Raw genomic sequence first — 57,671 nt, 5'->3', positions numbered from 1 at the left:
GGCGTCCAGCGAGAACAAGTAGGGGCTCGTCAGATGACAACGTCACTCGTCGGCCAACCGACCCAGACCTCGTCGCCGGACTTCCAGGCGTCGAAGGTGGGTCGGAAGGGCAACATCGTCGTTCGGTGGATCACCTCCACCGACCACAAGACCATCGGGTACATGTACCTGATCGCGTCGTTCATCTTCTTCCTGCTCGCAGGTGTGATGGCCCTCGTGATCCGCGCCCAGCTCTTCGAACCCGGCCTGCACGTGGTCGCGACGAAGGAGCAGTACAACCAGCTGTTCACGATGCACGGCACGATCATGCTGCTGATGTTCGCGACGCCGCTGTTCTCCGGCTTCGCGAACGCGATCATGCCGCTCCAGATCGGTGCGCCCGACGTCGCCTTCCCGCGACTCAACGGCTTCGCCTTCTGGCTCTACCTGTTCGGCTCGCTCATCGCGGTCGGCGGCTTCCTCACCCCGCAGGGCGCTGCTTCGTTCGGGTGGTTCGCCTACGCGCCACTGAGTGACACGACGTTCACACCAGGGCTCGGCGGCACACTCTGGGTCTTCGGGCTCGGCATGACCGGCTTCTCGACGATCCTCGGCGCGGTGAACTTCATCACCACGATCATCACGATGCGTGCCCCGGGTCTGACCATGTTCCGCATGTCGATCTTCACGTGGAACACCCTCGTGACGGCGCTCCTCGTCCTGATGGCCTTCCCGGTCCTCGCGACGGCGCTCTTCGGCCTCGGGCTCGACCGCGTGTTCGACGCACAGATCTTCAACCCGGCCAACGGCGGGGCCCTGCTCTGGCAGCACCTGTTCTGGTTCTTCGGGCACCCCGAGGTCTACATCATCGCGCTGCCGTTCTTCGGCATCGTCTCCGAGGTCTTCCCGGTGTTCAGCCGCAAGCCGATCTTCGGGTACAAGACCCTGGTCTACGCGACCATCTCCATCGCGGCCCTCTCGGTCACGGTGTGGGCGCACCACATGTACGTCACCGGCGGAGTCCTGCTCCCGTGGTTCTCGCTCATGACGATGCTCATCGCGGTCCCGACCGGCGTGAAGATCTTCAACTGGGTCGGCACGATGTGGCGCGGTTCGGTCACGTTCGAGACGCCGCTGCTCTGGGCCCTCGGCTTCCTGATCACCTTCACCTTCGGTGGTCTGACCGGTGTCATCCTGGCGTCGCCCCCGCTCGACTTCCACGTGTCCGACTCGTACTTCGTCGTCGCGCACTTCCACTACGTGGTCTTCGGAACCGTCGTCTTCGCGATGTTCTCCGGCTTCTACTTCTGGTGGCCGAAGTGGACCGGCAAGATGCTCAACGAGCGTCTCGGCAAGATCCACTTCTGGCTCCTGTTCATCGGGTTCCACACCACGTTCCTCATCCAGCACTGGCTGGGCGTCATCGGCATGCCGCGTCGCTACGCGACCTACCTGCCGAACGACGGCTTCACCTGGATGAACCAGCTGTCGACGATCGGCTCGATGATCCTCGCGATCTCGTTCCTGCCGTTCATCTTCAACGTCTACGTGACCGCCCGGAACGCACCGAAGGTCGCCGTGAACGACCCGTGGGGCTACGGCCGCTCGCTCGAGTGGGCGACCTCCTGCCCGCCGCCGCGCCACAACTTCACGTCGATCCCGCGTATCCGTTCGGAGTCCCCGGCCTTCGACCTGAACCACCCCGAGGCCGGTGTGCCGATCGGTGTGGGTCCCGCGAAGGACGCCCCCGATGCCCCGACCTACGACGCCGCGAAGGGCGAGGTGAAGTAACGCCATGCGCGCGAACACCAACCTGTTCTGGATCCTCTTCGGGTTCTTCATCCTGGCGGACGCCGCCTACACCACGTGGGCGATGATCTACTACGGCGAGCCCGAGTGGGTGGGCACCGTCGCGATCGGCCTGACCGGCCTGATGTCGGCGTTCATCGCCTTCTACCTCGGCAAGGTCATGTCGTCCCAGGGCGGGGTCCTGCCCGAGGACCGTCCCGACGCCAACATCGAGGACGGCGATGCCGAGCTCGGGCACTTCAGCCCGTGGTCCTGGTGGCCCATCCTGCTGGCCGCCGCGGTCGCCGTGTGCTTCCTCGGCGTGGCCGCCGGCCTGTGGATCGTCCCGATCGGGCTCGTCCTCGTGGCGATCACCCTGGTCGGCTGGGTCTACGAGTACTACCGCGGCAACTTCGGGCACTGACCCGGCGCTGCAGCGCACCTGACACTTCGGGCGGCACCAGAACGGTGCCGCCCGAAGTGCGTCCAGGAGACGAACTCCGGTCCCGATCCGGAACAAACGGGCCCGCCCGCGACTTGACTGGAGCGGACCTCCCACCACAGCGAAAGGAGTCACCTCAGGTGACCGACAAGCGCACCCTCATCATCTTCGGCGCGACGGGCGACCTCGCCTCCCGCCTGCTCCTGCCGGGCCTCGGCACGTTCCTGCAGAGCGGCCGTGCCGTCCCCGTGCAGCTGATCGGCACGGGCCGCAGCGAGCGCAGCCCCGAGAAGTGGAAGGACATCGTCACGCAGTCCTTCGCGTCGCAGGACGTCAAGGGGCCGGAGGTCGACGCGACCATCGAGTCGACGCAGTTCATCCAGGGCGACCCCACCGACCCGAAGCACCTCGAGGCGCTCCTGGCCGCGGCCGACTCCGAGCCGATCCTGTACTTCGCGCTCCCGCCGCAGATCGCCTCCGACATCTGCGAGGCGCTCGAGCACGTCGAGCTCCCCGAGGGCACGACCCTGGCCTTCGAGAAGCCCTTCGGCACCGACGTCGCCAGCGCCCAGGCCCTCAACGAGACGGTGCTGAAGCTGGTCCCGGAAGAGCGCGTGCACCGCACCGACCACTTCCTCGGCCGCACCACGGTCCTGAACATCATCGGTCTGCGCTTCGCGAACCGCCTGTTCGAGCCCATCTGGAACGCCGACAACATCGAGAAGGTCGACGTCTTCTACGACGAGACCCTCGGGCTCGAGAACCGCGCCCAGTACTACGACGAGGCCGGGGCGATGGTGGACATGATCCAGTCGCACCTGCTGCAGATCCTCGGCATCGTGACGATGGACGCCCCGGCGGACATCGACGCGGTCGAGTTCCGCTCGTCCCTGGCCCGGGTGCTCCGTTCGACCCAGCTCAAGGGCGGCGACCCGAAGATCGCGTCGCGTCGCGCCGTCTACACGGCCGGCACGATCGACGGCAAGGAGCTGCCGTCGTACCAGGACGAGGACGGCGTCGACAAGTCGCGGAGCACCGAGACGCTCGCCGAGATCTCGGTCGAGGTCGACACGGCCCGCTGGAAGGGCGTTCCGTTCACGCTGCGCTCCGGCAAGGCACTCGGCAACAGCCGGAAAGAGGTGCTGATCACCTTCAAGCCGGTCACCCGCCTGCCCTCCGGCCTGAGCGGTCGCCCGAAGGCCGACACGCTCCGCATCGTCCTGAACCCGGACGAGATCGAGCTGACCGTGTCGGCCAACGGCGGTGGCAACCCGTTCGAGATGGGCCAGGTCACCCTGTCGTCGTCGTTCAGCGACGGCGAGCTCACCCCGTACGGCGAGGTCCTGAACGGCATCTTCCACGACGACCCGCTGCTCTCCATCCGCGGTGACGTGGCCGAACGCTGCTGGGAGATCGTGGAGCCGGTCGTCGCCGCCTGGAAGGCCGACGAGGTCCCGCTCGAGGAGTACCGCGCCGGTTCGCGCGGCCCGGCGGACTGGGAGTCGTCGTCCTGACGGACGCGCTGCCGACGTCCTGAACGGACGCCCTGACGGACGGGAGGCCCGGTGCCAGCTGGCACCGGGCCTCCCGTCCGTCGTGGGGTCGCCATCAGGGCATGGCGAGACGCATCAGGCGGGGGAGCCGGCGCGCTCACCCTCGCCGGTCCACGACCGGGTGCCGCCGTCGTGGACGGGCAACCGCGTGCGGTGCCCGACGGTCGCGCCACGGGCGCGCTCGATGGCGTCCGCTGCCGACACGAGCGTCAGGTGCGACAGCACCTGCGGGGTGTTGCCGATGTGGTGCCCGGTGGCGACGTCGATCTCTTCGGAGAGCATGCCGACGTCGTTGGCGTACCCGACGAGCACGTCCATCAGGCGCTCGGCGTCCTCGACCCGGCCGGAGGCGGCGTACTGCTCCACCAGCCAGAACGAGCACGCCAGGAACGGGTGCTCGGCGCCGGACAGCCCGTCGAAGCCGGCCGTCGTGCGGTAGCGGAGCACGAGGCCGTCGTCGCCGACGCGCAGGTCCTCCTCGATCGCGCGCACGGTGCCCGTCATCCGGGGGTCGTCGGCGCGGCAGAACCCGACCTGCGGCAGGACGAGCAGGCTCGCGTCGACCTCGCCGGTGTCGTAGTGCTGGCGGAACGAACCGCGCTCGGCGTTCCAGCCGTGCTCCTCGATCTCGGCGCGGACGGTGTCGCGCAGGGTGCGCCAACGGTCGACGGGGCCCTCGAGGCCGAACTCCTCGACCGCGGCGACCCCACGGTCGAACGCGGCCCAGATCATCACCCGCGAGTGCGTGAAGCTGCGCCGCGGCCCCCGCATCTCCCAGATGCCGTTGTCCGGCTCCTGCCAGTGCTCCTCGACGTAGCCGAGCAGTGCCCGCTGCAGCGCCCAGGAGTCTGCGTTCTCCTCGACCCCGAGCTCGCGGGCGTCGTGCAGTGCCGCGAGCACCTCGCCGAAGACATCGCCCTGGTACTGCGTCGAGGCGCCGTTGCCGACGCGCACGGGCGTCGACCCGAGGTACCCGGGCAGCTCGGGCAGTTCCCGTTCGGGCAGCTCGCGTTCGCCGGCGATGCCGTACATGATCTGCACGTCGGCGGGGTCGCCCGCGATGGCACGCAGCAGCCAGCCGCGCCAGTGCGTGGCCTCGTCGCGGTAGCCGTGGGCGATGAGCGACGCGAGCGCGAGGGAGGCGTCGCGCAGCCACACGTAGCGGTAGTCCCAGTTGCGTTCGCCGCCGGGGTCCTCCGGCAGGCCCGTGGTCGCGGCGGCGACCACGCCACCGGTCTCGCCGTGGGTCATCGCGCGGAGGAACACCAGCGACCGTCGAGCGGCGTCGGCGTACCGGCCGGTGGTCTGCGCGGGGGCGGTCCACGCCGTCCACCACTGCACCGTGTGGGCGAGGGCCGCGTCGACGTCGAGTGGCTCCGGCGGCTCGCGGTGCGACGGGTACCAGGTGAGCACGGTGTCGAGCACGTCGCCGTCGTGGATCGTCGTGACGGCGGTGTGCCGGTGGTCGTCGGCGCGGAACTGCGGTCCGCGCACGATCACCGAGCCCGGACCGGCCGTCGCGAGCAGCGCCGGTTCGTCGTCGTCCCCGATCTGCCGGATCCACGGCAGGGCCCGTGCGTAGTCGAACCGGATCCGGAGCGTCTGCCGGAGTTCGACGGTGCCGCGGAGCCCGCGCACCCGGCGGACGATCGAGGGGCGGTGCGCGCCGACGGGCATGAACTCGGTGACCTCGACCACACCGTCACGGGTGGTCCACACGGTCGAGAGCACCAGGGTGTCGCCGTGGTACCGCCACTGGGCCGTGGCCTCGTCGTCGACGGGTCGCAGGGTCCAGTGGCCGTGGTCCTCGGTGCCGAGCAGCGAGGCGAAGGTGGACGAGCTGTCGAAGCGTGGCAGGCACGCCCAGTCGATGGTCCCGTCGCGGCCGACCAGGGCAGCGGTGCCGGTGTCGCCGATCAGGGCGTGGTCCTCGATGCGGTTCGGCGGTGTGGTCGGTGCGGCTGGGTGCGGTGCGGCTGGGTGTGGTGCGGCTTCGGGCGGTGCGGCCGGCTCGGTGCTCATGGACCGATCGAACACCCGGTGCCCGAGCGCCGCGGTCGGCGACGGGGGCTCCGGGCCGAGATCGTGATGAAGGGTCGCTCAGGCCGGGTCGGAGGCGTCGGACTCGATGATGCCGACCCGCGCGAGCTCGCTCCACAGACCGGCGCCGTCCGGTGCGTACACCCAGGGTGCCGACGAGTCACGGGAGCGTTCCTGCGCCCGCGAGCGTCCACCGGCGAGGACCGCTTCGCTCGTGGACAGCTGCCGGATGGCGACGCCCGCGACGTTGTCCGGGTGCTCCCGCGAGAAGTCGCCGTAGAGGCTCTCGTCGTGCTGTCCGTCGTCGCCGACCAGGAGCCAGCGGATGTCCGGGAAGTCCTTCGCGAGCCGGCGCAGGTTCTCCTGCTTGTGCAGCTGCCCGCTGCGGAAGAACCGGTCGTGGGTGGGACCCCAGTCGGTGAGCAGGAGCGTGCCGGACGGGTACATGTTGCGCGACAGGAAGCGCTGCAGCGTCGGGGCGACGTTCCACGCTCCGGTCGACAGGTAGACCGTCGGGGAACCGGGGTGCTGCGCGAGGATCCGCTCGTACAGCACGGACATGCCGGGCACGGGGCGGCGGGCGTGCTCGGTCAGCACGAACGAGTTCCAGGCGGCGAGCATGGGGCGGGGGAGCGAGGTCACCATGACGGTGTCGTCGATGTCGGACAGCAGCCCGAAGCGGGTGTCCGGGTGCACGACGAACACGTCGGCCTCGACGTCGCGCCCGCCGCCCGCCGACAGCCGCACCGTGCGCCAGCCGGGCTCGAGGTCGATCGGGACGATGGTGTCGACGACGCCGCCACGGTCGGTCTGCACCACGTGGGAGACCCCGCCGGCGGTGACGGTGACCTCGGCGTGGTCGACGGCGACGCTCGTGAAGCTCTTCCAGCCGCGGACTCCGGCGTAGGAGACGTCGGAGGCGAGACCGCGGCGCGTCAGCAGCACACGGCAGAGGATGCGCACCCAGCCGGGCGCGCCGTAGCCGGTGTACGGGACCACCGTCGGGACGAGTCCGCGACGGCGTGCACGGTGCTCGCGGAACTCCTGGACGGCGTCCTCGATGCGGGCCGCGCGGTGCAGGAGCGGCTCGGCCAACGACGGCTCGTGGGGCGTCGGGTCGGGCATGGCGTCATCCTCCCACGGGCGGCTGACGAAACCCGCGCGCTGTACAGAACTGGTGCGTCGCAAGTGGTGAGTCGCAGCCACGTTCCAGGTGCGTTCTGCGAAAGTTGTCCCCGTCACACCAACCAACCGCGCTGGAGCGCAAGAGGAGAACACGTGCTCGTCACCGAGGTAACGAACGCTCTGCCGGGGGGATCATCACTGCTCAGGAACGAGCCGGTCCAAGCCCGCAGTTCGGCGCGCCTCGCCGGCCTCCTCGACGCCGCAGCCGCGGTGATCGACGAGATCGGGTTCGAACGGCTCACGACCGCCATGGTCGCCGAGCGCGCGGGGGCGTCGATCGGCACCGTCTACCGGTACTTCCCGGACCGCATCGCCGTGGTCGAGGCACTCGCGATCCGCTGCACCCAGCGGCTCGCCGCCCGCTTCGTCGAGGCGCTCGACGCCAGCGGCGCCGTGACCTGGCAGGACGCCAACGACGCGCTCATCGACATGACCGCAGAGATGTACCGCACCGAGCCCGGCTTCCGGGCCATCCGCTTCGGCGACCCGGCGGACACCGGAACGGGCGACGCGGAGGACCGCATGGGTGCGCTCGGCGCGGCCGTCGGCCAGATCATGCGCGACCGCTTCGGCCTGCCGGACGACGAGCGCATCACCCGCGCCTGGGTCGTCCTCGCCGAGTCCGGTCACGCGGTGCTGGCACGGGCACACCGCGACCGCGAGCACCCCGACACGGAGCTGATCGAGGAGTACCGCCGGATGAACCGTGCGCACCTGGAATCGGTGATCGCCGCTTCCTGACCGTCCCGTCGAACCGGCGCGACACGCCGGAGACCGAACCGACCCGCCCGCGCCTCCGAACACCGAGGCGCGGGCGTCGTCGTCCCCGCCGATCCCGTGGTTCCCGTCGGCATCCCCACCGACCTGTGCACCGCCGCGGGTCCGTCACGGATCGTCACAGCGAACCGATGTCGGCACCCCCGGGTACTCTCATCCGGAGTCGGGCTACCTCCGAACAGAAGGGCACCCCATGATCGAGTTCCGCTCGGTGCGCAAGACCTACCCGGACGGCACGACTGCGGTCGAGCACTTCGATCTGGTCATCCCGTCCCGGACCACCACCGTCTTCGTCGGATCCAGCGGCTGTGGCAAGACCACGCTGCTCCGCATGATCAACCGCATGGTCGACCCCACTTCCGGAACCGTCGAGATCGACGGCTCGGACGTCGCCGGGATCAACCCCGTCGAGCTCCGTCGCCACATCGGCTACGTCATGCAGAACTCCGGGCTGCTGCCGCACCGCAAGGTCGTCGACAACATCGCGACCGTCCCGCTGCTGACCGGCGTCTCCAAGGCCGACGCCCGCAAGCGCGCCCTCGAGCTCATGGACACCGTCGGACTCGACCGTGCCTTCGCCGACCGCTACCCGTCACAGCTGTCCGGCGGCCAGCAGCAGCGCGTCGGTGTGGCCCGCGGCCTGGCCGTCGACCCGAACATCCTGCTCATGGACGAGCCGTTCGGTGCGGTGGACCCGCTGGTGCGCAACGACCTGCAGGACGAGCTCATCCGCCTGCAGCGCGAACTCGGCAAGACCGTCGTGTTCGTGACGCACGACATCGACGAGGCGTTCAAGCTCGGCGACCAGGTCGTCATCCTCAAGAAGGGCGGCGAGATCGCCCAGCAGGGGACGCCGGCCGAGATCCTCGCCGCACCCGCCGACGACTTCGTCGCCACGTTCATCGGCGCCGGCCGCGGGCGCCGCGCGCTCCGCGTCGAGCAGACCCCGACCGGTCCGATCGTCGTCGACGGTGAAGGCCGTGCAGCGGGCGTGCTGACGGGCCCCGTCGGGGTCGTCGACGCCGCCGAGGCCGTTCCGCAGTCCGACTCCCGAGCAGCAGAGGCCGGAGCGTCCCACGACGCACCGGGTGCCCCGGCGCAGGGTGGGGGCACCCGGTGAAGTGGGTGCTGGCGAACCTCGACACGATCTGGGACAACACGGTCTCCCACCTCGCGATCGCGATCCCGCCGATCATCGTCGCGTTCCTGCTGTCGATCCCGATCGGGTGGCTGGTGGTCCGGCTGCAACGCCCCGGTGGGTCGCGCTTCGCCTCGGGTGTGGGCAGCAGCATCGTGACCCTCGCCGGTCTGCTCTACGCCATCCCGTCGCTCGCCCTGTTCGTCGCCCTGCCGAGCATCATCGGCACCGGCCTGCAGAGCCCGATCAACGTCGTCATCGGTCTGACGCTGTACGGCCTCGCCCTGATGGTCCGTTCCACGGTCGACGGGCTGACCTCGGTCGACTCCGAGACCAAGTCCGCCTCGACCGCCATGGGCTACTCGCCGGCGCAGCGGTTCTTCCGGGTGGAGCTCCCGCTCGCCGGTCCGGTCCTGCTGGCCGGCCTCCGGGTGGTCTCGGTCTCCACGATCTCGCTGACCACGGTCGGCGCGGTCCTCGGCATCCCGAGTCTCGGCCTGCTGTTCACCGACGGCCTGGGGCGCGGAATCTACGAGGAGATCCTCTCCGGCATCGTGATGGTGCTCGTGCTCGCCTTCGCCCTCGACGGCCTCCTCGTGCTGCTCGGGCGCCTGGTCATGCCGTGGACCCGGACGAACTCGGTGTCACGCCGACAGGCTCGCCGAGTCCTGCAAGCAGCGGAGGTCTCCTCGTGATCATCGGTGAGGCCTTCGCGTGGGTGTTCGACCCCACGAACTACGGCGGGTACAACGGCATCCCCACGCGCCTCTGGGAGCACGTCTGGATCACCCTGCTCGCGGTGCTCATCGCCGCGGTCATCGCTGTGCCGGTCGGGTACGCGATCGGCCACACCCGCCGCGCTCGTGGCTTCTCGATCGCGGTGTCCGGCGGGGTGCGGGCGCTCCCGACGCTCGGCGTGCTCTCGCTGTTCGGGCTGCTGCTCGGCATCGGGCTGCAGGCTCCCTTGCTCGCCCTCGTCATCCTGGCGATCCCGTCGGTGCTCGCCGGTGCGTACTCCGGCATCGAGTCCGTCGACCCGGGGGTCGTCGACGCCGCGAAGGCCCAGGGCATGACCGGCTGGCAGATCCTGTGGAAGGTCGAGATCCCGCTCGGGCTCCCGCTCCTGATCGGTGGCATCCGCGCCGCGGTGCTGCAGGTCGTCGCGACGGCCACGCTCGCCGCGTACGTCGGGGCCGGTGGCCTCGGCGGGTACTTCTTCCTCGGCCTGAAGACCCAGGACTACGCCGAGATGCTCGGCGCCTCCATCCTCGTGATCGCCCTCGCGATCGCGTTCGAGATCGTGTTCGCCGTGCTGCAGCGGGCGGCGGTGCCGAAGGGCACCGCGGACCCGTCGGCCCGACAGCGTCAGGGGTCGCGTGAGCGAGCCCGCAATCCACTCCCGGAAGGAAATCCCTCGTGATCACAGCACCCAAGATCCGCGCCGGTGTCGCCGCCGCGATGGCGGTCGGCGTCGTCGCCGCCCTCGCCGGCTGCGCGTCGAGCGACCCGCTCGACAGCGGCTCCAGCGACTCGTCCGACTCGAAGACGATCGTCGTCGGCTCGCAGCAGTACTACTCGAACGAGATCATCGCCGAGCTGTACGCCCAGGTCCTCGAGAAGGACGGCTTCGACGTGAAGCGCAACTTCAACATCGGGCAGCGTGAGGTCTACATCCCGCAGCTCGAGAAGGGCGCCATCGACGTCATGCCCGAGTACAGCGGCAACCTGCTGCAGTACTTCGACAAGGACTCGGACGCGAAGACCGCCGACCAGATCGACGACGGGCTCGACACGGCCCTGCCGAAGGGCCTCCGGGTCCTCGACGAGGCCGACGCGACCGACCAGGACAGCTACACCGTCACGAAGAAGTTCTCCGAGGACAACGACGTCACGAGCCTGGCCGACCTGAAGAACGTCGACGAGAAGCTCACCGTGGGCGCCAACTCCGAGAACCAGACGCGGCCGTACGGCCCGAAGGGGCTCAAGTCGGTCTACGGCGTCGACGTCGACTTCAAGGCGATCGAGGACGGCGGCGGTGCCCTGACCGTCAAGGCGCTCAAGGACGACACCGTCCAGCTGGCCGACATCTACACCGCCGACCCGAGCATCAAGGCGAACGGCTTCGTCACGCTGCAGGACCCGGAGAACCTGATCCTGCCGCAGAACGTCGTGCCGGTCGTCTCGAAGAAGGTCAACGAGAAGGCTGCGGACGCGATCGACTCGGTCAACGAGAAGCTCACGACCGAGGCCCTGATCGAGCTCAACACCAAGAGCACGGCCGACAAGGAGAAGGCGTCCACCATCGCCGAGGACTGGCTCAAGGCCGAGGGTCTGCTGTAGCCAGAGGTTCACGAACAAAACGACAGGCGTCGGGTATCCACCCGGCGCCTGTCGTCGTTCGTGGAGCAGGCAGCGCGAACATCCGTGCCGCACGGTTGTGCCGTGCAGGGGCCGTGCACGTTTGTGCAGAGACTGGTTCTACAAGTTGTCGAAGTGGAGTCCAGCGCGATAGCGTTGGGGTGTCCCAAGGGCTGTGACACCTGATGTATCCGTTCCACAGGAAGCAACTGACGTGCACGAACAGCGCGCGGCCACCCGTCTCGGAATCGCCGCATGAACGACCTCCTCGATCCGCTCCTCCTGTCGCGGTGGCAGTTCGGTCTGACGACCATCTACCACTTCCTCTTCGTCCCGCTGACGATCGGCATGGCAGCCGTTGTGGCCGTGTTCCAGACCGCCTGGTACCGGACCGGCCGCGCGCACTACCTGCAGCTGACGCGGTTCTTCGGGCGGATCTTCCTGATCAACTTCGCGATGGGTGTCGTGACGGGCATCGTGCAGGAGTTCCAGTTCGGCATGAACTGGTCGAACTACTCGCGCTTCGTCGGTGACGTCTTCGGCGCACCGCTCGCGCTCGAGGGCATCCTGGCGTTCTTCTTCGAAGCGGCCTTCATCGGCATCTGGATCTTCGGCTGGGACCGCCTGCCCAAGGGCCTTCACCTGGCCAGCATCTGGTGCGTGAGCGCCGGCACGATCATGTCGGCGTACTTCATCATCGCCGCGAACGCGTTCATGCAGCACCCGGTCGGCTTCGCGATGAACGAGGCCAAGGGCCGTGCGGAGCTCACCGACATCTGGGCGGTGCTCGGCAACAAGGTCGCCCTGGCCGCGTTCCCGCACACGCTCTTCGCCTGCTTCATGGTCGCCGCGGCGGTCATCATCTCGGTCGCGGCCTACCACCTGGCCCGCAACCAGAACCTCGAGACGATGCTGCCGGCGCTCAAGTTCGGCATGTGGACCATGCTCGCTGCCGGCGCGCTGACCGTCCTGACCGGCGACCAGCTCGGCTTGACGATGGTCGACACGCAGCCGATGAAGATGGCGGCGGCCGAGGCGCTGTACAACACCGCGACCGGCAAGGACGCCTCGTTCTCGATCTTCACGCTCGGCACGCCCGACGGCGTGCACGAGCTGTTCTCGATCCGGGTGCCGTACCTGCTGTCGTTCCTGTCGACGCACACGTTCAACGGCACGGTCGAGGGCATCAACGACCTGCAGGCGCAGTACACGCAGGTGTACGGCCCCGGCGACTACAAGCCGATCATCTGGGTCACCTACTGGTCGTTCCGCTGGATGATCGCCCTCGGTGTCGGCGCGGTCATGGTCTCGCTGGTCGGGCTGTGGCTGACCCGCAAGGGCCGGTTCCCGACGCAGCGCTGGGTGTGGCGCATCGCCACCTGGACGGTGCCGCTGCCGATGGCCGCGATGATCGTCGGCTGGGTCTTCACCGAGATGGGCCGCCAGCCGTGGCTCGTGTTCGGGCTGCTCCAGACGAAGGACGGTGTGTCGCCGAACGTGACCGGACTCGAGGTCCTCATCTCGCTGCTGGTCTTCACCCTGATCTACGGCTCGCTGGCCGTCGTCGAGTTCAAGCTCATCAAGAAGGTCGCGCAAGAGGGGCCCGCCGACCCGGACGAGGTCGACGAGGAGACCGGCGAGGTCAAGCACGAAGTGACGGTCTACTAGAAATGGACGCTGCCTGATGGATCTCCCCGTTCTCTGGTTCGCGATCGTCGGCGTCTTCTTCGTCGGCTACTTCGTCCTCGACGGATTCGACTTCGGTGTCGGCATGTCCCTGCCGTTCCTCGGCAAGGACGACACCGACCGTCGGGTCCTGATCAACACCATCGGCCCGGTCTGGGACCTCAACGAGACCTGGGTCATCGTCGCCGGGGCGTGCCTGTTCGCGGCGTTCCCGGAGTGGTACGCCACGATGTTCTCCGGCTTCTACCTGGCGCTGCTGCTCATCCTCGCTGCACTCATCCTGCGAGGGGTGTCGTTCGAGTACCGGCACCAGAACAAGCACCTCGAGTGGAAGCGCCGCTTCGACCTGATGATCATCGTCGGCAGTGCCGTGCCGTCGTTCCTGTGGGGCGTCGCGTTCGGCAACGTCGTCCGTGGCATCCCGATGGACGCCGGGCACAACTACACCGGCACGATCTTCGACCTGCTCAACCCGTTCGCGCTGCTGACCGGTGCCGCGACGCTGCTGGTGTTCTTCACCCACGGGGTCGTCTTCGTCGCGCTGAAGACCGAGGGCGACATCCGCGTCCGCGCCAAGCGCCTGGCGACCCGGGCCGGCATCGTCACGATCGTCGTCGGCGCCGCGTTCCTGGTGTCGATGGCCTTCGTCCGGGCCACCCCGGCCTCGCTGGTGCTCTCCGTGGTCGCCGCCCTGGCCCTGGTGCTCGCCGTGCTCTGCAACGCCTGGGGCAAGGAGGGGCGCGCCTTCACGCTGATGGCGGTCACCATCGCCACGATCGTGCTCGCGATGTTCACGGCGATCTTCCCCGACGTGATGCCGGCCTCGAACGACGTCGCGAACAGCCTGAACGTGTACAACGCCTCGTCCGGGTCGTACACGCTGACCGTGATGAGCTGGGTCGCGCTGATCTTCGTGCCCCTGGTCTTCTCGTACCAGGCCTGGACCTACTGGGTGTTCCGCAAGCGCGTCTCCCGCGCCCAGGTCACCGCGGCCGCGCACTAGGCGGACGACGATGAAGCCCCTCGACCCCCGACTCCTGCGGTTGTCCCGGACGGCGCGCGGCTTCATCGTCGCCGCCGCCGGCACGGGTGTCCTCCGCACGCTCGCGACCATCGCGATCGCGTGGGGGATCGCCGCGGCCGTCACCCTCGGGGTCGACGCCGTCGGCGACGGCACGGTGCCGGCGGCGTTCGGGCAGGCGCTCGCGCTGCTCGGCGGGGCGTTCGTCCTGCGTGCGGTGGCCGCGTGGGCGACCGACGACCTGGCGGCGCGCGCAGCGGCGAAGGTGAAGAGCGAGATGCGCACGACGGTGCTCGCCCGCGCCGCCGAGCGCGGTCCGTCGTGGCTCGCGGGCCGGTCGAGCGCCGGCTTCGCCACCACGCTCGGCCCCGGGCTCGACGCACTCGACGCCTACTTCGGCCGGTACCTGCCGCAGCTCGCGCTCACCGCGATCGCGACGCCGATGCTCCTGGTCGCGATCGGCCTGGGCGACCTGACGAGCGGGCTGATCATCCTCTTCGCCCTGCCCGTGATCCCGGTCTTCATGATCCTGATCGGCCTGGCCACCCAGTCGCTGCAGCGGAGGCAGTCGGACGCCCTCGCGAAGCTCGGTGGCGCCTTCACCGAGGCCGTCGAGGGGCTCGCCACGCTCAAGGTGTTCGGCCGTGCCCGCCGCCAGGTCGGTCGCATCGGGGCGGTCACCGACGAGTACCGCCGGGGCACGATCGGCGTGCTCCGGCTGTCGTTCGTGAGCGGCTTCGCGCTCGAGCTCGCCGCGAGCCTGTCCGTCGCACTGGTCGCCGTCTCGATCGGCATCCGCCTGGTGGACGGCTCGCTCGGCCTCGGGGCCGCGATGTTCGTGCTCGTGCTGGCACCGGAGGCCTTCGCTCCCATCCGCCAGGTCGGCGCCGACTTCCACGCCGCCCAGGACGGCGTCGAGGCCTCGGCCGCGGTGCTCGACGTGCTGGCCGACGACGACGCTGACGCCCCGGCCCCCGGCCGCAGCAGCCGGAGCCAAAGCGGCGGGAGCGGGACCGACGGCGCCGACACGGACGCCGTCACGCCCGCCACCGCCCTGGACGTCCGCGGGCTCACCGTCCGCCGACCCGACGTCGTGATCGGACCGTTCGACCTGCACGCCGAGCCCGGCACCGTCGTCGTGCTGGCCGGCCCGAGCGGTTCCGGCAAGTCGAGCATCATCGCCGCACTCCGCGGCGTCCTGCCGCACGACGGCGTCGTCACCGTGCCCGGCCCGGCCGGTGCCTCCGTCGCCGAGCGCACCACCTGGGCCGACCAGCGGCCGCGTCTCGTCCGCGGGACGATCGCCGAGAACGTCGCGCTCAGCGCGACCCCCGATGACGCCGACGTGCGCACCGCCCTGGGCGACGCGGGGCTGGGACTCGACCCGGGCCTCCCGGTCGGCGCCGGTGGCAGCGGACTGTCCGGCGGCCAGGCACAGCGTGTCGCCGTCGCCCGCGCGCTGTACCGCGCACGCCGCGCCGCCACGCCCCTCGTGCTGCTCGACGAGCCGACGTCCGCGCTGGACGCCGAGGCCGAGGAACGCGTCATCGCGGCCGCCCGTGCCCTGGCGGCCGACGGCGCCGTCGTCGTGGTCGCCAGCCACCGACCCGCGGTCGTCGCCGCGGCGGACGTCCGCGTGGACGTCCGCGCCGGTGGGTCCGTGACGGTCCGCAACGGGGTGCGCGCATGAGCCGGGAGGCCCGTGGCGGCTCCGTCCTACGGCTCGCGATGCCGCACGGGTCGGGTTGGGCGAAGGCGGTCGCCGCCGGGTCGCTCAGCGCGGTCTGCGCCGTCGCGCTCCTCGCCGCGAGCGGCTACCTGATCACCCGTGCCGCCGAGCACCCGCCGATCCTGTACCTGACGCTCGTGATGGTCGGCGTGCGTGCCTTCGCGCTGGGGCGTGCCGTGCTCCGGTACGTCGACCGGCTCGCCGGGCACGACGCGTCCTTCCGGCAACTGGCCGTGGTGCGGACGGAGATGTACCGGCGGCTGGCGTCGATCGCGCCCGCCGGACTCGGGCGGACCGGACGCGGCGACCTCATGACGCGCCTGGTGACCGACACCGACCGGTTGCAGGACCTGCCGATCCGCGTCGTCGGGCCGCTCGTCTCCGCCGGGGTCGTCGCGGTGCTGTCGGTCGTCGCCGTGGCGCTCGTGTCGGTGCCGGCGGCGCTCGTGCTCGTCCTCGCGCTGGCGGCCGCGGCCCTGGTCGGCACGATCGTCACCCGGGCCATCGCCGAGCGCTCGGACCGCGAGACCGCCGCCGACCGGGGTCGCGTCGCGGACCTGGTGCTCGACACCGTCCGGACGCTCGACGTCTTCGCCGCGTACGGCACCCTCGACGAGCGGCTCGCGCACATCGCCCGGCTCGACGCGGGTGTCACCCGGGCCGTCCGGCGCCGTGGCACGGTCGAGTCGCTCGTCGGTGCCCTGGTCGGCCTGGTCGGTGGCGGTGCGGTGATCGGGATCCTCGCCGTCGGTGCCCCCGCCGTGGTGTCCGGTGCGCTCGACGGTCCGCTCTGGGCACTGGCGGTCTTCGTGCCGCTGGCGCTCTTCGAGGTCGTCGGGACCGTCCCGCTCGCCGTCCTGACGCTCCGCCGGGTGCGTGCTGCGGCCGAACGTGTCGAGCAGGTCGTGCCCGCCGAGGTGCCCGTCGGCATCGTCCCCGAGCCCGACGAGGACGCCGACCCGGCGTCGCTCGTGGTCGAGGGGCCGGTCACGCTCGCCGTGCAGGATCTGACCGTCCGCTGGCCTGGTGCTGCCGAGCGTGCAGTCGACGGGGTCTCGTTCACGCTCGCCCCCGGCGAGGTCGTCGTGCTCGAGGGGCCGAGCGGTGCCGGCAAGTCGACCCTGGTCGACGCGCTCGTCCGGTTCGTGGAGCACGAGGGCTCTTACACGCTCGACGGCGTCGAGGCGAAGGCGATGCACCCCGACGCGGTGCGGGCCCGGGTCGGCCTGATCGAACAGGACCCGTTCGTGTTCGACCAGTCGGTGCGGCAGAACCTGCTCTTCGCCCGTGAGACCGCGACCGACGACGAACTGCTCGCCGTGCTCGACCGGGTCGGCCTGGGGGAGTGGGTCGTCCGGCGGGGCGGGCTGGACGCCTTGGTCGGGGAACGCGGCGTGCTCGTGTCCGGCGGCCAGGCGCACCGGCTCGCGCTCGCCCGCGCACTGCTGCACGCGTTCCCGGTGCTGGTGCTCGACGAACCGACCGCCGACGTCGACCCGGACCTCGGTGACACCGTGCTGCGCGACCTCGTCACCACGGCCCGCGCAGCGGGCCGGACGGTCGTCATCGTCTCGCACGTCCCGGTGGCGCCGGACCTGGTCGACCGCACCCTGCGGATGCGGGACGGACGCCTGCTCGCCGGGTGAGCCGACAGGCGGACGCGGGACGGGCCTCCCGGCTTGTATCGTTGACGACCGTGACCACCGAGCAGCACGCCGAGGACCCGAACGCCTACGACTTCCGTCGTATCCAGGAGAAGTGGCAGCCCCGCTGGGAAGAGCTCGGGCTCTTCACCACCGACCTCGACGACACCCGTCCGCGCAAGTACATCCTCGAGATGTTCCCGTACCCGTCCGGCGACCTGCACATGGGGCACGCCGAGAACTGGGCGCTCGGGGACTTCGTCGCGCGCTACTGGCGTCAGCAGGGCTTCAACGTGCTGCACCCGATCGGTTGGGACTCCTTCGGGCTGCCCGCCGAGAACGCGGCGATCAAGCGCGGGGTGGACCCGAAGGACTGGACCTACGCGAACATCGAGCAGCAGAAGGCGTCCTTCAAGCGCTACGCGCCGTCGTTCGACTGGACCACCGAGATCCACACCTCGGACCCCGAGTACTACAAGTGGAACCAGTGGCTGTTCCTGAAGATGTACGAGAAGGGCCTGGCGTACCGCAAGGACAGCTGGGTCAACTGGGACCCGGTGGACCAGACCGTGCTCGCGAACGAGCAGGTCCTGCCCGACGGCACCTCGGACCGCTCCGGCGCCGTCGTCGTGAAGAAGAAGCTCACGCAGTGGTACTTCAAGATCACCGACTACGCCGACCGGCTGCTCGACGACCTGAACCAGCTCGAGGGGCGGTGGCCGGCGAAGGTCATCGCGCAGCAGCGCAACTGGATCGGCCGCTCGGTCGGTGCCGACGTCGACTTCGTGATCGAGGGCCGCGACGAGCCCGTCACGGTGTTCACCACGCGTCCGGACACGATCCACGGGGCGACGTTCCTGGTCGTCGCGCCGGACTCCGACCTGGCTGCCTCGCTGGTCGCCGACCCGTCGGTGCCGGCCTCCGTCCGTGACGACTTCGACGCCTACCTGACGGCGACGCAGAAGACGTCCGAAATCGACCGGCAGAACGCCGACCGCCCGAAGACCGGCGTGCCGCTCGGCCGGTCCGCGATCCACCCGCTCACGGGGGAGCGCCTGCCCATCTGGGCTGCCGACTACGTGCTCGCCGACTACGGCCACGGCGCCGTGATGGCCGTGCCCGCGCACGACCAGCGCGACCTCGACTTCGCGCGGGCGTTCGACCTGCCCGTCAAGGTGGTCGTCGACACGAACGCCGCCGTCACCGGGGCGATCCCGGTCATCCCCGAGGGCGCGACGCTCGACGACTTCGACGTGCCGACCCTCGACCCGGTCGCCACCGGCGAAGCGCTGACGGGTCAGGGCCGGATGATCAACTCCGGGCCGCTCGACGGCATGTCGAAGCAGCACGCCATCACCGCTGCCATCGCGCTGCTCGAAGAGCGCGGCACCGGCCGTGCCGCCAAGACCTACCGCCTGCGCGACTGGCTCATCTCGCGCCAGCGCTTCTGGGGCACCCCGATCCCGATCATCCACGGCGCCGACGGCACCGAGCACCCGGTGCCCGAGGACCAGCTTCCGATCGTGCTGCCCGACACCGAGGGGCTCGACCTCAAGCCGAAGGGCACGTCCCCGCTCGGTGGCGCGACCGACTGGGTGAACGTCCCGAACCCCGTCGACGGCACGCCCGCGCTCCGCGACACCGACACGATGGACACCTTCGTCGACTCGTCGTGGTACTTCCTGCGGTTCCTGTCGGCGAACGACGACACCCAGGCGTTCGACCCGGCAGCCGCGCGCCGCTGGGCTCCGGTCGACCAGTACATCGGCGGCATCGAGCACGCGATCCTGCACCTGCTCTACGCCCGCTTCGTCACGAAGGTCCTGTTCGACCTCGGGTACCTCGACTTCACCGAGCCGTTCTCGGCGCTGCTCAACCAGGGCATGGTGCTGTCCGGTGGCTCGAAGATGTCGAAGTCGAAGGGCGGCGTCTCGCTCGGCGACGAGCTCGACGCGAACGGCGTCGACGCCATCCGACTGGTGATGGGCTTCGCCGGCCCGCCGGAGGACGACATCAACTGGGAGGACGTCTCCCCGTCCGCCTCCGCACGCTTCCTGGCGCGGGCGTACCGCCTGGCGCTCGACGTCACGTCCGCACGCGACGTCGTGTGGGCCGACGGCGACCGGGCTCTCCGCCAGGTCACGCACCGGTTCCTCGCGGACGCCCCCGGGATGATGGAGTCGTTCAAGTTCAACGTCGTGATCGCGCGACTGATGGACCTGGTCAACGTCACCCGCAAGGCGATCGACAGCGGCCCCGGTGCCGGTGACCCCGCCGTGCGCGAGGCCGTCGAGACCATCGCGCTCGGGCTGAGCGTCTTCGCGCCGTACACCGGCGAGGAGATGTGGGAGCGGCTGGGCTACGAGGCCACCGTCGCCACGTACGGCTGGCGGAAGGCCGACCCGACGCTGCTCGTGCAGGAGACCCTGACGGCCGTCGTACAGGTCAACGGCAAGGTGCGTGACTCGTTCGAGGTGTCGAAGTCGATCGAGGCGGACGAGCTCGAGCAGCTCGCACGGTCGTCGGCGAACGTGCAGCGGTACATCGGTGACCGCGAGATCGTGAAGGTGATCGTCCGGGCGCCGAAGCTCGTGAACATCGCCATCAAGGGGTAGCGACCGTCGCTGGCGTCGTCCCTCACAGCAGGGGCGTTCGCGGCGCCCGTCCACGGGTGTGAACTCCGGAGCCCGGCCGATCGGCCGGGCTCCGTAGCGTTCGGGGCATGTCGTCCCCGTCGTCTCCCGGACCCTGGTGGTCCCGTCTCGCGCTGTCACCGCGGGCCGCCGTGGTGCTGGCGGCTGTCGTGGTGGTGGTCGCCGTCCTCGTGGTGCTCGTCGGGGCGCTGGTGTCGGGTGGTGGCGAGGGTGCTGGAGGAACGGGCGGGGTCGTCGTGCGTGGGGCGCCGACGGCCGGTGCGGCGTCGGGCGGCCCGTCGCCGGCGGCTGGTGCGTCTGCCGGTGCTGCTCCGTCCGCTCCTGGTGCCGGGCGCGTCGTGGTGCACGTGCTCGGGGCGGTGCGGCGGAGCGGTGTGGTCGAGTTGCCGGCATCGAGCCGGGTCGGTGACGCGCTCGAACGTGCCGGTGGGGCCAACGATGACGCCGACCTCGACCGGCTGAACCTGGCCCGGGTGCTGACGGACGGCGAGCGGTTGTACGTGCCGCGGGTCGGGCAACAGGAGGTACCTGAGGCGCTCGGACCGGTGGCAGACGGTGCTGCCGCCGGGCCGACTGCCGCTGCCGCTGCCGGGGCCGGGAGCGGCGGTGGCTCGGCGGGCACCGGGGGCGAGGAGTCCGCCGTCGTCGACCTGAACACCGCCGACCAGGCCGTGCTCGAGACCCTGCCCGGCATCGGACCGGGGCTGGCCGGGCGGATCATCGCCTGGCGTGACGAGCATGGCCGGTTCACCGCGGTCGAGGACCTGCTCGACGTCAGCGGCATCGGCGACGTGCGGTTCGCCGAGCTCCGCGATCGTGTGCGGGTCTGAGGGGCGACGGTGCAGCTCGCGCCGAGTGCGACCGACCTGCGGGTCGCGGTGCCGGTGGCTGTCGCCTGGATCGCGACCGCCCTGCTCGTCGGCGTGCCCGACGTGGCACCCGTGGTCGGTGGCGCTGTGGCGCTCCTGACCGGCGTCAGCGGGATCGTTCTCCGGTGGCGTCGGGGCACCGGCGTCGTACCGGCCGTCGCCGGGCTGCTGCTCGTCGCGGGGGCCCTGACGACGCTGCTCGCGGTGTCGGTCACCGTGGGAGAGTCCCGGCGGGCTCCGGAACCGCTCCGCACGCTCGTCGCCGGTCCGGGGGCGGGGCGCGTGGACGTCGAGGCGGTGTTGACCCGCGACCTCGTGCCGGGTGACCGCTCCGTCACCGCGACGCTCGTGCGTGCGGACGACCTCGACGGGCTCCGCGTGCCGGTCCGGCTCGTTCCCGACCAGCACGGCGGTGCACCGGGTGCCGTGCTGGCAGCCGGTGCCCGGGTCACCGTGACCGCCGCCGTGCAGCCGGACGAACCCGGATCGGCGACCGCGTTCGTGGCGTTCGCGCGCGGGACGCCGTCGTCGGTGCCGCCCGACGGACTGCTCGGCGCCACCGACACCGCGCGACAGGCCTTCGTCCGGGCCACTGCCGACCTGCCGCAGCCCGGAGCGGCACTGCTGCGCGGACTCGCGATCGGGGACCGCTCCGGCCTCGACCCGACGACCGAGGCAGCGATGGAGACCTCGGCGCTGACGCACCTGACGGCGGTGTCCGGGGCGAACTGCGCGGTGGTGGTCGGCCTCGTCGTGGTCCTCGGCCGTGCCTGCGGGCTACCGAGAGGCCCCCGAGCGGCGGCGGCCGTCGGCGTGCTCCTGGTCTTCGTCGTGCTCGTGCGGCCCGACCCCTCGATCGTCCGGGCGACGGTGATGGCGATCGTGGTGCTCGTCGTGCACCTGGCCGGTCGACCGGTGCGTGGCGTCCCGCTCATCGCCCTCGCCGCGGTCGGCATGCTCGTCGTCGACCCCTGGTTCGCACGGTCGTTCGCGTTCGCCCTGTCCGTGCTCGCCACGAGCGGGATCGTGGTGCTCGGCCCGCCGCTCACCGAGCTCCTGGCTCGTCGTGTGTGGCCGCCGCTCGCCGCGGCCCTCGCGATCCCCGTCGCGGCGCAGGTGGCGTGCTGGCCGGTGACGATCCCGCTGTCGGCGGCGCTCCCGACCTACGCGGTGCCGGCGAACCTGCTGGCGGAGCCGTTCGCGCCGGTCGTCACGGTGGTCGGACTCGCCGCGTGTGGTCTCGCTCCGGTGTGGCCGGTGGGTGCGCAGGGGCTCGCGGCCGTCGCGTGGGTCCCGGCCGCCGCCGTCGGGGGCATCGCACACGGGGCGGCGGCCCTGCCGTACGCCTCGGCACCCTGGCCGGCCGGTGTGCTCGGTGTGGCCGCCGCCGTGCTGGTGTGCGGCTGCATCGCGGTCGCCGTGCTGGTCCGGGGGTGGATCGGCTCCCGGCTGCTGCTCGCCGCGGGGGTCGTGGTCGTCGTCGGTGTCGCAGCGGTCACCGTCCCGGTGCTCGTCGTCCGGGGCTCGGTACCGGGGGACTGGTCGGTCGCCGCGTGCGACGTCGGGCAGGGGGACGCCGTGCTGCTCCGCGGTGACGACGCCGTCGCGCTCGTGGACACCGGCGACGACGAGGAACGGCTCCGGGCGTGCCTGGACCTGCTCGGGGTCACGAGGATCGACCTGCTCGTCCTGACGCACTTCGACCGCGACCACGTGGGCGCGGTGGGCGCGGTGGCGGGCGCCGTCGAGACCGCCCTGGTCGGACCCGTCGGACGTGCGTCGGACGAACGGGTGGTCGACGACCTCCGACGTGCCGGTGTCGACGTGCGGACGGCCGACGACCGTGTCTCCGGAACCCTCGGGCCGCTCGCCTGGCGTGTGGTGTGGCCGCTGGTCGGCGACCGTGCCGCCGGCAACGACGCGAGCATCGTGCTGGCCACGGGGCCGGCCGACGGAGACGCCTGTCCGGCGTGCCTGACCGGGGTCTTCCTCGGCGACCTGGGGGAGTCGTCGCAGCGTCGGCTCCGGCACGCCGGGGAGCTGCCGGTGGGGCCGATCGACGTCGTGAAGGTGGCGCACCACGGCTCGGCGGACCAGGACCCGCAGCTCTACCGGGAGCTCACCGCGCGGGTCGGTCTCGTCGGGGTCGGCGCGGACAACAGCTACGGACACCCGACGGCATCGGCCCTCGGCATGCTCGAGGCCGCGGGCACGCTGCCGCTCCGCACCGACGAGCTCGGCACCGTGGTGCTCGCCCGGTCCGGCAGCGACGAGGTGCGTGTGTGGACGGAGCGCTCGTCGTCGGCGGCCGCCCGTAGGATCGACGGTGCACCACTCGACCCGGCACCGTCCGGGCCGGCACCACCGGAAGGACCACATGGCCGCCAAGAAGCCCGCGCGCGCCGCAGCGAAGATCGACCAGGTGCCCTGGTCGGGGATCCGTCCGGCGCCCGTCGTGCTCATCACCGGACCCGAAGCGTTCCTCGCCGACCGCGCCCGCGGTGTGCTGAAGGACCTGCTGCAGGGCGAGGACCCAGCACTCGAGGTGCACGACCTCGAAGCCGACCAGTACGCCCCCGGGCTCCTCGCGACCCTCGCCAGCCCGTCGCTGTTCGGCGAGCCGCGACTCGTGCAGGTCACGAACGTCGAGAAGTGCACCGACGCCTTCATCACCGAGACGATCTCGTACCTGCAGGCCCCCGCCGACGACGTCACCCTGGTGCTCCGGCACGGGGGTGGTGTCCGCGGCAAGAAGCTCCTCGACACGATCCGCAGCGGTGTCGGCGGCGGGGTCGAGGTGCTGTGCGACGAACTCAAGCGCGAGACCGACCGCATCGACTTCGTGAACGCCGAGTTCCGCGCCGCACGACGCCGGATCGCGCCCTCCGCCGTCCGGACCCTGGTGACCGCGTTCGCCGACGACCTCGCCGAACTCGCCGCCGCCTGCCGACAGCTCCTGGCGGACGAGGCCGAGGAGATCACCGACAAGGTCGTCGACAAGTACTATGGCGGTCGCGTCGAGACGAACGCGTTCAAGGTCGCCGACATCGCGCTCGCGGGCCGGTCGGCACCGGCGATCGTCGAGCTGCGGCACGCCCTGGCCACCGGGGAGGCACCCGTGCCGATCGTCGCCGCGTTCGCGAGCAAGATCCGCACGATGGCGAAGGTCAGCGCCTTCCGGGGTCCGAGCGGGCAGGCGGCCTCGGCGCTCGGCATGGCGCCGTGGCAGGTGCAGCGCGCGCAGCGTGACGTCGCCGGCTGGAGCGAGTCCGGGTTGGCCAACGCCATCATCAGCATCGCCGAGGCCGACACCGCGGTGAAGGGTGGCTCGCGCGACGCGCACTACGCGCTCGAGGTCATGGTCCGCACCATCGCCCGACGCGGCGAGTCCCGCTGAGGCGAGTCGGGCCTCCCGGCCGTCCCTCGCGCCGGTCGGCCGGCGCTTCGTGAGCAGAAACGGTCGGGTCCGCCATCGCGACCCGACCGTTCCTGCTCACGAAGCGAATCCAAAGCCCCACACACGACGAAGGCCCCGCACCAACGGTGCGGGGCCTTCGGACCAGAAGGGTCAGGACGTCAGAGCGACGAGACCTTCTTCGCGATGGCCGACTTGCGGTTCGCGGCCTGGTTCTTGTGGATGACACCCTTGCTCACGGCCTTGTCGAGCTTCTTCGACGCGAGGGCCAGGGCGGCAACGGCCTTGTCCTTGTCGCCGGCGGCGACGGCGTCGTTGGCACGACGGATGTGCGTCTTGAGCTCCGACTTGTAGGCCTTGTTGCGCTCGGTGGCCTTGAGGTTGGTCTTGATGCGCTTGATCTGCGACTTGATGTTCGCCATGAATTGCTCCTGCTCGTCTCGTACGGGTGGGCGCGACCGCAGGGTAGAGGGGCCCTTGGTCGCATCGCGTTCCACCCGTGGGCGGGGAACGCGGAAGCCAGCCACCAACACTACCAGGCAAGCGGGCTGCCACCAAAGCACGAAACACCGCCGGATCGGCGGAAGCCCGCGGCCGACCGCGCCGAAACCCCACGGCAACACGCACCGGATACCGTGACGGACATGCCCTCCCTCGCACCGCGCATCGACACCGTGCCCGCCTCCGGCATCCGGAGGGTCTTCGAGCAGGCAGCCCTGCTGCAGTCGAGCGGCACCGACGTCACGATGCTCGTGATCGGCGAGCCGGACGTCCCGGTGGCGGCGCACATCGGCGAGGCGGCCCGTCGTGCCTGGACCGAGGACCGCACCGGCTACACCCCGAACGGCGGGATCGCGCCCCTCCGCGAAGCCGTCCGCGACAAGCTCCGCCGTGAGAACCGGATCGAGGCCGACCTCGAGCAGATCTGGATGACGATCGGTGCGACGCAGGCACTGTTCCAGGCGATGACGCTGACGCTGAGCCCGGGCGACGAGGTGCTCGTGCCGGACCCCGGCTACACGACCTTCACGATGAACGCCCACATCATCGGGGCGACCCCGGTGCCGTACCGGCTGGAGCCGCAGCACGGGTTCGAACCCGACCTGCAGGCCCTCGAGGCGAGCGTCACCGAACGCACCCGGGTGATCGTCGTCAACTCGCCGTCGAACCCGCTCGGCTCGGTCTTCGGCGAGGAGACCCTGCGCGCGCTGCTGGCCTTCGCGAAGCGGCACGACCTCTGGGTCATCAGCGACGAGGTCTACGAGTACTTCACCTACGGCACCCGGCACGTCAGCCTGGCGGCGCTCGACGAGGACGACCGCGTGTTCTCGGCGTTCTCGCTCAGCAAGACGTACGCGATGACCGGCGTCCGCGTCGGCTACCTCGTCACGCCGAAGGGGCTCGGCGCGACGATGCGGACCACGCAGGAGGCCATGATCAGCTGCGTCGCCGAACCCGACCAGTACGCGGCCCTCGCGGCGATCGTGGGGGACCACTCCGCGGTGCGCGACGCCCGGGAGCACTACCGCGCGAACCTCGAGGTCGCGAAGGAGACGCTCGACGCCGACGGCATCCGGTACCTCGACCCGCGCGGGGCGTTCTACCTGTGGGTCGACATGTCGCACGCCTCCGACGGGGACATCGCCGAGTGGGCGCTCGGGTTCCTGCAGCGCGAGCGGGTCGCCGTCGCACCGGGCAGCGCCTTCGGACGCACCGGCGAGGGCTGGATCCGCGTCTGCCTCGCAGCCACCGCGGACGACCTCCGGCGCGGCCTCGGTGCCCTGCCGGCTCCGGCGCACGCGACCGTCTGACGCGCGATCCACACGGCCAGGAGGCCCGGTGCCGGGTCGGCAGGACGGCGCACGGTGCGTGGTCCTCCACCTGGTGCGAGGCGGCTCGCCCCGTGCAGCGCAGCATCCGGTCACCGGGCGGTCGACTGCGCACGGCCCCGCCGACGTCGCACCGTGCGAGGTCCAGCACGCCGGCGCGAGGGCGCACCAAACAAGCACCGAACGCGCACCAAACAAGCACCGAACCCGCACCGTGCGTGGCGGACGCGCGCCGTGCCTCCAGGTCGGGTGAAGCGTGGGAGACTGTTGCGACCGTCCGACCCACCTGAGGAACCGTGAGCCCACAAGCATCCGCTCCGCTGGAGCCCGCAGCGACCCCGGCCGACGCGATCCGCAACTTCTGCATCATCGCGCACATCGACCACGGCAAGTCGACGCTGGCCGACCGCATGCTGTCGATCACCGGCATCGTCGAGGACCGCGCGATGCGTGCGCAGTACCTCGACCGCATGGACATCGAGCGCGAGCGCGGCATCACGATCAAGTCGCAGGCCGTGCGCATGCCGTGGGAACTCGACGGTGAGACCTTCGCGCTGAACATGATCGACACCCCCGGGCACGTCGACTTCTCGTACGAGGTCTCGCGCTCCCTGGCCGCCTGCGAGGGCGCGATCCTGCTCGTCGACGCCGCCCAGGGCATCGAGGCGCAGACGCTCGCGAACCTGTACCTGGCGCTCGAGAACGACCTCGAGATCATCCCGGTCCTCAACAAGATCGACCTCCCGGCGGCCGAACCGGACAAGTACGCCGCCGAGCTCGCACAGCTGATCGGTGGCAAGCCCGAGGACGTCCTCCGGGTGTCCGGCAAGACCGGCGTCGGCGTGCCGGAGCTCCTCGACCTGGTCGTCCGTCGTGTTCCGGCCCCCGTCGGCGACGCCGAGGCGGCGCCCCGCGCGATGATCTTCGACTCGGTCTACGACAGCTACCGCGGCGTCGTCACCTACGTCCGCATGATCGACGGCACCATCTCGCCCCGCGAGAAGGTCCAGATGATGTCGACCAAGTCGACGCACGAGATCCTGGAGATCGGGGTCTCGAGCCCGGAGCCGAAGCCCACGAAGGGGCTGTCCGTCGGCGAGGTGGGCTACCTGATCACCGGTGTGAAGGACGTCCGCCAGTCCAAGGTCGGCGACACCGTCACGAGCGCGCAGAAGCCCGCGACCCAGGCGCTGCCCGGCTACACGGACCCGAAGCCGATGGTGTTCTCGGGCCTGTACCCGATCGACGGCAGCGACTACCCGGTGCTCCGCGAGGCGCTCGACAAGCTCAAGCTCTCCGACGCCGCACTGGTCTACGAGCCGGAGACCTCGGTCGCGCTCGGCTTCGGGTTCCGCTGCGGGTTCCTCGGGCTGCTGCACCTCGAGATCATCACCGAGCGGCTGTCCCGCGAGTTCGGCCTCGACCTCATCACCACGGCCCCGAGCGTCATCTACGAGGTCACGACCGAGGACAACGCCGTGACCGAGGTCACGAACCCCTCGGAGTTCCCGACCGGGCGCATCGTCGAGGTCCGCGAGCCGATGGTCCGCGCCGCGATCCTGGCCCCGAAGGACTACGTCGGCGCGATCATGGAGCTCTGCCAGCAGCGCCGCGGCTCCCTGCTCGGCATGGAGTACCTCGGCGAGGACCGCGTCGAGATCCGCTACGAGATGCCCCTCGGCGAGATCGTCTTCGACTTCTTCGACCAGCTGAAGAGCAAGACCCAGGGCTACGCGTCGCTCGACTACGAGCCCACCGGCGACCAGGCCGCCGACCTCGTCAAGGTCGACATCCTGCTGCAGGGCGACCAGGTCGACGCCTTCAGCGCGATCGTGCACCGCGACAAGGCGTACGCCTACGGCACGCTCATGACCGAGCGGCTCCGCAAGCTCATCCCGCGCCAGCAGTTCGAGGTGCCGATCCAGGCCGCCATCGGCGCCCGCATCATCGCCCGCGAGAGCATCCGCGCGATGCGCAAGGACGTCCTGGCGAAGTGCTACGGCGGTGACATCACCCGCAAGCGCAAGCTCCTCGAGAAGCAGAAGGAGGGCAAGAAGCGCATGAAGACCATCGGTCGGGTCGAGGTCCCGCAGGAGGCCTTCATCGCGGCGCTCTCCGGCGACGTCGAAGAGAAGAAGAAGTAGCGCCGGTTCAGCCGGTCCGGCGGGTGCGGGCCCGCAGGGCGGCCAGGCAGAGGGCCGGGAGGCTCGCTGCGGCCAGTCCCGCCAGTGCGGTCCGCAGGATGGCCCAGTGGGCAGCCGCGTCGAAGTCGGTCTGCTCGCCGGAGGCCACCCCGGCGACCACGGCGCCGACCACCATCGCCAGCGTCACGACCGCGAGGGCCAGCGCCAGCCGGCGGCCGCGATCACGCCGCACCGCCGACACCAGTGCGGCGCCGAACAGCAGCACCCCGGCACCGGCGCAGCTCGCCCCGACGGCGGCGATGACGTTCGCGGTGTCGAAGCCGTTCCACGACTCGGGGGCGATCGCGGCGGTGGCGTACCGGGCGGGCGACGCTGCGGCAGAGGTCGTCACGTCCACCAGCACCCGGGCGGTCGCCGCCACGCCGAACGCGACGAGCGTGAGCGCGGCGAGGACGGCGGTCCGGCGGTCGACGGACCGCGGGCGGGCGGGGGTGGGGCGGGGCACCTGCTGACGATAGCCCCGGGGCGGACGGTTGTCGGGCCTCCAGTTCGGGGTGCACGGCGGGTGGGCCGATCCGACGGAGGTGAGCGTGGATCGGTTCGATCCGGGGCGGCCCGCCCAAGTACCATGGCAGCATGAGCATCCGCGGGAGCTACCGGACCGCCCTGACGTACGGCGCGGTGGGGGCGACCCAGGCGTCGGACCTCATGACCTACCCGCCGGACGGCTTCACGCCGGCGGAGTCGCGCGCGCGGATCGGACACGGTGACCAGCGGTTCGAGACCGCCGTCGTGCAGGCGCTCACGTGGCAGATCCAGGAGCGCAGCGGTGTCCGTGTGCGCGTCGAGGAGCAGCCCGACGACGACGAGGTCCGGTACAACCCGGTGACCTTCGACGACGACGGTGTGCCGATCGCCCCGGCGTCCATCGGGACGCCCCGGGTCGAGAAGTTCGCGCCCGACGGCACCCCGCTGCTGACGGCGGGCACGAGCGCGACGCTGACGATCCACGCGTTCGGGCAGACCGTGCTGGCACCGGTGCGCGTCGTGTCGATCATCGACGAGCACGACCGCAAGGGCTTCGCCTACGGGACGCTCGAGGGGCACCCGCTCTCCGGCGAGGAGTCGTTCGTCGTCGAGCGCACCCCGGACGGCTCGGTGTGGCTGCAGGTCCGGCAGTTCTCGCAGCCGGCGAGCCGGAAGTGGCGCTTCGTGGCGCCGTTCGTGCGGCGGCAGCAGAAGGTCATGGCGGAGAAGTACCTGGCGGCGCTGCGGGGCGACTAGGCGTCGCGGTCGCGGTCGCCGTCGCCGTCGCGGTCGCTCGCGGTCTCGCGACCCCGCCCGCTCCGGCCCGCTCCTGCTCCTCAGCGGAGCGGTGGGAGCGCGGCGATCGCGTCCTCGATGAGGGCGGCGTCCTGCTGGCAGTCGCGCGCGACGGTCACGGCGTTCGTGTGCCGCAGCGCATCGACGTCGTAGACACCCGTCGCCACGGCCAGGAAGGGGATGCCCGCGGCGTCCGCGGCCTCGCCGTCGCGCGGGGTGTCGCCGACGATGACCGCCCGGGTGCCGACCAGTTCCGCGGCGGCGCGCAGGGTGACCCCGGCCCGCTCGACCTCGGTGTCCCCGAAGTACGAGTGCTCCCAGTCGAAGACGTCGGCGTCGAACCCGGCGCCGGTGAGCTTCACCCGGGCGCGGTACTCGGAGTTGCCGGTGAGCAGGCCGTTGCGCCAGCCGAGTTCGGCGAACCGGGCCAGGAGCGGCTTCGCACCGGGGACCGGGCTGCGGTGGTCGCCGGACGCGTGCCGTTCGGCGGTGAGGTCGTGCAGGTGCCGGCTGACCGAGGGGATCAGGGTGTCCTCGAACGCGTGGGCGTGCACGTGCTCGGCGATGAGCCCGGCGTCGGTCCGGCCGTGCTGGTGCCCGACCCTCAGGGTGAGGTCGCGGCCAACCGCCCGCTCGAGGGCGAGGTGGTAGAGGTTGCCCGGGGACGACGCGTTCATCACGAGGGTGCCGTCGATGTCCCACAGGACCGTGGTGGGGACGGGATGGTGCTCCATGGCTCCCATCATGACGGACAATGGACTCCATGCCGAGTGCTCTCCCGATCGCCGATCCAGCACCAGCGGACGGCCTGATCACCCCGTGGGCGGCAGCGGGCTCCGCTGCCGGGCCGGGGGCTGCTCCCGCCGCCGGTGACGTCCCCTTCGGCGTGTACGTGCACGTGCCGTTCTGCCGCGTGCGCTGCGGCTACTGCGACTTCAACACCTACACGGCGTCGGAGCTCCGCGGCGTCCGTCGCGACGACTACGCCGGGCACGCCGTGCGCGAGATCGAGTGGGCCGCGACCGTGCTCGATCGTTCCGGTGTGCCGCGGCGGCCGGTGTCGACCGTCTTCTTCGGCGGCGGCACACCGACGATGCTGCCGGCGTCCGACCTGGCGATGATCCTCCGTGCGATCGACGACACCTGGGGCATCCTGCCCGGGGCCGAGGTCACCACCGAGGCGAACCCGGACTCCGTCGACGCCGCGTCGCTCGAGACCCTGCGGGCCGGCGGCTTCAACCGGATCAGCTACGGCATGCAGTCCGCCGTGCCGCACGTGCTCGCCACGCTCGACCGCACGCACGACCCGCTCCGGGTCCCCGTCGTCGTCGACCTCGCGAAGCAGCAGGGACTCGACGTCTCGCTCGACCTCATCTACTCGACGCCGGGGGAGTCCCTCGCCGACTGGCGGACCTCGCTCGACGCCGCGATCGCCTGCGAGCCCGACCACGTGTCGGCGTACTCGCTCATCGTCGAGGACGGCACCGCGATGGGCCGCATGGTCGCCCGCGGCGAGCTCCCCGCCCCCGACGACGACCTGGCCGCCGACATGTACGAGCTCGCCGACCAGGTGCTCGGCGACGCCGGCTACTCCTGGTACGAGGTGTCGAACTGGTCGCGCGGCGACGCGCACGCGAGTCGACACAACCTGTCCTACTGGAAGGGCCACGACTGGTGGGGCGTCGGCCCCGGCGCGCACTCCGCCGTCGCCGGCACGCGCTGGTGGAACGTCAAGCACCCGGCCGCGTACGCGAACCGGGTGCTGTCGGGGGAGTCGCCGGCCGCCGGCCGCGAGACCATCGACGACGAGACGCGGTACGTCGAGCGCCTGCTGCTGGCGGCGCGGGTCCGCGGGGAGCTCGCGACGAGCGAGATCCGCCAGGAGGCCCGTGGCCGTGTCGCCGGCCTCATCGCACGCGGACTCGTGGACGGGTCGGCCGCGGTGCGGGGACGGATCGACCTGACCCTGCAGGGTCGCCTGCTCGCCGACGCGGTGGTGCGGGAGCTGCTCGACTGAGCGGCCTGCTCGCTGCGGAGTGCTTGCCGCTTACTGCTTGATGAACTCGATCGAGAGCGGGTAGCGGTAGAACTGGCCCTGGTTCGCGGCGACCGCCGCCATGATGCTGAAGATCAGCGACACGATCGCAGCGGCGAGGATGATCAGGAACCCGACGCCGAACACCGAGGTGAGCGAACCGACGAAGTACGCGATCGCCATCGTGATGTGGAAGTTCAGGGCGACCCGGGTGTGCTCCCGGATGAAGCCGCCTCGATCGCGGAGGACCAGGTAGGCGACGAGCGGCGCGACGACGGTGAAGAAGATGCCACCGATGTGCGTCAGCGTGGCCCACAGGCGCTGGTCCTCCGGGCTCATCGGCTGGGGCGGGGTGTAGCCGGCGGGGTACTGCGGCCCGCCGGGGTACTGGGTCCCGCCGGGCTGCTGGGGGCCACCGGGGCCGTGGCCGTACGGGCCGCCGGGCTGCTCGGGTCCGGGGCCGTCGGGCTGCTGTCCGTAGGTCATGGCGGAAGCGTATCGGCCGACCGCCCGGAAGTCCCGGGCCGTCAGCGGTCGGGCGTAGGATCAGCAGTCGACACGTCCGAGTGCCAGGTCGATCGGGAAAGGAGGCGCTCGTGGTCAGTGAACGCAGCCTCGAGGTCCTCAAGGCCATCGTGCGTGACTACGTGGCGTCGCGTGAACCCGTCGGGTCGAAGACCATCGTCGAGCGGCACGCCTTCGGGGTCAGCGCCGCGACGATCCGCAACGACATGGCCCTGCTCGAGGACGAGCAGTTGATCGCCGCGCCGCACACCTCGTCCGGCCGGGTGCCGACCGACAAGGGGTACCGCGTCTTCGTGGACCACCTGGCGGGTGCCCGTCCGCTCTCCAGCGCGCAGCGGCACGCCATCGAGACCTTCCTCGGCGCCCCGAACGACCTCGACGAGGTCCTCGGGCGCACCGTCCGGCTGCTCAGCCAGCTCACCAACCAGGTCGCCCTGGTGCAGTACCCCTCGATGGTGCGAGCCCGGGTGCAGCACGTCGAGCTCGTCCGGCTCGGAGACGCACGGTTGATGGTGGTGCTCATCACCGACACCGCCCGCGTCGAACAGCGCGTGGTCGAGACCGACGTCCCGCTCGACGAGGACTCGCTGGGCGAACTCCGCACCGTGGTGAACGGCGCGACGGTGGGGCTCCTGCTGCAGGACGTCCCGACCGCGCTCCGAGCCGTGCCGCAGCAGCTCCGCCCCGACGCCCAGACGCTCGGCGGGGTCGTCGTCGCCACGCTCATCGAGCAGGTCGCGGCGAACCGGCAGGACCGCCTGCTGATGGCCGGTGCGGCCAACCTGGCGAAGAGCGAGCAGGACTTCTCCGGCGGCCTCTTCCCGGTGCTCGAAGCGATCGAGGAACAAGTCACCCTGCTCCGGCTGTTCGGGGAGATGCAGGTGGACGACATCGCGGTGGCGGCCAGCATCGGCGTCGAGAACGCCGAGTACGGGCTCGACGCCACGAGCATCGTCGCCGGCGGCTACCTGGCCGGTGGCGAGGTGGCCCGCCTGGGCGTCCTCGGACCGACCCGCATGGACTACGGCACGAACATGGCGGCCGTCCGCGCCGTCGCCCGCTACCTGTCCAAGCTCCTGGGCGAACACTGACCAACCGACCGAACCCAACCGACTGAGGGATACGTGGCAGACCACTACGACGTCCTCGGCGTCCAGCGAGACGCCTCCGATGCCGACATCAAGAAGGCCTACCGCCGCCTGGCGCGTGAGCTCCACCCGGACGTGAACCCGGCACCCGACGCCGCCGAGCGCTTCAAGGACGTGACGCACGCGTACGACGTGCTGAGCGATCCCGAGCAGCGGCGCCGGTACGACGCCGGCCCGCAGGCCGACAGCCCCTTCGGCGGTGGCGCCGGCGGCTTCAGCGACATCTTCGACGCCTTCTTCGGCGGTGGCGGTGGCGGCGGCCGTGGCTCGGGCCCGCGCAGCCGTGCCGAGCGCGGCCAGGACGCCCTGCTCCGCATCGAGGTCGACCTCGACGAGGTCGTCTTCGGCACCCACAAGGACGTCGAGGTCGACACGGCGGTGCTGTGCGAGACCTGCCACGGTTCCTGCTGCGCACCGGGCACCAGCCCGCGCACGTGCGACATCTGCGGCGGCTCCGGGCACATCCAGCGCCAGGTCCGTTCGCTCCTGGGCAACGTCGTGACGAGCGCCCCGTGCGGCACCTGCCGCGGGTACGGCACCGTCATCCCGAGCCCCTGCCCGACCTGCCAGGGTCAGGGCCGCGTCCGCGCACGTCGCACCGTGCCGGTGGACGTCCCCGCGGGCGTCGACTCCGGCCTGCGCCTCCAGATGCCCGGCCAGGGCGAGGTCGGTCCGGCCGGCGGTCCGTCCGGCGACCTGTACCTCGAGATCCGTGTACGCCACGACGACGTCTTCAGCCGTGACGGCGACGACCTGCTGGCGACGCTCGAGGTCGGCATGACCGACGCCGTCCTCGGCACGACCACCACGATCGACGGCCTCGACGGTCCGGTCGAGCTCGAGATCCGTCCCGGCGTGCAGAGCGCCGACGTCCTCGTCATCAAGGACCGCGGCATCACGAAGCTGCGCGGGAACGGCCGCGGTGACCTGCGGGTCGGCGTGCAGGTCGTCACCCCGACCAAGCTGTCGCACAAGGAACGGCAGCTGGTCGAGCAGCTCGCGAAGTCGCACAAGACCACCGCCCCGCAGCTCGCCCGGTTCCAGCAGGGCATGTTCGGCAAGCTCCGCGACCGGTTCTTCAACCACTGATGGCGTCGCTGTACCTCGTCGACTCGCTGGACGGCGTCGCCGTCGGTGACCCGGTGTCGCTCGACGGCGCCGAGGGCCGGCACGCGGTCTCCGTCGCGCGCGTCCGGGTCGGTGAGGTCCTGCGGATCGCCGACGGTCGGGGCACCGTGGTGTCCGGGCCGGTCACCACGCTCGGCAAGGACACGCTGGAGCTCGCGGTCGAGACCGTCGAGCACCAGGATGCACCGCGCCCGTCGCTGACCCTCGTGCAGGCCCTGGCGAAGGGCGGCCGTGACGAGATGGCGGTGCAGGCGGCGACCGAGATCGGCGTCGACCGGGTCGTGCCGTGGTCAGCCGCGCGCAGCGTCTCCCGGTGGGACGGCGCGAAGGTCGAGAAGGGCCGTGCCCGGTGGGCAGCGATCGCGCACGAGGCCGCAAAGCAGGCGATCCGACCGCGCGTGCCCGTCGTCGCGCCGCTGGTGACGACCGGACAGCTCGTGTCCGCGCTCGGGGAGGGGACCGCCCTCGTCCTGCTCGACCCGACCGCGACCGTGCGACTCGCCACCTGGGCACCCCCGACGGAGGCCGAGGACATCGCACTCGTCGTCGGCCCCGAAGGCGGCATCGACGGCGCGGAGCTCGACCGGCTCGAGGCCGCGGGTGCCGTGCGGGTCCGACTCGGCGACAGCGTGCTCCGCACGTCCACCGCCGGACCGGCGGCGCTCGCTGTCCTGCAGGCGCGACTGGGCCGCTGGTGAGCCGGACCACGCCGTCGGGCGCGTCCTACGATGGAGCCATGAGCAGCAGCACGCCCAGCGTCTTCTCCAAGATCATCGCGCGCGAGATCCCGGCGACCATCGTCGCCGAGGACGACCGTGTGATCGCGATCGAGGACATCGCCCCGAAGGCTCCCGTCCACGTGCTCGTCGTCCCCAAGACCGAGCAGTACGCGAACGTCGGCGAACTCGCAGCGGGCGACCCCGACCTGCTGGCCCACGTCGTCGCCACCGCGCAGCGCATCGCCGACGAGCGCGCCGACGGCCAGTTCCGACTCGTCTTCAACACCGGCGAAGCCGCCGGTCAGACCGTGTTCCACGTGCACGCGCACGTACTCGCAGGTGAACTGCAGGAAGGCACCCTTGCCGGTTAACGAACCAGTACAGCCCACCGCCGCCGACGACGAGCCCGTCTCGGTCTCGCTCCAGGTCGACGGCATCGCCATGGTGCAGCTGCTCGGCCCCCAGGACCGTCTGCTCAAGACGGTCGAGCGCCAGTACCCGGGCGTCCGGGTCGTCGTCCGTGGCAACGAGGTCACGCTGACCGGGCCCGAGCGTGACGTCGCCCGCGCGAAGGCGCTCGTCGACGAGCTCGTCGGCATGGTCAGGCGCGGGCAGGAGATCGGCCCGGCCGACATCCCGATGTCGGCACGGATCCTCGACGACGACCGCAAGCCGTCCGACACCTTCGGCACCCCGATCGTGTCGAGCCGCGGCAAGTCCGTCCGCCCGAAGACGGACGGGCAGCGTGCCTACGTCGACGCGATCGACGAGCACACCATCACGTTCGGCATCGGTCCGGCCGGTACCGGCAAGACGTACCTGGCGATGGCCAAGGCCGTGCAGGCGCTGCAGCGGCGCGAGGTCAACCGGATCATCCTCACCCGTCCCGCGGTCGAGGCCGGCGAGCGGCTCGGCTTCCTGCCGGGCACGCTGACCGACAAGATCGACCCGTACCTGCGCCCGCTGTACGACGCCCTCAACGAGATGATGGACCCGGAGCTGGTCCCGAAGCTCCTGGCGGCCGGCACCGTCGAGGTCGCCCCGCTGGCGTACATGCGTGGCCGGACGCTCAACGACTCCTTCGTGGTGCTCGACGAGGCGCAGAACACCACGCCCGAGCAGATGAAGATGTTCCTGACCCGCCTCGGGTTCGGTTCGAAGATGGTCATCACGGGTGACATCACCCAGGTCGACCTGCCGGGCAACGTCTCCGGTCTCCGGCTCGTGACCCGCATCCTCGACGAGGTCGAGGACATCCACTTCGCCCGTCTCGGCAGCGAGGACGTGGTCCGCCACACCCTCGTCGGCCGGATCGTCGACGCCTACACGGTCTACGACGAGGAGCGCCTCGCCGAGCAGGCCGGGCAGCGTCCCGGTGGCCGTGGCACCGCCCCGGTCGGCAACCCCGACGGAGCGAACCGCGCCGAACGCCGTGGGCGCCCGCCGCAGGACCGCGCACGACCCCCGTACCCCCAGAACGACGCCCGAGGAGGCACCCGGTGAGCATCGAGCTCAACAACGAGTCCGGCGTCGAGGTGGACGAGGCCGCGATCCAGCGGCTCGCCGCCTTCGCCCTGGACGCGATGCACGTCCACGCCGATGCCGAGCTCGCGATCGTGCTGGTCGACGAGGGCGCGATGGAGCAGCTGCACGTGCGGTGGATGGACGAGCCCGGCCCGACGGACGTCCTGAGCTTCCCGATGGACGAACTGCGTCCCGGCACCGAGGACGACCCCACGCCGGCCGGGCTGCTGGGCGACATCGTGCTCTGCCCGCAGGTGGCCGAGGAGCAGGCGAAGACCGCCGGGCACTCGAGCACCGACGAGATGCTGCTGCTCACCTGCCACGGCATCCTGCACCTGCTCGGCTTCGACCACGCCGAGCCCGACGAGAAGGCCGAGATGTTCGGCATCCAGGGCGAGATCCTGACCGCCTTCGCCGCCCAGCACCGAGGGCGGTAGCCGGTGGTCGTCGTCGCCGGACTCCTCGCGGTGGCGCTGGGGCTCGTCGTGCTCGGCGGGCTCCTCGCCGCGAGCGACGCCGCGCTCTCGGTGGTCTCCCGTGCCGACCTCGAGGAGATCGCCAGGGGCAACAAACGCCGCCGCGCCATCGAGGCGATCGCGGACGACGTCGGGGCGCACGTCAACGCGCTGAACTTCTTCCGCGTCCTCGCCGAGACCGCGGCCGCGGTGCTCGTGACGATCGCCCTCGTGCGCGCCTTCGACAGCTGGTGGCTCGCACTCGTGCTCTCCGCCGCGATCATGACCGCGGTGTCGTTCGTGCTGGTCGGGTCGAGCCCGCGCAGCGTCGGACGCGCCCACGCCGAGCGGCTGATCGGTGCGACCGGCGGCATCGTCCGTGGGGTCCGCATCGTGCTCGGTCCGCTGGCCGGGCTGCTCGTCCGGATCGGCGACCGGGTCACCCCCGGCCGCGGCCGGAGCGCCTCCACCGTGTCGAGCGAGGAGCAGCTGCTCTCGCTCGTCGACGAGGCCACCGAGAGCAACGTGCTCGAGGACGAGGACCGCGAACTCATCCACTCGGTGTTCGAGTTCAGCGACACCCTGGTGCGCGAGGTCATGGTGCCCCGCACGGACATGCTCACCGTCGACGGCGCAGAGACGCTGGCCGCGGCCATGGAGCAGTTCCTGGCCGCCGGAGTGTCCCGGATGCCGGTGACGGGCAAGGACAGCGACGACGTGCGGGGCGTGCTCTACCTGCGCGACGTCGCGCGGTCGCTGTACGAACGACCGGCGTCCCGCAGCGAGCGGGTCAGCCGGCTGCTGCGGCCCGCCGAGTTCGTGCCGGAGTCGAAGCACGCCGACGACACCCTGCGGCACATGCAGGTCGCCAAGAACCACCTGGTGCTGGTGGTCGACGAGTACGGCGGAGTCGCCGGGCTCGTGACCATGGAGGACCTCATCGAAGAGCTCGTCGGGGACATCTCCGACGAGTACGACCGCGCCGTCGTCGACCGGACCGAGGTCGAACCGGGCATCTGGCGGATCTCCGCCCGACTGCCGATCGACGAGCTCGGCGACCTGTTCGGCATCGAGCTCGACGACGACGACGTCGACACCGCCGGTGGCCTGCTCACCAAGGAGCTCGGACACCTGGCGGTCTCCGGCGACACCGTCACCGTGTCCGGGGTCGTCCTGACCGCCGACCGGGTCGAGGGCAAGCGCCGCCACCTCATCACCGTGCTCGCCGAGCGCACCCATGCCCTGGCCGACGTCGAGGACGCCTTCGACGACGCCGAACCCACCACGACGGGAACCACGCACGCATGACCGACACCGACACCAACCAGGCCGGCTCGGACAAGCCCTACCGCGCGGGCTTCGTCTCGTTCGTCGGCCGTCCGAACGTCGGCAAGTCGACGCTGACCAACGCCCTGGTGGGCGAGAAGGTCGCCATCACCTCGTCCAAGCCGCAGACCACCCGGCGCGCCATCCGCGGGATCGTGCACCGGCCCGACGGCCAGGTCATCATCGTCGACACCCCGGGCGTCCACCGTCCGCGCACCCTGCTCGGCGAACGGCTCAACGACCTCGTGCAGTCCACGCTCGGCGACGTCGACGTGATCGGGTTCTGCGTGCCGGCGAACGAGCCCGTCGGTCCCGGTGACCGGTTCATCAACGACACGCTCGACCAGTACCCGCGCGCCAAGAAGATCGCGATCGTCACCAAGATCGACAGCGCCTCCAAGGACCGCGTCGGCGAGCAGCTGCTGGCCGTCTCGAAGCTCCGCGACTGGGACGCCGTGGTGCCGACCTCGGGCACCCGGGGCATGCAGCTCGAAGACCTGCTCGGCGTCGTCACGAGCCTGCTGCCCGAGTCGCCGCAGCTGTATGACTCGAGCGCGGTGACCGAGGAGACCGACGAGGAGCGCATCGGCGAGCTCATCCGCGAGGCCGCGCTCGAGGGCGTCCGCGACGAGCTGCCGCACTCGCTCGCCGTGGTCATCGAGGACATCGTCGAGCCCGACGCCGACGAGGACGCCGACGGCCCCCTGCGCATCTTCGCGAACCTGTTCGTCGAGCGGGACAGCCAGAAGGCGATCGTCATCGGACACAAGGGCGAGCGCCTGAAGGACGTCGGTTCGCGGGCCCGCGTCGAGATCGAGTCGCTGCTCGGGGGCCGGCACGTCTACCTGAACATCCGCGTGAAGGTGGCCAAGGAGTGGCAGCGTGACCCGAAGCAGCTCGGACGCCTCGGCTTCTGACCGTCCGCCGTTCGCACCCCGGGTCATCCGGGCGAGGGACGCGGGGACGAGCGGCCGGCCGTACCGTGGACGGGTGTTCCGTCCCATGCTGCGCGCGCAGGTCATCACCGACCTGCTGATCGCCGTGCTGCTCGGCGGCCTCGTGCTGGTCGCCAGCGGGCGCGGGATCGACGGGCCGTTGTCCGTGGTCACCGTCGTCGGGATGACCGGCGCCCTGGCACTCCGGCGCCTGTCACCCGGTCTCGCCCTGGCCGTGGCGTGGGTGTTCGCGGTCTTCGAGATGGTCACCCTGCAGGTGCCGGACGTGTCGAACGCGTTCATCGCCGGCGTCATGTACACGACGAGTGCGTACGGCAGCCGCCGTGTGCGGCTGGCCGGGCTCGTGTCGGCGATCGTCGGGTCCGTCGCCGCGGCGGCGTACATGGGCTTCGACGACTACCAGAACCGGCTCACCTACGAGACCGCCTCCACGCCGCTGCAGGAGTCCCTGCAGGTCACGCTCTCGTTCTTCGCCGTCGTCCTGCTCCTCCTGCTCCTGCCGTGGCTCGCCGGACTCGTGGTCCGGACCCGTCGCTCGGCGAGCATGAGTCGCGAGGCCCAGCTGCTCGCCGAACGTGACGCCGCGCGGGCCGACCGGGCCGTCGCAGTCGAGCAGGAGCGCGTGCGGATCGCCCGCGACATGCACGACATCGTCGCGCACTCGCTCGCGGTGGTCATCGCGCAATCCGACGGCGCCCGGTACGCCCTGAAGGCCGACCCCGCGGTGGCCGACCAGGCCCTCAGCACCATCTCGGCCACGGCCCGGCGAGCCCTCGGCGACGTGCGCGAACTCCTCGGCGCGCTCCGGCACGAGCAGGGGACCGCGCCGACGCCCGAGATCGACGACATCGACCGGCTCGTCGACGAGATGCGGCAGCTCGGGCTCGACGTGCGCGTCGAACGCGAGGGCGACCCCGCGGGGCTGCCCACCACCACGCAACTCGCGGTCTACCGGATCGTGCAGGAGAGCCTGACGAACGCGTACAAGCACGGAGAGCCCGGCAGCCCGGTGCGTGCTGCCCTGACCTACCGGCCGGACACGGTCGAGATCGCCGTCGTGAACCGTCGTGCGGATGACGGGGTCCGCGGCCCCGGCACGGGCCACGGCCTGGTCGGCATGCGCGAGCGCGCCGTGATGACCGGCGGCACCATGACCGCCGGGGCCCGGGGGGACGACTTCGCGGTCGCCGTCCGGATGCCGACCGTCCCGGCCAGCGGGCAGATGCCCCGCGGCCGGATCACCCCGACCGAGCAGGAGCGCACCGCCCGATGACCACGATCCCGACCGACGAGCACTCGATCCGCGTCGCCCTCGTCGATGACCAGGCGCTGTTCCGCACCGGCATCCGGATGCTCATCGACTCGCAGCCCGACCTGCGGTTCGTCGGCGAGGCGGGCGACGGTGCCGAGGGGGTCGAACTCGTCCGGCGGACCCGTCCCGACGTGGTGCTGATGGACGTCCGGATGCCCGTGATGGACGGCATCACGGCGACCGGCCACATCGTCGAGCAGTCCGGCACCGACGGCGCGAAGGTGCTCGTGCTGACCACGTTCGACTTCGACGAGGCCGCAGCCAAGGCCATCCGCGCCGGTGCGAGCGGGTTCGTGCTCAAGGACGCCGACCCCGAGTTCCTGCTCGCGGCGGTCCGGACCGTGCACGCCGGCACCGCGGTGTTCGCCGCGTCGGCCACGCGGGAGCTCCTGCGACGGTACGACGACTCGGTCGGCCGCGCCGCCGCCGTCCCCGCGGCCTTCGCCGACCTCACCCCGCGTGAGCGCGAGATCTTCGACCTGGCCGCCCGGGGGTTCAGCAACAGCGAGATCGCCCAGCACGAGTACGTCAGTGAGGCGACCGTGAAGACGCACATCTCGCGGGTCCTGACGAAGCTCGAACTCCGCGACCGGGTGCGGCTCGTCGTCTTCGCCCACGAACACGGGCTCGTCACCAAGGCCGACTGAGGCCGGGTCATCCGCGGGGATGACCCCTCCACAGGCAACCGAGCCGAGCGGACGATCCACAGGAGCCGACCGGGCGACGCGGGACAGGACCGCTGACCGCCATCGTGGATGCATGACCACGAGCCACGCCCCGATCATCCGCCTCGACCACGTGTCCAAGCACTACGGCGACGACGCCCGACGTGTGACCGCGCTCGACGACGTCAGCGTCGACATCGGCGCGGGGGAGTTCACCGCGGTGATGGGCCCGTCCGGGTCCGGCAAGTCGACGCTCATGCACGTCGCGGCCGGCCTCGACGCCGTGTCCTCCGGTCGGATCCAGATCGACGGCGTCGACATCACGGCCCTGGGCGACAAGGACCTCACCGAGCTGCGTCGTCGTCGGCTGGGCTTCGTGTTCCAGTCGTTCAACCTCGTCCCGACGCTGGACGTCAGCGAGAACATCCGGCTGCCGTTCCTGCTCGGTGGGCACAAGCCCTCGCGTGAGGAGACCGCCTGGATCGACCGGCTGGTCGAGATGCTCGGGCTCAACAACCGGCTGACCCATCGTCCGCACCAGCTCTCCGGCGGGCAGCAGCAGCGCGTCGCCATCGCACGGGCGCTCGCTTCGCGGCCGGCGGTGGTCGTCGCCGACGAACCGACGGGCGCGCTCGACTCCCGCACGGGGCGCGACGTGCTCGCGATCCTCCGCGGTGCCGTCCAGGAGTGGGGCCAGAGCGTCGTCATGGTCACGCACGACCCGGTGGCGGCCGCGAACGCCGACCGGATCCTGTTCCTGGCCGACGGCCGGATCGTCGCCGACCGCCCTGCGATGGATGCCGGTGCGATCTCCACGACGATGCTCGGGATGGAGGCGGCAGCGTGAACGGCATCCGATCCTTCGCCCCCACCGTCCTGGTGGCCGCACTCGGCACCACGTTCGGTTCCGCCCTCGTCATCGCGCCGGGGATCGTGACCGAGGCGCTCCGAGCCGCCGGGGTCGCCGACCTCGGACCGATCAAGGCGATCCTGTCGGTGGTCGGGTGGCTGTTCCTCGGCATCGCGCTCTACGTCGGCGCGATCGTCACCGCGAACACCTGCGCCACCCTGATCGCCGGGCAGACCCGGATCATCGCGCTGCAGCGGCTGGTCGGTGCGACCGGTGCGACCCTGCGGGCGCGGATCACCCGCACGGGCCTGGTCGTCGGCGTGCTCGGCGGGGTCGTCGGCGCCGTCGTGGGCACCGCGCTCTCGGCCCTGTTCGTGGTCGTCCTGCGGGGCAACGGGGTCCTGCCCGACGCCGAGTACACGTACGTCCCGTGGGAGCTGGTCCTGCCGGTCGTGGCCGTCGTCCTCGCCACCTGGGGTGCCTTCGCTGCCGGGTCGCGCCGCGTGCTCACCGTCACACCGCTCGAAGCGCTGTCGTCGTCCGTCGAGCCGAGCCACGACGACGTCCGGTCCGGTACGGCCCGCAAGGTCTGGGCGATCGTGCTCATGGCCGGCGGTGCCGTGCTGATGCTGCTCGGGCTCGCGGTGAGCTCGCTGAGCCCGATCGCGGTCCTGCCGGCGGCGCTCGGCGGGTTCGTGTCCTTCGCGGGGGTCGCCGTGGGGGCGACGATCGTGATGCCGCCCGTGCTGCAGCTGATCGGTCGCATCGGCTCGCACGACCCCGTCGTCCTGCTCGCCGGACGGAACGCGATGCGGGCGCCGGGACGGTCCTCGCGGGCGACCATCGGGCTCGTCATCGGCGTCACCCTGCTCGTCACCTTCGCGGTCGCGCTCGGCATCATGCAGCACGTGCTCGAGACCGAGATGCGCGCCCTGAGCGCGGGGAGCGCCACCCCGCAGATGATCGAGGCGCAGCGCGACCTCTTCGTGCAGATCAACGCCGTCGTCAGCGTGGTCGTCGGGTTCTCCGCCGTGATCGCCGCCGTCGGGGTCGTGAACGCCCTGGCGCTCGGGGTGCTCCAGCGTCGACGCGAACTCGGGCTGCTGCGGGTGCTCGGCCTGACCGGTGCGCAGGTCCGACGGATGATCGTGACCGAGGCCGTGCAGATGGTCGTCGCGGCCGTCGTCTCGGGGCTCGCACTCGGCACGCTGTACGGCTGGGTCGGCGGGCAGACGCTGCTCGGCTCGCTCGGGACGCCCGTGGCACCTGTGCTGCCGCCGCTGACCATCGGCATCGTGGTGATCGGCGCGCTGGTCCTGGCGGTCGTCGCCACCATCGCGCCGGTGCGGCGCGCGATGCGCGTCCCGCCGACCGAGGCCCTCGCGGTCGACTGACCCGTCGCCCTGGTCGCACCACGCGACGACACTGGAGGCCCGGTGCCAGCTGGCACCGGGCCTCCCGTCCGTCGTGGGGTCGCGCCGACGTGCCCTGCCCGGCCCCGCCTCGCCGCTCACGTCCGCCGAGGTGTCACGAACCGTCGTCTGGACGCGGCCCGGGCGACACAACGTGACCACTCGGCGACCAGCCCGCGGCATGTCGCGACCACTCGGCACGCCACCCGGCACCGCACTCGGCGCCCCGTTCGACGGCGCCGGGCAGTCCCGCGTCACACGCTTGCGCCAGCCCGCTGCTCCGGTGCTACCGTGGGTCTCGATGTACTCGGCACTCCTCCTCCTTCGCTGCCGCGACGAGGCCTGACACTCCGGCCCACCTCGTCGCGGAGTCCGTCGTGGCCGCACCACAACAGCTCACGAACACGCGACGAAAGCGAAGAACGATGCAGAACACCCAGCAGCCCTCCGGGATGCCGATCCACAAGTACGTCCCGTTCCACGAGCAGATCACCGTCGACCTGCCGGACCGGACCTGGCCCACGAAGCGCATCGACAAGGCACCGCGCTGGTGTGCGGTCGACCTGCGTGACGGCAACCAGGCCCTCATCGACCCGATGGACGCCGAGCGCAAGCGGGCGATGTTCGACCTCCTCGTCCGGATGGGCTACAAGGAGATCGAGGTCGGCTTCCCGAGCGCCTCGCAGACCGACTTCGACTTCGTCCGGTCGTTGATCGACGAGGGCGCGATCCCCGACGACGTCACCATCCAGGTGCTGACCCAGGCGCGCGAACACCTCATCCAGCGCACCTACGAGGCGATCGACGGCGCGAAGCAGGCCATCGTCCACCTGTACAACTCGACGAGCATCGTGCAGCGCGAGGTCGTCTTCCGCACCGACGTGCAGGGCGTGGTGGACATCGCGGTCACCGGTGCGAAGCTCTGCAAGGCGGCCGAAGCCACGCTGCAGCACGACACGACGATCTACTACGAGTACTCGCCGGAGTCCTACACGGGCACCGAACTCGAGGTCGCACTGGAGATCTGCAACGCCGTCCTCGAGGTCTTCGAGCCGACGCCCGAGCGCAAGGTCATCATCAACCTGCCCGCGACCGTCGAGATGGCCACGCCGAACGTCTACGCCGACTCGATCGAGTGGATGTCCCGCCGCCTCGCCCACCGCGAGGACGTCATCCTGTCGCTGCACCCGCACAACGACCGCGGCACCGCGGTCGCGGCCGCCGAGCTCGGCTACATGGCCGGCGCCGACCGCATCGAGGGCTGCCTGTTCGGCAACGGTGAGCGCACCGGCAACGTGGACCTGGTCGCCCTCGGCATGAACCTGTTCACGCAGGGCATCGACCCGGAGATCTCGTTCGCCGACATCGACCAGGTGAAGCGCACCGTCGAGTACTGCAACCAGCTGCCGGTGCCCGAGCGCCAGCCGTGGGCGGGCGACCTCGTGTACACGGCGTTCAGCGGCTCGCACCAGGACGCCATCAACAAGGGCTTCGAGGCGATGAAGGCCAAGGCCGCCGCCGCGGGCAAGGACATCGACGAGATCGAGTGGGCCGTGCCGTACCTGCCCGTCGACCCGAAGGACATCGGCCGGTCGTACGAGGCCGTCATCCGCGTCAACTCGCAGTCCGGCAAGGGCGGTGTGGCGTACCTGCTCAAGACCGACCACGCCCTCGACCTGCCCCGCAAGCTGCAGATCGAGTTCTCCGGCGTCGTCCAGCGGCACACCGACACCGAGGGCGGCGAGTTCTCGTCGCAGCGCATCTGGGACGTGTTCCAGGACGAGTACCTGCCCGCGTCGATCGACGACGAGAAGTGGGGCCGGTACGAGCTCACCAAGACGGCGACGTCGAGCGACTTCGAGGGAACGACCTCGCTGTCCGTGGCACTCCGGGTCGACGAGGGCGCGGTCACGGCCGAGGCCGTCGGCACCGGTCCCATCGACGCGTTCCTGAAGGTGCTCGCCGAGCAGGGCGTCCAGGTCACGCTGTACGACTACTCGGAGCACACGATGAGCGCCTCCGGTGACGCGAAGGCCGCGTCCTACGTCGAGCTCGACGTCGACGGCGTGCGCCTGTGGGGCGTCGGCATCGACGCCGACATCTCGACGGCGTCGCTCAAGGCGATCGTGTCCGCGGTGAACCGCGCGGTGCGCGCCGGTGCCGCAGCCGGTGCCGACGCGCCGGAGCTCGTCTCCGCCTGAGACGCGACCGGCCCAGGAGGCGCGGTGCCGGGTCCGTCCCGCACTGCGCCTCCCGTCTGTGCCCGGTCTTTCCCCCGTCACGCGCGATGGCAGGTCGAATCGGGCGTACCTGGTCGTTTCTTCCGACCAGGTACGCCCGATTCCACTCGGTGAGCCCGGGCCTCCGCCCCGCACCGCACGCGGCTGTCGGCGGGGCGGGGGATACTGGGGGCATGCCGCTGTACCGGGACGAGTGCGTCGTGTTGCGCACCCACAAGCTCGGTGAAGCCGACCGCATCGTCACGATGCTCTCGCGGCAGCACGGCAAGATCCGTGCCGTGGCCAAGGGCGTGCGACGAACGGCGTCGAAGTTCGGCAGCCGGCTCGAACCGTTCATGGTCGTCGACGCCCAGTTCTACGAGGGCCGGTCGCTCGACATCGTCACCCAGGCGGAGTCCCTCGGCGCGTACGGGGCCCAGATCGTCGCCGACTACGGCGCGTACACCGCGGCCAGCGCCATGGTGGAGACCGCCGACCGACTGAGCGAGGCCGACGCGGGGCTGCAGCAGTACCTGTTGCTCGTCGGGGCGCTGCGCTCGTTGTCGCGCGGGGAGCACCAGTCCAGCGCGACCCTCGACTCGTACCTGCTCCGCGCGATGAGCATCGCGGGGTGGGCCCCCTCGTTCAGCGACTGTGCGGTGACGGGGGAGCCCGGCCCGCACTCGGCGTTCGTGGTGCAGCTCGGTGGTGTCGTCGCTGACCGTGCGGCACCCCCGGGGACCCCGCGGCTCGACCCGGCGACGCTCGGGGTGCTCGGCTCCCTGCTCGCCGGCGACTGGGCGACGGTCGACGCCACCGACGAGCGGACACGTTCGCGGGCCTCCGGCGTGGTCGCGGCCTACGCCCAGTGGCACCTGGAACGATCGCTCCGGTCCCTGCCGCACGTCGACCGCTCCGAGCACCCGATGCCGGTGCCGCAGACCCACGGCGGACCCGAGGCGACAGCACGTGCGGTGGCCTCGACCCCGGCACCCGCCGTGCCCGAGCCCGACCCTGATCCCGCTGTCGAAGGAGCCCCCACCGCATGAGCCCCCGCCGCCCCGACGACGTCGAACCGTTCCGCCCGATCGACTGGACCGGCGAGACGCCCCCGGCGATCCCGGCCCGGTTCGTGCCGGAGCACGTGGCCATCGTCATGGACGGCAACGGCCGGTGGGCGAACGGCCGCGGCCTGACCCGGATCGAGGGGCACAAGGCGGGCGAGGCCTCACTGCTCGACGTCGTCGCCGGGGCGATCCAGATCGGCGTCGGGCACGTGTCGGCGTACGCGTTCTCGACGGAGAACTGGAAGCGCTCCCCGGAAGAGGTCCGGTTCCTGATGGGCTTCAACCGCGACGTCATCCGCCGTCGCCGTGACCAGCTGCACCAGTGGGGCGTCAAGGTGCGGTGGGCCGGCCGGCGTCCGCGGCTGTGGCGGAGCGTCATCGACGAGCTCGAGACCGCCGAGCGGATGACCGCGGGCAACGACGTCCTCACGCTGACGATGTGCGTGAACTACGGCGGCCGGAACGAGATCGTCGACGCCGTGCGGGGCATGGCCGAGGACGTCGCAGCCGGGCGCTTGAAGCCGAGCCAGGTCACCGAGAAGGCCCTGGCGAAGCGGCTGTACGTGCCCGAGATGCCCGACGTCGACCTGTTCCTCCGGAGCTCGGGGGAGCAGCGCACGAGCAACTTCCTGCTGTGGCAGTCCGCCTACGCCGAGATGGTGTTCCTCGACCGGCTCTGGCCGGACTTCCGTCGCACCGACCTGTGGGGCGCGATCGAGGAGTACGCCAGCCGCGACCGACGCTACGGCGGCGCGGTCGACACCCCGACGGCCTAGCCCAAGCCCGAGCCCGAGCCCGAGCCCGAACCCAAGCCCAAGCCCGAGCCCCGGCCCCTCAGCCCGGCAGCGGCCCCTCGAGCAGGTGGGCCGCGGAGCGCACCGCGTCGAGCGCCGCACGGACGCTCGGTACACGATCGGCACCACGGGCGACGACCACCTCGACACGCCGGGCCAGCTCGTCGTCCACGGGGTCGATCGCGACACCGGCGGGGATGACCGTCGTCGCGAGTGCCAGCCGGGGGAGCAGCGCCACCCCGAGCCCTGCGGCGACGAGCCCCACCACCGCGGCGGCGTTGTCCGTCTCGAGCACGATGTCCGGCGTGAACCCCGCGCTCGCGCACGAGGCGAGCAGGTGCCCACGGCACCGCGGGCATCCCCCGATCCACCGGGCGTCGTGGTGGGACGCGAGGTCCACGACGGTGGAGCCGGCGGTGCGGAGTCGCTCAGAGCCTCGTGGCTCGACCGGCGTCACCAGCGCGAGCGGGTCGCGACCGAGCGCCCGGGTGACGAGGCCCGGGTCCGGGGTGGTCCCGACCTCGTCGCCGACGTAGGTGAAGGTCAGGGCGACGTCGACCTCGCCACCGCGCAGCAGGTCGAGTGCCTCGGGTGGCTCGACCTCGACGTACGAGGTCGTCACGCTGGGCGCCGTCGCGGCGAGCCGGGCGAGCACCGCGGGCACGAGGGCGGAGGACGCGCTCGGGAACCCGGCGAGTCGCACCCGACCGCGGCTGAGCCCGCCGACGGCGTCGAGGTCCTCGCGCGCCGCGGTCAGCGCGGCCTGGACGTGCAGGGCGTGGTCGGCGAGCACCTGCCCCGCATGCGTGAGGGTCGCGCCCCGTCCGCCGCGAAGGACGAGCGCGTGCCCGAGACGCTGCTCGGCCCGGGCCACCAGCTGGCTGACGGCCGGCTGGCTCGACCCGAGTGCGGCGGCAGCGCGCGTGATCGACCCGCCGTCGGCCACGGCGCGCAGGACCCGGAGCAACTGGGGATCGATCTCGTCCATCACCCGATGTTATCGGTGGCACAACGGATCGGCCCTGGTGTGATGGGTCGGGAACCGGGACGCTGTCCGCATGGACTCCTTCCCCGCCGGCCGCGGCTACCTGGCGGCGTGCACCGCGGGCCTGCCCACCCGCGGCACCCTCGCCGCCCAGCGCGCCGACCTCGACGCGTGGTCCCGGGCCGAGACGTCGCCCGCCCGGTACGGCGCGCTGGTCGAGCAGGGGCGTGCGCTCTTCGCCGCGCTGGTCGGCGTCCCGGCGGAGCGCGTCGCGACGGGCTCGCAGACCTCGGTGATGGCCGCGGTCGTCGCCGACGCGCTGCCGGACGGCGCCGAGGTGGTCGTCCCCGACGGGGACTTCAGCTCGGTCGTCTTCCCGTTCCTCGCCCAGGCACACCGCGGCGTCCGGGTCCGGAGCGTCCCGCTCGAGCGGCTCGCGGCGTCCGTCGGGCCCGAGACCGCCCTCGTCGCGTGGTCCGCGGTGCAGTCCGCCACCGGCGTGGTCACCGACCCCGACCCGGTCGTGGCCGCCGCCCGACGTGTCGGAGCCCTGACCCTCTGCGACCTCACGCAGGCCGCCGGCGTCCTGCCCGTCGACGCCACACCGTTCGACGTGACGCTCACGCACACCTACAAGTGGCTCTGCGCGCCGCGCGGCGTCGCCTTCATGACGCTCTCCGACACCGCCCTCGGCCGACTCCGCCCGGTGCAGGCCGGTTGGTACGCGGGAGCGGACGTGTGGTCCTCCTGCTACGGCCCCGCCATGCACCTGGCCGACGACGCGCGTCGCTTCGACGTCTCGCCGGCCTGGCAGGCGTGGCCCGGTGCCGTGGCCGCGCTCGAGCACGCGGTCGCGCTCGACCAGCAGGCGGTCTGGAGGCACGCCACCGGTCTCGCGGATCGGCTGTGCGACGCCCTCGGGTCGCCTCGGCAGGGCGACGGGCAGGCGATCGTGACGTTCGCGGACGCCGACGGGGCGGCCCTCCGGGCCCTCACCGCCGCGGGTGTCACCGCCTCGGGGCGTGCCGGGCGACTGCGCATCGCGTTCCACCTGTGGAACGACGAGTCCGACGTGACCGACGTCGTGGCCGCACTGGGCGGGGTGGGGCCGACCACGTCGGCGAGGTGAGCGTGGAGGGCGGATCCGGGGCGGGCCTCCCGGGCCACGATCGCCGGTAGTCTTGCCCGGACCGTTTCCGCACCGAGCACCCAGCTCGGCGACCTCTGGAGCACCCTTTGGCACAGCCCTCCCGTCTCGACAGCGTCATCGCCCTGGCCAAGCGCCGCGGCTTCGTCTTCCAGTCGGGTGAGATCTACGGAGGCTCCCGCTCCGCGTGGGACTACGGGCCCCTCGGTGTGGAACTCAAGGAGAACATCAAGCGCCAGTGGTGGCAGCGGTTCGTCCGCGGCCGCGGGGACATGGTCGGCCTCGACTCCGCGGTGATCCTGCCCCGCAAGGTGTGGGAGGCCTCCGGCCACGTCGCGACCTTCACCGACCCGCTGGTGGAGTGCCTGCACTGCCACCACCGGTTCCGCGAGGACCACCTGATCGAGGCGTTCGTCGCCAAGAAGGGCCGCGACCCCGAAGGCCGCATGGCCGAGATCGCCTGCCCGAACTGCGGCACCCGCGGCGAGTGGACCGAGCCCCGCGAGTTCTCCGGGATGCTCAAGACCTACCTCGGCCCGGTCGAGTCCGAAGAGGGCCTGAACTTCCTGCGCCCCGAGACCGCCCAGGGCATCTTCGTCGACTTCGCGCAGGTCGTCACGACCAGCCGCATGAAGCCCCCGTTCGGCATCGGCCAGGTCGGCAAGGCGTTCCGCAACGAGATCACGCCCGGCAACTTCATCTTCCGCACGCGCGAGTTCGAGCAGATGGAGATCGAGTACTTCGTCCCGCCGGCCTCGGCCCAGGAGCACTACGAGCAGTGGATCGCCGACTCGGTGGCGTTCTACACCGACCTCGGCATCGACCCCGAGAACCTGCGTCGCTTCGACGTCCCCGACGGCGAGCGGGCGCACTACTCCGACGCCACCGCCGACATCGAGTACCGCTTCGGCTTCACCGGCTCGGAGTGGGGCGAGCTGATGGGCGTCGCGAACCGCACCGACTTCGACCTGAACAACCACATCGAGGCGTCCGGCCAGGACCTCCGGTTCTTCGACCAGGCCGCCAACGAGAAGTACGTGCCGTACGTCATCGAGCCGTCGTTCGGTCTGACCCGTGCACTCATGGCGTTCCTGCTCGACTCGTACCACGAGGACGAAGCCCCCAACGCGAAGGGCGGCGTCGACAAGCGCACCGTCCTGCGCCTCGACCCGCGCCTGGCCCCGGTGAAGGCCGCCGTCCTGCCGCTGTCGCGCAACGAGCAGCTCTCGCCCGTCGCGCGCGGCCTGGCCGACGACCTGCGCAAGAACTGGAACGTGGACTTCGACGACGCCGGTGCCATCGGCCGTCGCTACCGTCGCCACGACGAGATCGGCACGCCGTTCTGCATCACGGTCGACTTCGACACGCTCGAGGACAAGGCCGTCACGGTGCGCGAGCGCGACACGATGGGCCAGGAGCGCGTCTCGCTCGACCAGCTGCAGGGGTACCTCGCGCAGCGGTTGCTCGGCGCGTAGGGGGTTCGGCGGCTCCGCAAGACACCGGTGTTCGTGCGTTGCACACCCCCAATCGGGTGTTCGACCTGCGAACACCGGTGTCTTGCTGCCGGTGACGGGAATGCGCGCCGCACGAGCGCGTTGGGGTCAGCATGAACGACTCCGTGAAGGTCGATGTCTGGTCGGACATCGCCTGCCCCTGGTGCTACATCGGCAAGCGCAAGTTCGAGGCCGGCGTCGCCGCGTTCGGTGCCTCGAGCGAAGGCCGCCCCGTCGAGGTCGAGTACCACTCCTTCGAGCTCAGCCCGGACACCCCCGTCGACTTCGAGGGCACCGAGGCCGAGTTCCTCTCCGGCCACAAGGGCATGCCCGTCGACCAGGCGCAGCAGATGCTCGACCAGGTCACCGCCATCGCCGCGGGCGTCGGTCTCGACTACGACTTCGAGGCCATGCACCACACCAACACCGTGAAGGCCCACCAGGTCATCCACCTCGCCAAGCAGCACGGCAAGCAGCTCGAGATGGTCGAGCGCCTGTTCACCGCCTACTTCGAGCGCGGCGAGCACGTCGGACAGGAGTCCTCGCTCGCCGACCTGGCGGCGGAGATCGGTCTCGACCGCGACGAGGTCCTCAGCACCCTGCGCGACGACGCCCAGCTCGCTGCGGTCCGCGCCGACCAGGCCCAGGCGCAGGCGTACGGGATCAACGGCGTGCCGTTCTTCGTGATCGACGGCAAGTACGGCGTCTCGGGCGCCCAGGACCCCACGGCGTTCGAGCAGGTGCTCCGCCAGGTGGTCGCGCTCCGCGAGACCACGCCGGAGGAGGTCGCCTCGGCGGCCGAGCGCGCTGCGGACGACGCGAGCGCGGACGTGGCGGCGACCCGATGACGGACATGACCATCAGCGACCAGGGCGCGGTGCGCCTCCAGGCCGTGACGTCGGTGCCGTCCGTACCGGACGCGCTCACGGGGCTGCCGGGCGTGCGCGGCCTCTCCGCCGCTTCCGGCGTTTCCGGCGTGCCCGGTCTGGAGGCCCGTCCCGCGTTGCTGACGCTCGTCACGCCCGGCGGTGCGCCGGTCTGCGAGGGCGATGCGTGCCTGATCGACGCCGGCTCGTTCGCCGGGGCCGAGGGTGACTGGTCCGAGGTGCCGGACTGACGGCTGCGTCAGTCGCGCTGCGGTTCCTCGTCGGTGATGTCGGCGACGGTCGCGCCGTAGGCGGCGACGAGCGCGTCGGCGTCGACGAAGGCGCTCGCCCCGTGCCGGCCCGCACCCAGGGCGACGCGGCGGCCGACGATGCGCTCGTCGGCGTACACCGGCAGGTCGCCCGTGGCACCGATCGGCGTGATGGTGCCGCGCTCGTAGCCGGACGCCCCGAGCGCGGTGGCGGCGTCGGGCATCGAGAGCTTGTTGACGCCGACGACCGTGCGGAGCTTCTTCCAGGCGATGCTGCGGCCGCCGGGCACCAGGGCGAGCAGGAACCCGCCGTCGTGGCGCTTCACCACAAGGGTCTTGACGATGTCGCCGGGCTCGATGCCGAGCAGTTCGGCGGCCTCGTGCAGGGAGTCCGCGGCCGGGCGCTCGACCACCTCGACCGGCAGGCCACGGGCCTGGGCGTCGGCGTCGAACCGGGAGCTGGCGTCGGTCGTCATGTGGAGAACGCTACCCGCGCGCACCGACGTGGGAAGATGGGACAGGTATGACGATCACACAAGCACCCGCCTCGCGAGTCGGCGGCCCCCTGCGCATCGGCCCGATCGAGGTCGACGTGCCGGTCGTGCTCGCGCCGATGGCCGGGATCACGAACATGGCGTACCGCCGGCTGTGCCGCGAGTACGGCGCCGGGCTCTACGTGTGCGAGATGATCACCTCGCGTGCGCTGGTCGAACGGACCCCCGTGTCGATGCAGCTCATCCAGCACCACGAGTCCGAGACCCCGCGGTCGATCCAGCTGTACGGCGTCGAGCCGAACACCGTGGCCGAGGCGGCGTCGATCCTGGTGGGCGAGGACCGTGCCGACCACATCGACCTGAACTTCGGGTGCCCGGTGCCCAAGGTCACCCGCAAGGGCGGCGGCGCGGCTCTGCCCTGGAAGCTCGACCTGTTCCGCGAGCTCGTCACCAAGACCGTGCGCGCCGCGGGCGACGTCCCCGTCACGGTGAAGATGCGCAAGGGCATCGACGAGGACCACCTGACCTACCTCGACGCCGCCCGCATCGCGCGCGACGCCGGTGTCGCCGCGGTGTCGCTGCACGCCCGCACCGCGAACGAGCACTACTCCGGGCACGCCGACTGGTCGGCGATCGCCACGCTGAAGGAGACCGTCACCGACATCCCGATCCTCGGCAACGGCGACATCTGGTCGGCCGCCGACGCGCTCCGGATGATCGACGAGACCGGTGCCGACGGCGTGGTCGTCGGGCGTGGCTGCCTCGGTCGCCCGTGGCTGTTCGGTGACCTGGCCGCGGCGTTCCGCGGCGAGGGGCTGCGGTACATGCCGTCCCTGGGCGAGGTCGCCGACGGGTTCCGTCGGCACGCCGAGCTGCTCGTCGAGTTCTTCGGCGACGAGGAGCACGCCTGCCGCGACATCCGCAAGCACGTGGCCTGGTACTTCAAGGGGTACCCGATCGGCAGCGACGTCCGGGCAGGCCTGGCGATGGCGTCGAGCCTGCAGGAGATCGACGACTTCCTCGGCCAGCTCGACCACGACGCACCGTACCCGGGTGCCGACGCCGAGGGGCCGCGCGGTCGTGCCGGGCACCCGAAGCGCACCGCCCTGCCCGACCGCTGGCTCGAGAGCCGCGACGTCGACTCCGAGTTCCGCAAGGTCCTGGCCGCCGCCGAGCTGCACCACAGCGGCGGATGAGCGCCACCGCCTCGTACGGCCCGGCGGACGCGGAGCGCTGGCTCCCCGAAGAGCACGGCAACCGCCGCTCGGACTTCGCCCGCGACCGCGCCCGACTGCTGCACTCCAGTGCGCTCCGGCGCCTGGCCGCCAAGACCCAGGTGCTCAGCCCGACCGCGGGGCTCGACTTCGCCCGCAACCGGCTGACGCACTCGCTCGAGGTCGCGCAGGTCGGCCGCGAGCTCGCCGACTCGCTCGGACTCGACCCCGACGTGGTCGACACCGCGTGCCTGGCGCACGACATCGGGCACCCGCCGTTCGGGCACAACGGCGAGACCGCGGTGAACGCCTGGGCCACCGGCATCGGTGGCTTCGAGGGCAACGCGCAGACGCTCCGGCTGCTGACGCGGCTCGAGCCGAAGGTCTACGGGGTCCGGCCCGGCGCCGACGTCGACCGTCCGTTCGGTCTCAACCTGACCCGTGCGTCGTTGGACGCCAGCTGCAAGTACCCGTGGCCCGCTGCGCAGGGGGTCTCGGAGTCGTCGTCCGGGCGCACCAAGTTCGGCTTCTACGACGACGACCACGACGCCTTCGAGTGGCTCCGTGCCGGCGCGCCGCGCCGCCAGCGGTGCATCGAGGCGCAGGTGATGGACCTCGCCGACGACATCGCGTACTCGGTGCACGACTTCGAGGACGCCGTCGTCGCCGGGTTCATCGACGTCGCGGCCCTGGGCGACCGCGTCGGTGAGAACGACATCGTGACCGCCATGCACGCCTGGGTCGGCGACGACCTGAGCCGCGACGAGCTGCTCGAGGCGTTCGACCGCCTGCGTGCGCTGCCGCTCTGGATGACCGCGTACGACGGCTCCCGCCGTGACGCCGCACGCCTCAAGAACCTGACGTCGCAGCTGATCGGACGCTTCGCGCGCACCGCCACGACGGCCACCCGCGAGTCCTACGCCTCGGGATCGCTCGTGCGGTTCGCCGCGTCGGTCGTCACCCCGCCCGAGATCATCGGCGAGATCGCGGTGCTCAAGGGCATCGTCGCGGCCTTCGTGATGACCCAGGGCGACCGGCAGCCCGTGTACGAGGACCAGCGTCGCGTGCTCACCGAACTGCTCGACGCGCTGGCGGCGACCGGTGCGTCCGACCTCGAGCCGGGCTTCGCCGCCGACTGGCACGCCGCGGACGACGACACCGGCCGACTGCGCGCCGTCGTCGACCAGGTCGCGAGCCTGACCGACCAGGGCGCACTCGCCTGGCACCGACGACTGGTGGTGGGTGACCGTGACCCGGTCCACATCGCCGTCTGACCGGTCCGCCGACGTCGGTCCCACGAACTAGGATCGAGGGGTGGCTGGCAGGATCGCGCGGAACGACATCGACGAGGTCCGCTCGCGTGTCAACATCGCCGACGTCGTGGGCGACTACGTCACGCTGAAGCACGCGGGCGTCGGGTCGATGAAGGGCCTGTGCCCCTTCCACGACGAGCGCTCCCCGTCGTTCCACGTCCGGCCCCAGGTCGGCCGCTACCACTGCTTCGGCTGCGGCGAGGACGGCGACGTCTTCAGCTTCATCATGGCGCAGGACCACACCACCTTCGCCGAGGCCGTCGAGCGCATGGCCGCGAAGATCGGCTTCACCCTGCACTACGAAGAGGGCGACGGGCCGCGCACCGACTACAACACCCGTGCCCGGCTGATCGCCGCGAACGAAGCCGCGCTCGAGTACTTCACCGCGCAACTCACCACGGCCGCCGCCGACCCCGCCCGCCGGTTCCTGGGGGAGCGCGGGTTCGACCCCTCGGCTGCCCAGCACTTCGGCGTCGGCTTCGCGCCGAAGTCCTACGACATGCTCAAGGACCACCTGCGCGGGCGCGGCTTCACGATGGAAGAGCTCGTGTCCGCCGGCCTCGTCAGCCAGGGTGACCGCTCGCCGTACGACCGGTTCCGCGGGCGCCTGATGTGGCCGATCCGCGACGTCACCGGGGCCACCATCGGCTTCGGGGCGCGCCGCCTGCTCGAGGACGACAAGGGTCCCAAGTACCTCAACACGCCCGAGACCCCGATCTACCACAAGAGCCAGGTGCTCTACGGGCTCGACCTGGCACGCCGCGACATCTCGAAGCAGAAGCAGGTCGTCATCGTCGAGGGCTACACCGACGTGATGGCGTGCCACGTCGCGGGCGTCACGACCGCGGTCGCCACCTGTGGCACGTCGTTCGGCGTCGACCACATCAAGGTGCTCCGCCCGATGCTCGGCGACCTGGCTGGCGCCGACCCGAACGCCAACGGTGAGGTCGTGTTCACGTTCGACCCCGACGAGGCCGGGCAGCGTGCCGCCTCTCGTGCGTTCGCGGAAGAACAGCGCTTCGCGGCGCAGACCTACGTCGCCGTGGCACCCGGCGGGCTCGACCCGTGCGACCTCCGGCTCGCCCGCGGCGACGACGCCATCCGCCGCCTGGTCACGAACAAGCGCCCGATGTTCGAGTTCATGATCCGCCGCACGCTCGACGGCCACGACCTCGAGACCGTCGAGGGGCGCGTCGGTGCCCTGCGTGCGGCCGCACCCGTGCTCGCCGGCATCCGCGACCGCTCACTGACGCAGGGCTACGTCCGCGAACTCGCCGGCTGGCTCGGCATGGAGATCCCCGAGGTCCGTCGGTCGGTCGAGACGGCCAGGCGCCGTGCGGGCTCTGCCGGGCAGGACGACCGGTCCGGAGGCGCCGGGCGCGACGGCCGCAACGGGAACGGCACCGACGGGGCCGACACCCCCGACGAGCCCGTCGCCGGCATCCGCTCGCTGCCGAACGACCCGATCAGCCGCATGGAGCGCGACGCCGTGATGGCGATGGTGCAGCAGCCCACGTCCGTCGGCGCACCGATGCTCGGGCTCGCCGCGTCGGCCACGTTCTCGACGCCGATGCTCGCCGCGGTGCGGGACGCCGTGGTCGCCAACGTCGACGTCATCGGCGCGGGGGACTGGCTCGACCGGCTGCTCGCCGACGTGCCGGCGCCGCTGCGAACCCTGACGCACGAACTCGCCCTCGCACCCATCCCCGCGCGCAACGCGGAGGACCTGGCGGCCTACTGCCGGAGCATCGTCGTGGCCCTGGTCGAGCGCGACCTGCTCGCCCGCAAGGCCTCGTTGCTCGGGCAGCTGCAGCGCGCCGACCCGCACGAGCAGGCCGAGCGTCGCGCCGAGATCCAGCGGCAGCTCGTCGACATCGACGGGCAGCGGATGCGGTTGCGCGCCGACGCCGAGGCGTCCTAGGGCTCTTCGCGCGGCTGGTGCCGGGCGCGCGAGGTCGCCCCGGTCGGCCCCGGTCGCACGACGCGCCGCGTGCGAGTCGCCGAGGTCGCACGAACTGTGGCACGGCAGGCCCGCGAGCGGCAGTTCGTGCGACCTCGGCGCTCCGTGAGTGGTCAGGACGTGCCGCGTGTGGGGCGTCGAGTGGTCGCAGATCGTCGGTTGGCCGGGGTCCGGCCGACGGGACGTGACCGCTCGGACTGGGGCGGGCGGTGAGTCGTGACC

General features: G+C 71.2%; 50 protein-coding genes and 1 pseudogene (1 of these 51 running past the window's edge). 43 read left to right on the top strand and 8 right to left on the bottom strand.

The window, feature by feature from the left end; translation table 11 throughout:
- From coxB to DEJ04_RS11480, 4 genes are all read left to right on the top strand, one after another.
- Positions 1-22, top strand: partial view of a cytochrome c oxidase subunit II gene (gene coxB / locus DEJ04_RS11495; protein WP_027465265.1) — the 3' portion only. The gene continues 881 nt to the left of window position 1, outside the view; the window shows 22 of its 903 coding nt (coding positions 882-903); the start codon falls outside the window, past its left edge; it ends in the stop codon at positions 20-22.
- 11 nt (positions 23-33) lie between these two features.
- The gene (gene ctaD / locus DEJ04_RS11490; protein WP_027465266.1) at positions 34-1,770 is read left to right on the top strand and encodes a cytochrome c oxidase subunit I; all 1,737 of its coding nucleotides are present in this window, start codon (positions 34-36) and stop codon (positions 1,768-1,770) included.
- Positions 1,771-1,774: 4 nt separating this feature from the next.
- Positions 1,775-2,191, top strand: a complete 417-nt coding sequence (locus DEJ04_RS11485) for a cytochrome c oxidase subunit 4 (RefSeq protein ID WP_027465267.1) — start codon at positions 1,775-1,777, stop codon at positions 2,189-2,191.
- Between the two features lie 158 nt (positions 2,192-2,349).
- Positions 2,350-3,723, top strand: a complete 1,374-nt coding sequence (locus DEJ04_RS11480) for a glucose-6-phosphate dehydrogenase (protein ID WP_071405720.1) — start codon at positions 2,350-2,352, stop codon at positions 3,721-3,723.
- A 114-nt stretch (positions 3,724-3,837) separates the two neighbouring features.
- On the opposite strand, the gene DEJ04_RS11475 is transcribed toward DEJ04_RS11480, so the two are convergent.
- Positions 3,838-5,784 carry a glycoside hydrolase family 15 protein gene (locus DEJ04_RS11475; RefSeq protein ID WP_258371362.1) on the bottom strand — a complete coding sequence of 649 codons (1,947 nt, stop codon included), beginning with the start codon at positions 5,782-5,784 and terminating at the stop codon, positions 3,838-3,840.
- 78 nt (positions 5,785-5,862) lie between these two features.
- A complete protein-coding gene (locus tag DEJ04_RS11470) occupies positions 5,863-6,927 on the bottom strand; it encodes an App1 family protein (RefSeq protein ID WP_110864632.1) in 1,065 nt (354 codons plus the stop codon).
- A 270-nt stretch (positions 6,928-7,197) separates the two neighbouring features.
- On the opposite strand from DEJ04_RS11470, the gene DEJ04_RS11465 reads away from it, so the two are divergent.
- The 13 genes and pseudogenes from DEJ04_RS11465 (at position 7,198) to holA (ending at position 24,259) form a co-directional block, all read left to right on the top strand.
- Entirely contained in the window at positions 7,198-7,728 is a 531-nt protein-coding gene (locus DEJ04_RS11465; protein WP_181437801.1) for a TetR/AcrR family transcriptional regulator, read from the top strand.
- 229 nt (positions 7,729-7,957) lie between these two features.
- Positions 7,958-8,884, top strand: a complete 927-nt coding sequence (locus tag DEJ04_RS11460) for an ABC transporter ATP-binding protein (RefSeq protein WP_027465271.1) — start codon at positions 7,958-7,960, stop codon at positions 8,882-8,884.
- Positions 8,881-9,597, top strand: coding sequence for an ABC transporter permease (locus tag DEJ04_RS11455; protein ID WP_110864634.1), 717 nt, complete (start codon positions 8,881-8,883; stop codon positions 9,595-9,597). The genes DEJ04_RS11460 and DEJ04_RS11455 overlap by 4 nt, the downstream gene beginning before the upstream one ends.
- A complete protein-coding gene (locus tag DEJ04_RS11450; protein WP_111047143.1) occupies positions 9,594-10,322 on the top strand; it encodes an ABC transporter permease in 729 nt (242 codons plus the stop codon). The genes DEJ04_RS11455 and DEJ04_RS11450 overlap by 4 nt, the downstream gene beginning before the upstream one ends.
- Positions 10,319-11,242, top strand: coding sequence for an ABC transporter substrate-binding protein (locus tag DEJ04_RS11445; protein WP_111047142.1), 924 nt, complete (start codon positions 10,319-10,321; stop codon positions 11,240-11,242). The genes DEJ04_RS11450 and DEJ04_RS11445 overlap by 4 nt, the downstream gene beginning before the upstream one ends.
- A gap of 273 nt (positions 11,243-11,515) precedes the next feature.
- Positions 11,516-12,928 (top strand): cytochrome ubiquinol oxidase subunit I, encoded by a 1,413-nt coding sequence (locus DEJ04_RS11440; RefSeq protein ID WP_071405716.1) that lies wholly within the window; start codon positions 11,516-11,518, stop codon positions 12,926-12,928.
- 16 nt (positions 12,929-12,944) lie between these two features.
- A complete protein-coding gene (cydB, locus tag DEJ04_RS11435; RefSeq protein WP_111047141.1) occupies positions 12,945-13,949 on the top strand; it encodes a cytochrome d ubiquinol oxidase subunit II in 1,005 nt (334 codons plus the stop codon).
- Between the two features lie 10 nt (positions 13,950-13,959).
- Positions 13,960-15,657, top strand: a complete 1,698-nt coding sequence (cydD, locus tag DEJ04_RS11430; protein WP_111047140.1) for a thiol reductant ABC exporter subunit CydD — start codon at positions 13,960-13,962, stop codon at positions 15,655-15,657.
- Positions 15,654-17,342: a thiol reductant ABC exporter subunit CydC gene (gene cydC, locus DEJ04_RS11425; protein ID WP_111047139.1), complete on the top strand. Its 1,689-nt coding sequence runs from the start codon at positions 15,654-15,656 to the stop codon at positions 17,340-17,342. Before cydD ends, cydC begins: the two co-directional genes overlap by 4 nt.
- 50 nt (positions 17,343-17,392) lie before the next feature.
- Positions 17,393-19,954 (top strand): leucine--tRNA ligase, encoded by a 2,562-nt coding sequence (leuS, locus tag DEJ04_RS11420; protein ID WP_111047138.1) that lies wholly within the window; start codon positions 17,393-17,395, stop codon positions 19,952-19,954.
- Between the two features lie 107 nt (positions 19,955-20,061).
- The gene (locus DEJ04_RS11415) at positions 20,062-20,823 is read left to right on the top strand and encodes a ComEA family DNA-binding protein (protein ID WP_111047137.1); all 762 of its coding nucleotides are present in this window, start codon (positions 20,062-20,064) and stop codon (positions 20,821-20,823) included.
- Between the two features lie 720 nt (positions 20,824-21,543).
- Positions 21,544-22,569 (top strand): annotated as a pseudogene (locus tag DEJ04_RS18870) (ComEC/Rec2 family competence protein); the annotation flags it as partial.
- Positions 22,570-23,239: 670 nt separating this feature from the next.
- Positions 23,240-24,259 (top strand): DNA polymerase III subunit delta, encoded by a 1,020-nt coding sequence (gene holA, locus DEJ04_RS11400; RefSeq protein ID WP_111047173.1) that lies wholly within the window; start codon positions 23,240-23,242, stop codon positions 24,257-24,259.
- A gap of 179 nt (positions 24,260-24,438) precedes the next feature.
- Here the strand turns inward: holA and rpsT are convergent, their stop codons facing one another.
- Entirely contained in the window at positions 24,439-24,699 is a 261-nt protein-coding gene (rpsT, locus tag DEJ04_RS11395; protein WP_017886662.1) for a 30S ribosomal protein S20, read from the bottom strand.
- 222 nt (positions 24,700-24,921) lie between these two features.
- Between rpsT and DEJ04_RS11390 the strand changes: the two genes are divergently transcribed.
- Together DEJ04_RS11390 and lepA are read left to right on the top strand one after the other, a co-directional pair.
- Positions 24,922-26,088 (top strand): pyridoxal phosphate-dependent aminotransferase, encoded by a 1,167-nt coding sequence (locus DEJ04_RS11390; RefSeq protein ID WP_111047172.1) that lies wholly within the window; start codon positions 24,922-24,924, stop codon positions 26,086-26,088.
- A gap of 314 nt (positions 26,089-26,402) precedes the next feature.
- Positions 26,403-28,250 carry a translation elongation factor 4 gene (gene lepA / locus DEJ04_RS11385; RefSeq protein ID WP_017886664.1) on the top strand — a complete coding sequence of 616 codons (1,848 nt, stop codon included), beginning with the start codon at positions 26,403-26,405 and terminating at the stop codon, positions 28,248-28,250.
- Positions 28,251-28,257: 7 nt separating this feature from the next.
- Here the strand turns inward: lepA and DEJ04_RS11380 are convergent, their stop codons facing one another.
- On the bottom strand, positions 28,258-28,755 hold the full coding sequence (locus DEJ04_RS11380; protein ID WP_111047136.1) for a hypothetical protein: 498 nt from the start codon (positions 28,753-28,755) through the stop codon (positions 28,258-28,260).
- Between the two features lie 131 nt (positions 28,756-28,886).
- Here DEJ04_RS11380 and DEJ04_RS11375 point away from each other — a divergent pair, with 131 nt between their 5' ends.
- Positions 28,887-29,534, top strand: coding sequence for a DUF1990 family protein (locus tag DEJ04_RS11375; RefSeq protein WP_035808235.1), 648 nt, complete (start codon positions 28,887-28,889; stop codon positions 29,532-29,534).
- An 80-nt stretch (positions 29,535-29,614) separates the two neighbouring features.
- Here the strand turns inward: DEJ04_RS11375 and DEJ04_RS11370 are convergent, their stop codons facing one another.
- Positions 29,615-30,307 carry an HAD family hydrolase gene (locus tag DEJ04_RS11370; RefSeq protein WP_181437800.1) on the bottom strand — a complete coding sequence of 231 codons (693 nt, stop codon included), beginning with the start codon at positions 30,305-30,307 and terminating at the stop codon, positions 29,615-29,617.
- A 29-nt stretch (positions 30,308-30,336) separates the two neighbouring features.
- Between DEJ04_RS11370 and hemW the strand changes: the two genes are divergently transcribed.
- Complete coding sequence (gene hemW, locus DEJ04_RS11365) at positions 30,337-31,590, top strand: radical SAM family heme chaperone HemW (RefSeq protein WP_111047171.1); 1,254 nt, start codon at positions 30,337-30,339, stop codon at positions 31,588-31,590.
- Between the two features lie 30 nt (positions 31,591-31,620).
- On the opposite strand, the gene DEJ04_RS11360 is transcribed toward hemW, so the two are convergent.
- The gene (locus DEJ04_RS11360; protein ID WP_309146906.1) at positions 31,621-32,094 is read right to left on the bottom strand and encodes a DUF4870 domain-containing protein; all 474 of its coding nucleotides are present in this window, start codon (positions 32,092-32,094) and stop codon (positions 31,621-31,623) included.
- A gap of 110 nt (positions 32,095-32,204) precedes the next feature.
- Between DEJ04_RS11360 and hrcA the strand changes: the two genes are divergently transcribed.
- The 15 genes from hrcA (at position 32,205) to DEJ04_RS11285 (ending at position 47,690) form a co-directional block, all read left to right on the top strand.
- Positions 32,205-33,224 carry a heat-inducible transcriptional repressor HrcA gene (hrcA, locus tag DEJ04_RS11355; RefSeq protein ID WP_027465308.1) on the top strand — a complete coding sequence of 340 codons (1,020 nt, stop codon included), beginning with the start codon at positions 32,205-32,207 and terminating at the stop codon, positions 33,222-33,224.
- A 33-nt stretch (positions 33,225-33,257) separates the two neighbouring features.
- Entirely contained in the window at positions 33,258-34,370 is a 1,113-nt protein-coding gene (gene dnaJ, locus DEJ04_RS11350; protein ID WP_017886671.1) for a molecular chaperone DnaJ, read from the top strand.
- Positions 34,370-35,107 carry a 16S rRNA (uracil(1498)-N(3))-methyltransferase gene (locus DEJ04_RS11345; RefSeq protein ID WP_111047134.1) on the top strand — a complete coding sequence of 246 codons (738 nt, stop codon included), beginning with the start codon at positions 34,370-34,372 and terminating at the stop codon, positions 35,105-35,107. The genes dnaJ and DEJ04_RS11345 overlap by 1 nt, the downstream gene beginning before the upstream one ends.
- A 38-nt stretch (positions 35,108-35,145) precedes the next feature.
- Positions 35,146-35,499: a histidine triad nucleotide-binding protein gene (locus tag DEJ04_RS11340; protein WP_027465310.1), complete on the top strand. Its 354-nt coding sequence runs from the start codon at positions 35,146-35,148 to the stop codon at positions 35,497-35,499.
- The gene (locus DEJ04_RS11335) at positions 35,489-36,631 is read left to right on the top strand and encodes a PhoH family protein (protein ID WP_111047133.1); all 1,143 of its coding nucleotides are present in this window, start codon (positions 35,489-35,491) and stop codon (positions 36,629-36,631) included. Before DEJ04_RS11340 ends, DEJ04_RS11335 begins: the two co-directional genes overlap by 11 nt.
- The gene (ybeY, locus tag DEJ04_RS11330) at positions 36,628-37,089 is read left to right on the top strand and encodes an rRNA maturation RNase YbeY (RefSeq protein WP_017886675.1); all 462 of its coding nucleotides are present in this window, start codon (positions 36,628-36,630) and stop codon (positions 37,087-37,089) included. The genes DEJ04_RS11335 and ybeY overlap by 4 nt, the downstream gene beginning before the upstream one ends.
- Before the next feature lie 3 nt (positions 37,090-37,092).
- On the top strand, positions 37,093-38,415 hold the full coding sequence (locus DEJ04_RS11325) for a hemolysin family protein (protein ID WP_110864648.1): 1,323 nt from the start codon (positions 37,093-37,095) through the stop codon (positions 38,413-38,415).
- Positions 38,412-39,350 carry a GTPase Era gene (gene era / locus DEJ04_RS11320; protein ID WP_111047132.1) on the top strand — a complete coding sequence of 313 codons (939 nt, stop codon included), beginning with the start codon at positions 38,412-38,414 and terminating at the stop codon, positions 39,348-39,350. Before DEJ04_RS11325 ends, era begins: the two co-directional genes overlap by 4 nt.
- A gap of 73 nt (positions 39,351-39,423) precedes the next feature.
- Complete coding sequence (locus DEJ04_RS11315; RefSeq protein WP_220035564.1) at positions 39,424-40,662, top strand: sensor histidine kinase; 1,239 nt, start codon at positions 39,424-39,426, stop codon at positions 40,660-40,662.
- Complete coding sequence (locus DEJ04_RS11310; protein ID WP_035808237.1) at positions 40,659-41,348, top strand: response regulator transcription factor; 690 nt, start codon at positions 40,659-40,661, stop codon at positions 41,346-41,348. The genes DEJ04_RS11315 and DEJ04_RS11310 overlap by 4 nt, the downstream gene beginning before the upstream one ends.
- A gap of 112 nt (positions 41,349-41,460) precedes the next feature.
- Positions 41,461-42,213, top strand: coding sequence for an ABC transporter ATP-binding protein (locus tag DEJ04_RS11305; protein ID WP_111047130.1), 753 nt, complete (start codon positions 41,461-41,463; stop codon positions 42,211-42,213).
- Positions 42,210-43,610: an ABC transporter permease gene (locus DEJ04_RS11300; protein WP_111047129.1), complete on the top strand. Its 1,401-nt coding sequence runs from the start codon at positions 42,210-42,212 to the stop codon at positions 43,608-43,610. The genes DEJ04_RS11305 and DEJ04_RS11300 overlap by 4 nt, the downstream gene beginning before the upstream one ends.
- A gap of 443 nt (positions 43,611-44,053) precedes the next feature.
- Positions 44,054-45,829, top strand: coding sequence for a 2-isopropylmalate synthase (gene leuA / locus DEJ04_RS11295; RefSeq protein ID WP_111023150.1), 1,776 nt, complete (start codon positions 44,054-44,056; stop codon positions 45,827-45,829).
- A gap of 212 nt (positions 45,830-46,041) precedes the next feature.
- Positions 46,042-46,896, top strand: coding sequence for a DNA repair protein RecO (recO, locus tag DEJ04_RS11290; RefSeq protein ID WP_027465318.1), 855 nt, complete (start codon positions 46,042-46,044; stop codon positions 46,894-46,896).
- The gene (locus DEJ04_RS11285; RefSeq protein ID WP_071251399.1) at positions 46,893-47,690 is read left to right on the top strand and encodes an isoprenyl transferase; all 798 of its coding nucleotides are present in this window, start codon (positions 46,893-46,895) and stop codon (positions 47,688-47,690) included. The genes recO and DEJ04_RS11285 overlap by 4 nt, the downstream gene beginning before the upstream one ends.
- Positions 47,691-47,748: 58 nt before the next feature.
- Here the strand turns inward: DEJ04_RS11285 and DEJ04_RS11280 are convergent, their stop codons facing one another.
- Positions 47,749-48,696 carry a LysR family transcriptional regulator gene (locus tag DEJ04_RS11280; protein WP_111047128.1) on the bottom strand — a complete coding sequence of 316 codons (948 nt, stop codon included), beginning with the start codon at positions 48,694-48,696 and terminating at the stop codon, positions 47,749-47,751.
- 70 nt (positions 48,697-48,766) lie between these two features.
- Between DEJ04_RS11280 and DEJ04_RS11275 the strand changes: the two genes are divergently transcribed.
- The 4 genes from DEJ04_RS11275 to DEJ04_RS11260 all read left to right on the top strand — a co-directional run bounded on the left by DEJ04_RS11275 (position 48,767) and on the right by DEJ04_RS11260 (position 52,450).
- Positions 48,767-49,822 (top strand): aminotransferase class V-fold PLP-dependent enzyme, encoded by a 1,056-nt coding sequence (locus DEJ04_RS11275; protein WP_111047127.1) that lies wholly within the window; start codon positions 48,767-48,769, stop codon positions 49,820-49,822.
- A gap of 107 nt (positions 49,823-49,929) precedes the next feature.
- On the top strand, positions 49,930-51,315 hold the full coding sequence (locus DEJ04_RS11270) for a glycine--tRNA ligase (protein WP_110864656.1): 1,386 nt from the start codon (positions 49,930-49,932) through the stop codon (positions 51,313-51,315).
- 131 nt (positions 51,316-51,446) lie between these two features.
- A complete protein-coding gene (locus tag DEJ04_RS11265; RefSeq protein ID WP_111047126.1) occupies positions 51,447-52,181 on the top strand; it encodes a DsbA family protein in 735 nt (244 codons plus the stop codon).
- Between the two features lie 5 nt (positions 52,182-52,186).
- Complete coding sequence (locus DEJ04_RS11260; protein WP_146245769.1) at positions 52,187-52,450, top strand: hypothetical protein; 264 nt, start codon at positions 52,187-52,189, stop codon at positions 52,448-52,450.
- Positions 52,451-52,458: 8 nt separating this feature from the next.
- On the opposite strand, the gene DEJ04_RS11255 is transcribed toward DEJ04_RS11260, so the two are convergent.
- Positions 52,459-52,944, bottom strand: coding sequence for an aminoacyl-tRNA deacylase (locus DEJ04_RS11255; protein ID WP_111023155.1), 486 nt, complete (start codon positions 52,942-52,944; stop codon positions 52,459-52,461).
- A 47-nt stretch (positions 52,945-52,991) separates the two neighbouring features.
- Here DEJ04_RS11255 and dusB point away from each other — a divergent pair, with 47 nt between their 5' ends.
- From dusB to dnaG, 3 genes are read left to right on the top strand one after another with little or no spacing between them, the layout of a single operon-like run.
- Positions 52,992-54,158, top strand: coding sequence for a tRNA dihydrouridine synthase DusB (gene dusB, locus DEJ04_RS11250; RefSeq protein ID WP_110860455.1), 1,167 nt, complete (start codon positions 52,992-52,994; stop codon positions 54,156-54,158).
- On the top strand, positions 54,155-55,450 hold the full coding sequence (locus DEJ04_RS11245) for a deoxyguanosinetriphosphate triphosphohydrolase (protein WP_111047125.1): 1,296 nt from the start codon (positions 54,155-54,157) through the stop codon (positions 55,448-55,450). Before dusB ends, DEJ04_RS11245 begins: the two co-directional genes overlap by 4 nt.
- 40 nt (positions 55,451-55,490) lie before the next feature.
- Positions 55,491-57,410 (top strand): DNA primase, encoded by a 1,920-nt coding sequence (gene dnaG, locus DEJ04_RS11240; RefSeq protein ID WP_111047124.1) that lies wholly within the window; start codon positions 55,491-55,493, stop codon positions 57,408-57,410.
- The last annotated feature ends 261 nt before the right edge of the window (positions 57,411-57,671 follow it).

Source organism: Curtobacterium sp. MCLR17_044, from assembly GCF_003234435.1.
Taxonomy (GTDB): domain Bacteria; phylum Actinomycetota; class Actinomycetes; order Actinomycetales; family Microbacteriaceae; genus Curtobacterium; species Curtobacterium flaccumfaciens.
Note: the sequence above shows the minus strand (reverse complement) of the source record. Positions and strands in the feature narration are given on the sequence as shown.

Coding starts and splice junctions, on each gene's coding strand:
- DEJ04_RS11370 (WP_181437800.1), bottom strand. CDS start 30,307: ATGGAGCACCATCCCGTCCCCACCACGGTCCTGTGGGACATCGACGGC.
- DEJ04_RS11390 (WP_111047172.1), top strand. CDS start 24,922: ATGCCCTCCCTCGCACCGCGCATCGACACCGTGCCCGCCTCCGGCATC.
- DEJ04_RS11280 (WP_111047128.1), bottom strand. CDS start 48,696: ATGGACGAGATCGATCCCCAGTTGCTCCGGGTCCTGCGCGCCGTGGCC.
- recO (WP_027465318.1), top strand. CDS start 46,042: ATGCCGCTGTACCGGGACGAGTGCGTCGTGTTGCGCACCCACAAGCTC.
- DEJ04_RS11360 (WP_309146906.1), bottom strand. CDS start 32,094: ATGACCTACGGACAGCAGCCCGACGGCCCCGGACCCGAGCAGCCCGGC.
- DEJ04_RS11310 (WP_035808237.1), top strand. CDS start 40,659: ATGACCACGATCCCGACCGACGAGCACTCGATCCGCGTCGCCCTCGTC.
- DEJ04_RS11340 (WP_027465310.1), top strand. CDS start 35,146: ATGAGCAGCAGCACGCCCAGCGTCTTCTCCAAGATCATCGCGCGCGAG.
- ctaD (WP_027465266.1), top strand. CDS start 34: ATGACAACGTCACTCGTCGGCCAACCGACCCAGACCTCGTCGCCGGAC.
- rpsT (WP_017886662.1), bottom strand. CDS start 24,699: ATGGCGAACATCAAGTCGCAGATCAAGCGCATCAAGACCAACCTCAAG.
- DEJ04_RS11440 (WP_071405716.1), top strand. CDS start 11,516: ATGAACGACCTCCTCGATCCGCTCCTCCTGTCGCGGTGGCAGTTCGGT.
- DEJ04_RS11255 (WP_111023155.1), bottom strand. CDS start 52,944: ATGACGACCGACGCCAGCTCCCGGTTCGACGCCGACGCCCAGGCCCGT.
- leuA (WP_111023150.1), top strand. CDS start 44,054: ATGCAGAACACCCAGCAGCCCTCCGGGATGCCGATCCACAAGTACGTC.
- DEJ04_RS11245 (WP_111047125.1), top strand. CDS start 54,155: ATGAGCGCCACCGCCTCGTACGGCCCGGCGGACGCGGAGCGCTGGCTC.
- DEJ04_RS11260 (WP_146245769.1), top strand. CDS start 52,187: ATGACCATCAGCGACCAGGGCGCGGTGCGCCTCCAGGCCGTGACGTCG.
- DEJ04_RS11305 (WP_111047130.1), top strand. CDS start 41,461: ATGACCACGAGCCACGCCCCGATCATCCGCCTCGACCACGTGTCCAAG.
- DEJ04_RS11285 (WP_071251399.1), top strand. CDS start 46,893: ATGAGCCCCCGCCGCCCCGACGACGTCGAACCGTTCCGCCCGATCGAC.
- DEJ04_RS11275 (WP_111047127.1), top strand. CDS start 48,767: ATGGACTCCTTCCCCGCCGGCCGCGGCTACCTGGCGGCGTGCACCGCG.
- DEJ04_RS11265 (WP_111047126.1), top strand. CDS start 51,447: ATGAACGACTCCGTGAAGGTCGATGTCTGGTCGGACATCGCCTGCCCC.
- cydC (WP_111047139.1), top strand. CDS start 15,654: ATGAGCCGGGAGGCCCGTGGCGGCTCCGTCCTACGGCTCGCGATGCCG.
- era (WP_111047132.1), top strand. CDS start 38,412: ATGACCGACACCGACACCAACCAGGCCGGCTCGGACAAGCCCTACCGC.
- holA (WP_111047173.1), top strand. CDS start 23,240: ATGGCCGCCAAGAAGCCCGCGCGCGCCGCAGCGAAGATCGACCAGGTG.
- DEJ04_RS11415 (WP_111047137.1), top strand. CDS start 20,062: ATGTCGTCCCCGTCGTCTCCCGGACCCTGGTGGTCCCGTCTCGCGCTG.
- DEJ04_RS11475 (WP_258371362.1), bottom strand. CDS start 5,784: ATGAGCACCGAGCCGGCCGCACCGCCCGAAGCCGCACCACACCCAGCC.
- DEJ04_RS11485 (WP_027465267.1), top strand. CDS start 1,775: ATGCGCGCGAACACCAACCTGTTCTGGATCCTCTTCGGGTTCTTCATC.
- DEJ04_RS11460 (WP_027465271.1), top strand. CDS start 7,958: ATGATCGAGTTCCGCTCGGTGCGCAAGACCTACCCGGACGGCACGACT.
- DEJ04_RS11345 (WP_111047134.1), top strand. CDS start 34,370: ATGGCGTCGCTGTACCTCGTCGACTCGCTGGACGGCGTCGCCGTCGGT.
- hemW (WP_111047171.1), top strand. CDS start 30,337: ATGCCGAGTGCTCTCCCGATCGCCGATCCAGCACCAGCGGACGGCCTG.
- cydD (WP_111047140.1), top strand. CDS start 13,960: ATGAAGCCCCTCGACCCCCGACTCCTGCGGTTGTCCCGGACGGCGCGC.
- DEJ04_RS11375 (WP_035808235.1), top strand. CDS start 28,887: ATGAGCATCCGCGGGAGCTACCGGACCGCCCTGACGTACGGCGCGGTG.
- dusB (WP_110860455.1), top strand. CDS start 52,992: ATGACGATCACACAAGCACCCGCCTCGCGAGTCGGCGGCCCCCTGCGC.
- cydB (WP_111047141.1), top strand. CDS start 12,945: ATGGATCTCCCCGTTCTCTGGTTCGCGATCGTCGGCGTCTTCTTCGTC.
- DEJ04_RS11470 (WP_110864632.1), bottom strand. CDS start 6,927: ATGCCCGACCCGACGCCCCACGAGCCGTCGTTGGCCGAGCCGCTCCTG.